At 68.2% G+C, this 56,107-nt stretch carries 54 protein-coding genes (2 of these 54 cut by a window edge); 29 read left to right on the forward strand and 25 right to left on the reverse strand.

Features of this window, described 5'->3' with window-relative positions:
- Together FHR04_RS13990 and FHR04_RS13995 are read left to right on the forward strand one after the other, a co-directional pair.
- A protein-coding gene (locus tag FHR04_RS13990) for a hypothetical protein (protein ID WP_139403970.1) crosses the window boundary here: on the forward strand, nt 1-524 show its 3' portion. 364 nt of this gene lie to the left of the window's left edge; 524 of the gene's 888 nt are visible here — the last part of the coding sequence; the start codon falls outside the window, past its left edge; the stop codon is at nt 522-524.
- A 22-nt stretch (nt 525-546) separates the two neighbouring features.
- Nucleotides 547-1,014: an AAA family ATPase gene (locus tag FHR04_RS13995; RefSeq protein ID WP_211344204.1), complete on the forward strand. Its 468-nt coding sequence runs from the start codon at nt 547-549 to the stop codon at nt 1,012-1,014.
- 16 nt (nt 1,015-1,030) lie between these two features.
- On the opposite strand, the gene FHR04_RS14000 is transcribed toward FHR04_RS13995, so the two are convergent.
- The 4 genes from FHR04_RS14000 to FHR04_RS14015 form a co-directional block, all read right to left on the reverse strand.
- Nucleotides 1,031-2,500, reverse strand: a complete 1,470-nt coding sequence (locus tag FHR04_RS14000; protein ID WP_249039135.1) for a hypothetical protein — start codon at nt 2,498-2,500, stop codon at nt 1,031-1,033.
- Nucleotides 2,501-2,504: 4 nt separating this feature from the next.
- Nucleotides 2,505-3,200, reverse strand: a complete 696-nt coding sequence (locus FHR04_RS14005) for a VWA domain-containing protein (protein ID WP_139403971.1) — start codon at nt 3,198-3,200, stop codon at nt 2,505-2,507.
- An 87-nt stretch (nt 3,201-3,287) separates the two neighbouring features.
- The gene (locus FHR04_RS14010) at nt 3,288-5,411 is read right to left on the reverse strand and encodes a transglycosylase domain-containing protein (RefSeq protein ID WP_249039136.1); all 2,124 of its coding nucleotides are present in this window, start codon (nt 5,409-5,411) and stop codon (nt 3,288-3,290) included.
- Nucleotides 5,412-5,422: 11 nt separating this feature from the next.
- Nucleotides 5,423-5,707: a hypothetical protein gene (locus FHR04_RS14015; RefSeq protein ID WP_139403972.1), complete on the reverse strand. Its 285-nt coding sequence runs from the start codon at nt 5,705-5,707 to the stop codon at nt 5,423-5,425.
- Nucleotides 5,708-5,958: 251 nt separating this feature from the next.
- Between FHR04_RS14015 and FHR04_RS14020 the strand changes: the two genes are divergently transcribed.
- On the forward strand, nt 5,959-7,161 hold the full coding sequence (locus tag FHR04_RS14020) for a cysteine desulfurase-like protein (protein ID WP_139403973.1): 1,203 nt from the start codon (nt 5,959-5,961) through the stop codon (nt 7,159-7,161).
- A gap of 71 nt (nt 7,162-7,232) precedes the next feature.
- Here FHR04_RS14020 and pyrF read toward each other — a convergent pair whose 3' ends face one another.
- Together pyrF and FHR04_RS14030 are read right to left on the reverse strand one after the other, a co-directional pair.
- On the reverse strand, nt 7,233-8,036 hold the full coding sequence (gene pyrF, locus FHR04_RS14025) for an orotidine-5'-phosphate decarboxylase (RefSeq protein WP_139403974.1): 804 nt from the start codon (nt 8,034-8,036) through the stop codon (nt 7,233-7,235).
- 229 nt (nt 8,037-8,265) lie between these two features.
- Entirely contained in the window at nt 8,266-8,982 is a 717-nt protein-coding gene (locus tag FHR04_RS14030) for a 3-keto-5-aminohexanoate cleavage protein (protein WP_139403975.1), read from the reverse strand.
- A gap of 32 nt (nt 8,983-9,014) precedes the next feature.
- On the opposite strand from FHR04_RS14030, the gene FHR04_RS14035 reads away from it, so the two are divergent.
- Together FHR04_RS14035 and FHR04_RS14040 are read left to right on the forward strand one after the other, a co-directional pair.
- A complete protein-coding gene (locus tag FHR04_RS14035) occupies nt 9,015-9,878 on the forward strand; it encodes a DUF1028 domain-containing protein (protein WP_139403976.1) in 864 nt (287 codons plus the stop codon).
- A gap of 36 nt (nt 9,879-9,914) precedes the next feature.
- Nucleotides 9,915-10,382, forward strand: coding sequence for an Rrf2 family transcriptional regulator (locus FHR04_RS14040; protein WP_039681721.1), 468 nt, complete (start codon nt 9,915-9,917; stop codon nt 10,380-10,382).
- A 30-nt stretch (nt 10,383-10,412) separates the two neighbouring features.
- On the opposite strand, the gene FHR04_RS14045 is transcribed toward FHR04_RS14040, so the two are convergent.
- On the reverse strand, nt 10,413-11,066 hold the full coding sequence (locus FHR04_RS14045) for a hypothetical protein (RefSeq protein ID WP_245616389.1): 654 nt from the start codon (nt 11,064-11,066) through the stop codon (nt 10,413-10,415).
- A 138-nt stretch (nt 11,067-11,204) separates the two neighbouring features.
- On the opposite strand from FHR04_RS14045, the gene FHR04_RS14050 reads away from it, so the two are divergent.
- Entirely contained in the window at nt 11,205-12,365 is a 1,161-nt protein-coding gene (locus tag FHR04_RS14050; RefSeq protein WP_311734710.1) for an N-acetylmuramoyl-L-alanine amidase family protein, read from the forward strand.
- Nucleotides 12,366-12,379: 14 nt separating this feature from the next.
- Here FHR04_RS14050 and FHR04_RS14055 read toward each other — a convergent pair whose 3' ends face one another.
- The gene (locus tag FHR04_RS14055; protein WP_183944809.1) at nt 12,380-13,594 is read right to left on the reverse strand and encodes a hypothetical protein; all 1,215 of its coding nucleotides are present in this window, start codon (nt 13,592-13,594) and stop codon (nt 12,380-12,382) included.
- 152 nt (nt 13,595-13,746) lie between these two features.
- On the opposite strand from FHR04_RS14055, the gene FHR04_RS14060 reads away from it, so the two are divergent.
- The 5 genes from FHR04_RS14060 (at nt 13,747) to FHR04_RS14080 (ending at nt 20,944) form a co-directional block, all read left to right on the forward strand.
- Nucleotides 13,747-14,712, forward strand: a complete 966-nt coding sequence (locus tag FHR04_RS14060) for a LysR family transcriptional regulator (RefSeq protein WP_139403978.1) — start codon at nt 13,747-13,749, stop codon at nt 14,710-14,712.
- Nucleotides 14,713-14,757: 45 nt separating this feature from the next.
- Complete coding sequence (gene proB, locus FHR04_RS14065; protein WP_139403979.1) at nt 14,758-15,849, forward strand: glutamate 5-kinase; 1,092 nt, start codon at nt 14,758-14,760, stop codon at nt 15,847-15,849.
- A 70-nt stretch (nt 15,850-15,919) separates the two neighbouring features.
- Nucleotides 15,920-16,657 (forward strand): glucodextranase DOMON-like domain-containing protein, encoded by a 738-nt coding sequence (locus FHR04_RS14070; protein WP_139403980.1) that lies wholly within the window; start codon nt 15,920-15,922, stop codon nt 16,655-16,657.
- A complete protein-coding gene (locus FHR04_RS14075) occupies nt 16,654-17,571 on the forward strand; it encodes a DMT family transporter (RefSeq protein ID WP_375782577.1) in 918 nt (305 codons plus the stop codon). The genes FHR04_RS14070 and FHR04_RS14075 overlap by 4 nt, the downstream gene beginning before the upstream one ends.
- A gap of 181 nt (nt 17,572-17,752) precedes the next feature.
- Nucleotides 17,753-20,944, forward strand: a complete 3,192-nt coding sequence (locus tag FHR04_RS14080) for an EAL domain-containing protein (protein WP_139403981.1) — start codon at nt 17,753-17,755, stop codon at nt 20,942-20,944.
- A 225-nt stretch (nt 20,945-21,169) separates the two neighbouring features.
- Here the strand turns inward: FHR04_RS14080 and FHR04_RS14085 are convergent, their stop codons facing one another.
- From FHR04_RS14085 to FHR04_RS14095, 3 genes are all read right to left on the reverse strand, one after another.
- Complete coding sequence (locus tag FHR04_RS14085) at nt 21,170-22,744, reverse strand: O-antigen ligase family protein (RefSeq protein ID WP_139403982.1); 1,575 nt, start codon at nt 22,742-22,744, stop codon at nt 21,170-21,172.
- Between the two features lie 83 nt (nt 22,745-22,827).
- Nucleotides 22,828-24,495 (reverse strand): P-loop NTPase, encoded by a 1,668-nt coding sequence (locus FHR04_RS14090; protein WP_139403983.1) that lies wholly within the window; start codon nt 24,493-24,495, stop codon nt 22,828-22,830.
- A 117-nt stretch (nt 24,496-24,612) separates the two neighbouring features.
- Complete coding sequence (locus tag FHR04_RS14095; RefSeq protein ID WP_039681726.1) at nt 24,613-24,834, reverse strand: hypothetical protein; 222 nt, start codon at nt 24,832-24,834, stop codon at nt 24,613-24,615.
- Nucleotides 24,835-24,908: 74 nt separating this feature from the next.
- Between FHR04_RS14095 and nth the strand changes: the two genes are divergently transcribed.
- From nth to FHR04_RS14110, 3 genes are all read left to right on the forward strand, one after another.
- Nucleotides 24,909-25,598, forward strand: coding sequence for an endonuclease III (nth, locus tag FHR04_RS14100; RefSeq protein ID WP_139403984.1), 690 nt, complete (start codon nt 24,909-24,911; stop codon nt 25,596-25,598).
- A 94-nt stretch (nt 25,599-25,692) separates the two neighbouring features.
- Entirely contained in the window at nt 25,693-26,910 is a 1,218-nt protein-coding gene (locus tag FHR04_RS14105; RefSeq protein WP_039681727.1) for an MFS transporter, read from the forward strand.
- A gap of 214 nt (nt 26,911-27,124) precedes the next feature.
- Nucleotides 27,125-28,654, forward strand: coding sequence for a DUF512 domain-containing protein (locus FHR04_RS14110; protein ID WP_221265502.1), 1,530 nt, complete (start codon nt 27,125-27,127; stop codon nt 28,652-28,654).
- Between the two features lie 85 nt (nt 28,655-28,739).
- Here the strand turns inward: FHR04_RS14110 and galK are convergent, their stop codons facing one another.
- The 10 genes from galK to FHR04_RS14160 all read right to left on the reverse strand — a co-directional run bounded on the left by galK (nt 28,740) and on the right by FHR04_RS14160 (nt 39,456).
- Nucleotides 28,740-29,771 (reverse strand): galactokinase, encoded by a 1,032-nt coding sequence (galK, locus tag FHR04_RS14115; protein WP_139403985.1) that lies wholly within the window; start codon nt 29,769-29,771, stop codon nt 28,740-28,742.
- On the reverse strand, nt 29,758-30,861 hold the full coding sequence (galT, locus tag FHR04_RS14120; protein ID WP_139403986.1) for a galactose-1-phosphate uridylyltransferase: 1,104 nt from the start codon (nt 30,859-30,861) through the stop codon (nt 29,758-29,760). Before galT ends, galK begins: the two co-directional genes overlap by 14 nt.
- The gene (locus FHR04_RS14125; RefSeq protein WP_249039137.1) at nt 30,858-32,339 is read right to left on the reverse strand and encodes a glycoside hydrolase family 36 protein; all 1,482 of its coding nucleotides are present in this window, start codon (nt 32,337-32,339) and stop codon (nt 30,858-30,860) included. The genes galT and FHR04_RS14125 overlap by 4 nt, the downstream gene beginning before the upstream one ends.
- Nucleotides 32,332-34,341: a beta-galactosidase gene (locus tag FHR04_RS14130; protein WP_139403988.1), complete on the reverse strand. Its 2,010-nt coding sequence runs from the start codon at nt 34,339-34,341 to the stop codon at nt 32,332-32,334. The genes FHR04_RS14125 and FHR04_RS14130 overlap by 8 nt, the downstream gene beginning before the upstream one ends.
- 183 nt (nt 34,342-34,524) lie before the next feature.
- Nucleotides 34,525-35,397 carry a carbohydrate ABC transporter permease gene (locus FHR04_RS14135; RefSeq protein ID WP_081994795.1) on the reverse strand — a complete coding sequence of 291 codons (873 nt, stop codon included), beginning with the start codon at nt 35,395-35,397 and terminating at the stop codon, nt 34,525-34,527.
- On the reverse strand, nt 35,394-36,299 hold the full coding sequence (locus FHR04_RS14140; RefSeq protein ID WP_081994797.1) for a carbohydrate ABC transporter permease: 906 nt from the start codon (nt 36,297-36,299) through the stop codon (nt 35,394-35,396). Before FHR04_RS14140 ends, FHR04_RS14135 begins: the two co-directional genes overlap by 4 nt.
- Nucleotides 36,300-36,515: 216 nt before the next feature.
- Nucleotides 36,516-37,787 carry an ABC transporter substrate-binding protein gene (locus FHR04_RS14145; protein ID WP_139403989.1) on the reverse strand — a complete coding sequence of 424 codons (1,272 nt, stop codon included), beginning with the start codon at nt 37,785-37,787 and terminating at the stop codon, nt 36,516-36,518.
- Between the two features lie 51 nt (nt 37,788-37,838).
- Nucleotides 37,839-38,597: a DeoR/GlpR family DNA-binding transcription regulator gene (locus FHR04_RS14150; protein WP_139403990.1), complete on the reverse strand. Its 759-nt coding sequence runs from the start codon at nt 38,595-38,597 to the stop codon at nt 37,839-37,841.
- A gap of 212 nt (nt 38,598-38,809) precedes the next feature.
- Nucleotides 38,810-39,034: a helix-turn-helix transcriptional regulator gene (locus tag FHR04_RS14155; protein WP_139403991.1), complete on the reverse strand. Its 225-nt coding sequence runs from the start codon at nt 39,032-39,034 to the stop codon at nt 38,810-38,812.
- Complete coding sequence (locus FHR04_RS14160; RefSeq protein WP_139403992.1) at nt 39,031-39,456, reverse strand: hypothetical protein; 426 nt, start codon at nt 39,454-39,456, stop codon at nt 39,031-39,033. The genes FHR04_RS14155 and FHR04_RS14160 overlap by 4 nt, the downstream gene beginning before the upstream one ends.
- 170 nt (nt 39,457-39,626) lie before the next feature.
- Between FHR04_RS14160 and deoC the strand changes: the two genes are divergently transcribed.
- From deoC to FHR04_RS14185, 5 genes are all read left to right on the forward strand, one after another.
- A complete protein-coding gene (deoC, locus tag FHR04_RS14165) occupies nt 39,627-40,286 on the forward strand; it encodes a deoxyribose-phosphate aldolase (RefSeq protein WP_139403993.1) in 660 nt (219 codons plus the stop codon).
- Nucleotides 40,286-40,909 (forward strand): Maf family nucleotide pyrophosphatase, encoded by a 624-nt coding sequence (locus FHR04_RS14170; protein WP_139403994.1) that lies wholly within the window; start codon nt 40,286-40,288, stop codon nt 40,907-40,909. Before deoC ends, FHR04_RS14170 begins: the two co-directional genes overlap by 1 nt.
- Complete coding sequence (gene mreC / locus FHR04_RS14175; protein WP_139403995.1) at nt 40,906-41,688, forward strand: rod shape-determining protein MreC; 783 nt, start codon at nt 40,906-40,908, stop codon at nt 41,686-41,688. Before FHR04_RS14170 ends, mreC begins: the two co-directional genes overlap by 4 nt.
- A gap of 13 nt (nt 41,689-41,701) precedes the next feature.
- Nucleotides 41,702-42,322 (forward strand): Rod shape-determining protein MreD, encoded by a 621-nt coding sequence (locus FHR04_RS14180; RefSeq protein ID WP_249039138.1) that lies wholly within the window; start codon nt 41,702-41,704, stop codon nt 42,320-42,322.
- A 67-nt stretch (nt 42,323-42,389) separates the two neighbouring features.
- Entirely contained in the window at nt 42,390-44,480 is a 2,091-nt protein-coding gene (locus tag FHR04_RS14185) for a peptidoglycan D,D-transpeptidase FtsI family protein (protein ID WP_139403996.1), read from the forward strand.
- 37 nt (nt 44,481-44,517) lie between these two features.
- Here FHR04_RS14185 and FHR04_RS14190 read toward each other — a convergent pair whose 3' ends face one another.
- Together FHR04_RS14190 and FHR04_RS14195 are read right to left on the reverse strand one after the other, a co-directional pair.
- Complete coding sequence (locus tag FHR04_RS14190; protein ID WP_170213965.1) at nt 44,518-45,444, reverse strand: PEGA domain-containing protein; 927 nt, start codon at nt 45,442-45,444, stop codon at nt 44,518-44,520.
- A gap of 123 nt (nt 45,445-45,567) precedes the next feature.
- Complete coding sequence (locus FHR04_RS14195; RefSeq protein ID WP_039686363.1) at nt 45,568-46,065, reverse strand: hypothetical protein; 498 nt, start codon at nt 46,063-46,065, stop codon at nt 45,568-45,570.
- A gap of 97 nt (nt 46,066-46,162) precedes the next feature.
- On the opposite strand from FHR04_RS14195, the gene FHR04_RS14200 reads away from it, so the two are divergent.
- Complete coding sequence (locus FHR04_RS14200; RefSeq protein ID WP_139403998.1) at nt 46,163-47,938, forward strand: outer membrane protein assembly factor BamB family protein; 1,776 nt, start codon at nt 46,163-46,165, stop codon at nt 47,936-47,938.
- 112 nt (nt 47,939-48,050) lie between these two features.
- Here the strand turns inward: FHR04_RS14200 and FHR04_RS14205 are convergent, their stop codons facing one another.
- Nucleotides 48,051-48,530, reverse strand: a complete 480-nt coding sequence (locus FHR04_RS14205; protein WP_052195170.1) for a hypothetical protein — start codon at nt 48,528-48,530, stop codon at nt 48,051-48,053.
- A 138-nt stretch (nt 48,531-48,668) separates the two neighbouring features.
- Between FHR04_RS14205 and FHR04_RS14210 the strand changes: the two genes are divergently transcribed.
- From FHR04_RS14210 to FHR04_RS14240, 7 genes are all read left to right on the forward strand, one after another.
- Complete coding sequence (locus FHR04_RS14210; protein ID WP_039681755.1) at nt 48,669-49,313, forward strand: response regulator transcription factor; 645 nt, start codon at nt 48,669-48,671, stop codon at nt 49,311-49,313.
- An 82-nt stretch (nt 49,314-49,395) separates the two neighbouring features.
- Nucleotides 49,396-49,563 carry a hypothetical protein gene (locus FHR04_RS14215; RefSeq protein WP_249039139.1) on the forward strand — a complete coding sequence of 56 codons (168 nt, stop codon included), beginning with the start codon at nt 49,396-49,398 and terminating at the stop codon, nt 49,561-49,563.
- A gap of 9 nt (nt 49,564-49,572) precedes the next feature.
- Nucleotides 49,573-50,448 (forward strand): serine hydrolase, encoded by an 876-nt coding sequence (locus tag FHR04_RS14220; protein WP_139404000.1) that lies wholly within the window; start codon nt 49,573-49,575, stop codon nt 50,446-50,448.
- A gap of 238 nt (nt 50,449-50,686) precedes the next feature.
- The gene (locus FHR04_RS14225) at nt 50,687-51,529 is read left to right on the forward strand and encodes a c-type cytochrome (protein WP_081994801.1); all 843 of its coding nucleotides are present in this window, start codon (nt 50,687-50,689) and stop codon (nt 51,527-51,529) included.
- Nucleotides 51,530-51,590: 61 nt separating this feature from the next.
- On the forward strand, nt 51,591-52,253 hold the full coding sequence (locus FHR04_RS14230; protein WP_039681762.1) for a Rieske (2Fe-2S) protein: 663 nt from the start codon (nt 51,591-51,593) through the stop codon (nt 52,251-52,253).
- 40 nt (nt 52,254-52,293) lie between these two features.
- Complete coding sequence (locus tag FHR04_RS14235) at nt 52,294-53,610, forward strand: cytochrome b (RefSeq protein ID WP_039681764.1); 1,317 nt, start codon at nt 52,294-52,296, stop codon at nt 53,608-53,610.
- A 61-nt stretch (nt 53,611-53,671) separates the two neighbouring features.
- Complete coding sequence (locus FHR04_RS14240; protein ID WP_139404001.1) at nt 53,672-53,866, forward strand: hypothetical protein; 195 nt, start codon at nt 53,672-53,674, stop codon at nt 53,864-53,866.
- Between the two features lie 64 nt (nt 53,867-53,930).
- Here the strand turns inward: FHR04_RS14240 and FHR04_RS14245 are convergent, their stop codons facing one another.
- Complete coding sequence (locus tag FHR04_RS14245; protein ID WP_039681766.1) at nt 53,931-54,182, reverse strand: hypothetical protein; 252 nt, start codon at nt 54,180-54,182, stop codon at nt 53,931-53,933.
- 183 nt (nt 54,183-54,365) lie between these two features.
- On the opposite strand from FHR04_RS14245, the gene FHR04_RS14250 reads away from it, so the two are divergent.
- Together FHR04_RS14250 and FHR04_RS14255 are read left to right on the forward strand one after the other, a co-directional pair.
- Nucleotides 54,366-54,788 carry a HesB/IscA family protein gene (locus FHR04_RS14250; RefSeq protein ID WP_139404002.1) on the forward strand — a complete coding sequence of 141 codons (423 nt, stop codon included), beginning with the start codon at nt 54,366-54,368 and terminating at the stop codon, nt 54,786-54,788.
- Nucleotides 54,789-55,063: 275 nt separating this feature from the next.
- A protein-coding gene (locus FHR04_RS14255) for a peptide ABC transporter substrate-binding protein (RefSeq protein ID WP_139404003.1) crosses the window boundary here: on the forward strand, nt 55,064-56,107 show its 5' portion. The gene runs 753 nt beyond the window's last position; 1,044 of the gene's 1,797 nt are visible here — the first part of the coding sequence; the start codon lies at nt 55,064-55,066; the stop codon falls past the right edge of the window.

Below are 56,107 nucleotides of genomic sequence, written 5' to 3' on the forward strand. Positions count from 1 at the left end.
TTCCCAGAGAGGGCAATGATCTGTCCGGCGAGGGCGGCTTTCAGCCCACGGCCGTAGCGGGCGGGGGCTTTTACTATCGCCAGGCTCCAGATCAGACGCTCGGTGTGACGGCGCAGCGGGTGGGCCAGACCACCCAGGTCAGGCTGAGCGTGGAGCGCGCCTCCAACCTCAAGCAGATGCTCAGCTATGCCAGACCGGGCGGGCCTGTGTCTCCCAGTCTGCCCCGGCTCCAGGCCCCGGCAGATGCGACGGTTTCCCCGCGTGGGGGCGGCGGAAACGGCAACAACATCACGCAGTACGCGGGAATAGAAAGTCGGCTGGGCCGGGCCGCCCTGTACGACTTCTACGCCGCCCAGCTCAGGAACGCCGGGTGGAAACTGAGCAACCGCGCCGAGACGGGCCAGTTGATCTCGACGCTTTGGACATTCACGGATGACGGCGAGACGCGGGTGGGCCTCTTTCTGCTGAACGAGGTGGGGACGGGGCAGTACCGCGCGACGCTGGCGACGCAGGGGTTGGAGTAGTGCCGCTCGCTAGAGTTTGGCCATGAAGATTCTCGTCACCGGCATGTCCGGCACCGGCAAATCCAGCGTCTTGCAAGAGCTGGCCCGCCGGGGCCACCGCACCGTGGACACCGACTCGGACGAATGGTGCGAGTGGGTGACGGACGCGCGGGGAGAGCCGGACTGGGTGTGGCGCGAGGATCGCATCGATGAATTGCTGGCAGGCCACATGGACGGCACGCTGTTCGTGGCGGGCTGCAAATCCAGTCAGGGGCGGTTCTCCTCACAGTTCGACGCCGTGGCGTTGCTCAGCGCCCCCGCCGCCGTCCTGCTGGAGCGGATGGCCGCCCGCACGAACAATCCGTATGGGAAATCGCCACAGGAGAGAGCGCTGGTGCTGGAGCATCTGGCAACCGTGGAGCCGCTGCTGCGGGCGACGGCCACGCTAGAAATCGACACCACGCAGCCGCTGTCGGTGGTGGCGGATCGGCTGGAAGCGCTGGCCGGTTGAGCTGCTGGCCCACCCCCTACAGGAACCCGAACCTTCTCCGCTCCTGCGGGTGGCTGGCCTCCGTCAATTCCCGTGCGAAGGCTTCCAGGGCGTCCTGCACGGCCCTGGCCTCGCGCACCAGCTCGGCGGCCACGCTCTGGATCTGCCCCTCGCGCTCCTGCTCCCAGTGGTTCAGGACGCGCTCGTTCAGGCGGGCGTGTTCGGGGCTGGTCACGTCGCGCGGGGGGGCCAGCCGATCCCGCGCCAGTTCCAGGTAATGGACGTGATCGGTGGCGCGGGCCACGGCGGCAAACCGGCCATCTGCCTTCAAGTCGGCCACCTTCGCGGCCAGCCGCTCGCGCTCCAGCAGGGCGCGGGCGCGTTCGCGGCCCTGAATCAGTGCCGCGCCCGCCGCCATGCTGACCAGTGCCAGCGTGAACACCAGCAATGACCAGTGCTGCGGCGTCTGCGGTGCGTCGTCGGGCAGGGCGCTCAGGTCGGTGAGCTGGCCCTGCTGCGCGGCGTTGGCGGCGATCTGCTGGGTCACGCGCAGGATGCCGTCCCAGTTCAGGAAGCCCTCCACGCCCAGGTACAGCGCGCTCACGGCCAGGATGCCGCCGATGTACGCGCCGGGCCGCGCCATGCCGGGGGTGCGCGTCGCCAGCTTGGCGCGGTACGCCAGTTCGTCCACCAGCCACAGCAGCAGCACGCTGAACATGATCCCGGCGGTCAGGGCGATGATGGTCATATACAGCCGACTTTCCGGGTTGAACAGCAGGTTGATGCTGACCCCGCTGATGATGCCCACGAAGAATTTGCTGAACACCGCGAAGGCGTTAAAGACTTTCTTGCTGCCCGATTTGCCTTCGGGTGGCCGCAGGGCGTGGCCCTCGCGCGCCAGTTCGGCCAGCGCCTGCTCCTGGTAGAAGCCCTCGGCGCTGCGGATGTCCACCGGCACCCCGGCGGCGGTCAGCGCCTCGAAACGCCCCTGCCGGGCGGCCTCGATTTCCTCGGTGGCGCGCAGGTACTCGCGCTCCACGTCCCCGCTGGCCGCATTCATGAAGTTCAGGTGATCCTGCTGCCGCGCCCACGAGCCGCGCACGCCCACCCCCGTCTCGGCCAGCACGCGGTTGACGGTGGTGCGGGCGGTCTCGAAGTTGATGCGGTACTGCTCCACGTTCAGCCGCAGGATGCGCGCCCGCGAGGTCAGGGCGCCCCTCATGGCCTCGTCGGGCACCAGTTGCAGCTCGCCGCGCAGGTCATCCAGCAACTCCGCAAAGTGCGCGGGCGTCAGCACCGGTAGGAATTGCTCGGCGCTCAGCGGCTCCGGGCGCGGCAGGGCGGGCGCGTAGCTGGACAGATCGAAAGCGCCGGGGTCTGCGGGGGCAGCTAGTGAAACAGTGGCCGCGTCTGAAGGTCGAAGGGTCTGAGGGTCTGAAGGCTCAGGAATGGGCGCTTCTGGTTCCCGCTTGGCGAGGTGGATTTCAACCGTTCTGTCGGTGGTCACGGGCCTACCTCCTGGCTTTTTTCACAGCGTCGGCGAAGGTGGGGTAGACGTTGTTCAGGTCATACGCGCCCGCCATCAGCACCCGCGCGTCGTCGCCCGCCTTGCCCAGCGCCTTCACGAAGCCGTCGCGGATCGAGTTGCCGTTCTTGTCCTTCTCCGGGCTGAGGCCCGCGAAGAACAGTTGCCGGGTGTCCTTGCTGCCCAGCAGCTTGCCGAACACGGTGGGCAGGTTGCTGCGCCCCGGATCGTCCAGCAACGCGCCGTCGCTGAACAGCACCACCACGCTGCCCACGCCCCTGGTGCGCTCCAGCAGGGCATTGGCCTTGCTCAGCCCGGCAGTAATGGCGCTGCCCCGCCCGGTACACGGCTGCGTCAATGCGCCCGTGTAGCGCAGGATGTCGGCCTTGCCCATCCGCGCGCCGTTCTTGGACATGAATTTGAAGTCGGCCACCGTCTGCACGCCCTCGCAGATACGCAGCAGGGTCAGCGTGTCGCCGGAACGCAATTGGTTAAGCATGATGCTCTGCGACAGCAATTTCGCCTGATCGGCGTACTTGTAGGCGGGATTTTTGCTGCTGCCGGTCATGTCGGCAGCGATCACGAAATGCAGCGGCGGCGTGCTGAGGCCCAGCACCGTTCCCGCACTCATGGGCGCGGGCGTCAGCAGGGGCAACAGGGACAGAAAGGGGAGGGGGGACATGGGAGGCTCCTTCGGAGGGGTCTGAGGGTTGGAATGGTTTTGCTTCTCTAGCGGGAAAGGGGGAGTGCAGCAGCGACTCTCAGGCCTTCAACTGGGCGGCACCGGATTTCTGGGATTCAGCCCCGGAATCGGCACCGCCACGCCGCCCACGCGCGTCATCCCAGGCGGAACTTCCAGGTTTCTGATGTCGTGCGGCAGGTCACGCAGCAGGGCGATCTCGCGGCAGGCCGCCTGATCGCGGTACAGGTTGACCGGCACGCTCTGGCGGCCATCGGGGTCACCGATCCACACGGCCATTGCGTACTGCGGGGTCACGCCCGCGCACCACGTGTCGTTGACGTCGTCGGTGGTGCCGGACTTAGCGCCCAGCGGCATGGCCTTGCCGCTCAGTCGCTGGAACAGGGTGGGGCGCAGGAACTGGACGTGCCCGGCAGAGTCGTTCACCGCGCCGGTCAGCATGTCGAAGGTCTCGTAGGCCACCACCGGATCCCACAGCGGCTGGCACTCGCGGCGGCGCAGGGGCAGCGGTTTGTCGCCCACGCCGTAGACCTCGGCCAGCAGGTGCGGCGGGCACAGCGTTCCCCCGTTGGCGAAGCTGCCGTAGGCCGCCGCCACCGTCAGCGGCGAGGCCCGGTACGTGCCCAGCGCGGGGCTGGAGCGGTTGGCGCTGTCCTCGTTGTAGTTCACGCCTTCCAGCACTTTTCTGAGCGCCGCCTCGCGCCCGGTGCCCACCTGCACGGCCACGGTGTTCAGGCTGCGGGCGTTGGCCTCGCGCACGGTGACGGCGCGGCCCAGGAAGGTGCCGGAATTGTTGCGGATGGCCTGCGAGCCGTAGCGGGTGGCGGTGTCCGTGAAGGTGCTGAACTGGGTGAGATCCCCGTCCCCAGTGCCGAACGCGGTGGCGTAGAGCAGGGGCTTGACGGTGCTGGCGACGGGGCGCTGGGCGTAGGCCGCCCACTGCCGCCCGGCGTCGCTGCTGGGGTTGCCGCCGGTGCTGCTCGCCAGCGCGATGATGCCGCCGCCGCGCACGTCCACCACCGCCGCACCCTCGGCAATGCCAGGGGGGCGGGGGCCAGTCGCCCCCTCGCCGTTGACGCGCCGCGACAGTTCGGCCTGCGCCCGCGCGTCAATGGTCAGCACCACGCGCCCCACTTTGCTGGGATTCAGGCCTGCCGCCCGCAATTCGCGCCTCACCAGTTCCTGCATGGCCCACACCGGTTCTGGATCGTTGCGGTAATCGGGATTGCGCGCGGCACTCACGATCCGCAAGTCGCCGCCACTTCCGGCATATTCGGTGCGCCACAGCCGGGGCTGCAAAGGAACGGAGGCCGCCGCCAGATAGTCGTTCTCGGAAATCAGGCCGTGCGAGCGCAGGATTCGCAGGGTCAGCAGTTGCTGGCTTCTCATCCAGCGAAAGCGCGCGGTGGCCGTCTCGGGCGGGGTGTCCGCTGCCACCAGATAGCGTCCCGGCGCGGGCAGCAGGCCCACCAGAAAGGCACTCTGGGCCAGACTCAGGTCTGCCGGATCGACGCCGAACACCGCCCGCGCCGCGTCGTACACGCCCTTGCGCTGGCCGATGCCGATCCACGGCAGGCTGTTGACGCTCATCGCCAGCACCTCGGGCCGCCCGTAACGCAGCGTGACCAGGGGGGCCAGCACGAACTCGGTGGCCTTGCGGGCCATCACCAGCCCCAGCCCGCGCCGATCCGTGTCGTAGTCGAAATGCCCGGCCAGCACGTTGTTCTTCAGCAGTTGCATGGTCAGCGTGCTGCCGCCCGCACCGCTGAGGAGGGCGCGCGGCAGGCGGCCCAGATCTATCCCGGAGTGCGAGAAGAAGCGCACGTCCTCCTTGGCGACGTAGGCCAGCAAGAACGCCTGCGACACGCCGGTCAGCGGCACGCTCAGCGACTCGCGGCACGGCACGGCGTTGGTGGTCTGGCCCTCGCGGCAGTGGTCAATCACGCCCAGCGGCTGCCCCCGGCGATCCTGCACCTCGATGGGCCGCAGCTCCGAGCGCAGGTTCCACACGCGCGCAAAGGCCCCGGTGCTCCACGCGCCCGCCACGCCCAGCCCCATGGTGCCCAGCGTCAGGACACCCACGCCGGCCAGCCCCGCCCGCACGATGCGCCGCAGCGTCCAGCGCGACTTTGGACGGCGCACAAACGGCGTGCGCGGCCAGGGGTTGCGCCAGAAATTCAGCCTCTGCTTCACCTGCCCGCGCCTCAACGGGCCACGTCGGTCACGCCCGCCGCCGCCGAGCGGAACTGCCAGTCGCGCGCCACGCTGTTCCACAGTCCCGACGCGCCCACCAGAATCACCAGCGCTGTGCCCAGCACCGCCAAGCCGGTGACCGCCCCGGCCCAGCTCATGGCCGGACGGGGGCCACGCACGCGGCGGGGTCTGGGGCCTTTCTTTTGCTCTGGCCGCGCCGTCTCGCGCGCCGCCTGCGGCAGGCCCACCGACGGCAGGCCGGAGGAGTAGGGCCGGGGTTTGCGGACAAAACTCACCAGGAAAGGATAGGGGGGGTGCATGAGCGCTGCATCACACCAAAGGGTGACTAAATCGGGGTTAAAGCGGCTTATACGGATTCCGTCTGTTTCGTTTACAAATCGGGACAGCACCGATTTGCAAACTCCACGCCCGGAACCCGCTTTTCTCCTGCTCGCTTCGCTCGGATTTTCATCGTTCTTGCAAACGATTCAATCGGAGTCCGTATTATACGGGCACGCCGGTTGCGCCTGGGCCTACACTCTGGGGCATGACCACTGCGACACCGGCCCTGGCCCCCCGTCTCCGTGAACAGTTTCCCCCGCTCTCGTCGGGCCGCGCCTACTTGGACAACGCGGCGGGCGGGCTGCTGCCCCTGCGCGCCATCGAGGCGATCACCGCGCACCTGATGCGCTACGGCGCGACGAACGCCATGCCGGGGCACCAGCCGGGGGCCGACATCCTGGCCCTCAAGCAGCGTGCCCGCGCGGCCACCGCCCTGTTTCTGAACGCCCAGCCGGAAGACGTGGCGCTGGCGCAGAGTGCCACCGCGCTGGCCTTCCGCCTGTCCGCCGCCTTTTCCCGGTTGTGGGGGCCGGGCGACGAGGTGATCGTGTCGGGCCTGGAACACGAGGCCAACGCCAGCCCCTGGCGCGAGCTGGAGCGCGTGGGCGTGACCGTGAAGGTCTGGCACGCCCGAGCGCCGGAAATGCGCCTGCACGCCGACGATCTGGCCGCGCTGCTCTCGGACAGGACGCGGCTGGTGTCGGTCACGGCGGCCAGCAACGCGCTGGGCGTGACCGTGGACATTCCCGCCGTGACCGCCCAGGTGCGGGCGGCGGGGGCGTGGAGTGTGGTGGACGCCGTTCACGCCGCGCCGCACACCCTGCCGGACGTGGAGGCGTGGGGCGCGGACTTCGTGATGTTCAGCCCCTACAAGGTTTTCGGGCCACACCTGGGGGCCATGTGGATCAGCCCCGAACACCGCCCGAATCTGCCGTGGCCCAAACTGAGTTTCGTGCCGGACGGCGACATCACGGGCATCGAGCACGGTACGCCGCAATTTGAGCTGCTGGCCGGCTGGCTGGGCACGCTGGACTACCTGCGCGAACTGGGTGGGGCGCCGGAACTGACGCGGGCCGCGCTGGTGGCCGCCTACGCCCGCATTGCCGAACTGGAAGGCCCGGTGGCTGAACGCCTGATCTCCGGGCTGGCTGCGATGGAGAACGTCACCCTGTACGGCCCACAGGACATGACGGGCCGGGTGGGCACGGCGGCGTTCCGCGTGCAGGGCGAGACGCCGGCCCAGACCGCCGCCCGCCTGACCGCCGCCGGGGTGGACGCGGGAGCCGGCCACTTCTACGCCGTGCAGCCCCTGACTGATCTGGGCCTGTACCCCGAAGGCATCGTGCGCGTCAGCATCGCGCACTACACGAGCATGGAGGATGTGGAGCGGTTGCTGGCCGGGATTTAGGTCAGGACGCGGGGCGCAGTGCGCGGGAACAGCCTTTCCTGCGTACCGCGCACTGCTTCCTGCGTCCTCCCCTACAGCACCCCGTTCAACCCGTCCCTGAATCCCCGCGCCGCCTCCACACTCGCTGCCACGCTCAGCCCGTCGGCGTACTGCACACCCCGGCTGGCGCTGGCAATTGCGCCCGTACCGTCCGCGTGGAACGCGCCCTTGAGGTCTGAGGCGGCTCCGCCCTGAGCGCCCAGGCCGGGCAGCAGCAGCAGCGCACGTGGCATCAGCGCCCGGAAGGTGGCGAGGTCTGCGGGGTGCGTCGCCCCCACCACCGCGCCCACCGCGCCGTACTCGCCCTCGGGGGTTCCGGCGTTCAGGCGGTTGATCTCCACCGCCACCCGCTCGCTGACGCCGCTGCCCTGCAAGTCGGCCTGGCCGGGGTTGCTGGTCTTGACCAGCACAAACACCGCGCCGCCGTTCTCGCGCGCGGTGTCCACGAAGGGGGTCAGCGTTTCGAAGCCCAGAAACGGGTTGACCGTCAGCGCCGCGCCCGCGTGCCGCCCGCTCAGCCATGCCCGCGCGTAGGCCTCCGCCGTGCTGCCGATGTCGCCGCGCTTGGCGTCCAGCAGCACCGGCAGGCCCAGCGTGCGGGCGGCGGCGCAGACCTCTTCCAGAATGCCGAAGCCTTCCAGGCCCAGCGCCTCGTAAAAGGCCAGTTGCGGCTTGACGCACGCGGCGTAGGGCGCGCACGCCTCCAGCACCTCCAGCGTGTGGCTTTTCAGGTGTGCCGTGTCGCGGTAGGCGTCCCGGCGCGGATCGAGGCCCACGCACAGGCGGGTGTTCAGGCGAAGGGTGCGCTCGGTGACGGCCTGGGCAAAGGTGAGCATCGTGGCGAGGGTAACACTTGCAGGGATGGCCGAGGGTTCATTTCCCGCCCAGGCATGTTTCCATCCGCCATCTCCCATCAACATTTCCCCTTTTATACGGATTCCGTTTGTTTCGTGTAGAAATCGGAGCTGTCCCGATTTCTACACTCCACGTCCGGAACCCGTTTTTCTCCTGCTCGCTTCGCTCGGATTTCCACGTGTCTTCAACACCTTTCAATCGGAGTCCGTATTACCCCATCATCTCCCGCGCCACCCGCACCAGTTCGGCGTTGTCGGCGGCCCCGTCGAAGTCGCCGGGCAGCAGCAGGGTGTCTTCTAGGCCAATGCGGGCGTCCAGCCCACGCCGCGCCGCCTCGCGCAGCAGGGGCCAGGCGCTCTCTCCCAGGCCGTGCAGCACGACTGGTTTGTCCAGGCCAGACGCCTCCAGCAGGCCGAACATCTCCTTCAACTCGGCCTTGTAGGTGCGGATCGGCTGATCGGGCATCTCGATCAGCACGCGCAGCACCTCGTCGCGGCGCGGCCACGCCAGGAAGGCCCGCAGCGCGTCCGCCGTCCACAGGCCCGCCTCCACGCCGATGCCACGTTCCAGCAACGTTGAAGCCAGTTCGGGAGCCCCGTCCTCGTGCCAGTTCACCGAGACGAAATCGGGCAGCGCCGTCCAGGCACGCACGGCGGCCAGCCTCGCCCCAGCATCTGGCACGATCCACCAGCCGCTGGACAGGCCCACCGGGACGCTGGGACATGCCGCGCGCACCGCCTCCAGCGCCCGCGCCACGTCGTCAGCGTCCAGACTCTCGGCCCCCGCCGCATTTCTGGGGTGGAAGTGCAGCGCGTCCGCGCCCGCCTCCACCGCCGCCCGCGCGGCCTGGGCGAGCTGCCCGGGCGTGACGGGAATGTTCGGATGTTCGTCGGGGCTTCGGTTGCCGTTCAGGGCCGCTTTCAACACGCCTGCACTCTAGAGCCTGCTAGCCTCCAGGCATGACCTTTTCCATCGTGGGGCGCGACGCGGCAACCGGGGACATCGGGGTGGCGGTCGCCAGCAAGTTTCTGGCGGTGGGGGCGCTGGTGCCCTTCGTGCGCGCGGGTGTGGGCGCAGTCGCCACCCAGAGCTACGTGAATCCCAACTTCGGCCCCGACGGGCTGCGGCTGCTGGCCGAGGGCCTGTCGCCGCAGGAGGTGAGCGCCCGCTTTCAGGCCGAGGACGCCGACATCGCCCAGCGCCAGTTCGGCCTCGTGGCGGCAGATGGGCGAAGCGTGACCTTCAGCGGCCCCGGCTGCCACGCCTGGGCGGGCGGTATCGCGGAGGCGGACGTGGCGATCCAGGGCAACATCCTGACCGGGCCGGGGGTGGTGGAGGCCATGCACGCGGCCTGGAACGCGGCGGCCGGTCAGCCGCTGCCGCGCCGCCTGCTGGCCGCGTTGCGTGCCGGGGACAGCGCGGGCGGCGACAAACGGGGCCGCCAGTCCGCCGCGCTGCTGTGCGCTGGGCCGGGCCGGGGTTACGGCGGCCTGACCGACGACTGGGTCAACCTGCGCGCCGACGATCACGCTGATCCCTGCGCCGAGCTGGAACGGCTGCTGGACACCTTCGATCTGCTGTTCGGCCGGCCCACGGAGACGCGCGAGCTGGACGAGAACGAGCTGAAGTGGCTGCGCGCCCTGCTGATCCGTCAGGGCCACGCCGCCTCGCTGCCCGCCGGCCCCTGGGACGCCGACACCGAGGCCGCCGCCTGGGCGCTGTACGGCACCGAGAATCTGGAGGAGCGTTGGGTGGACGGCGGGCACTTCGATCCGGTGGCTTTGGCGTACCTGCAGGAACACTTCGGCCATTCAGTGGCGTGAAAGCTGTTTTGCCGCATCTGCACTAGACTCCTGCCCATGCGGCTTTCGGCCACCGACGTGTACGCCTTTCAGGCGCTGGGCTTCCTGGGCACCCAGGACGCGGCCCGCTGGGTCTCCAGCGAGGAGATCAGCGAGGCCACCGGGGTCCACCGCCCGTATCTGGTGCGAATCCTGGCCGCGCTGGGCAACAAGGGCGTGGTCAAGAGCAAGAAGGGCATCGGCGGCGGCTACGCGCTGTCGCGCAAGCCGGGGCTGATCAGCCTGTGCGAGGTCGTGCGCGCCATCGACGGCCCGGTGGCGCCCCTGTCGTGCATCAGCCTGAACTGGCACGAGTCCTGCCCGGAGGAGGACCGCTGCCACGCCCGCGCCACCGTCTACACCCGCATGCGCGACGCCATGCTGGGCGTGCTGCAGGAATTCAGCGTGGCCGATCTGGTGGCCGACGCACGTCAGGGCGTGAGCTACGGGCACTGCCTGGGCCATCTGCTCAAGCCAAACGCCTGACAGTTTGCGGCAGCGGATTTCGGCAACAATTTACTTCAGGTACGGCGTGAAACGGCCCAGCGTCGCGGCGTCCGGGCTGGTGGACGAACGCACCACCTGGTTGCCGCCGAAGACCAGCAACAGGCGGCCCGCCGCGTCCGCCGAGGCGTTCAGGGTGCCCTGACGGGCGGTGTACGGTCCGGTCAGGACCGCCTGCATGGTGTTCAGATCGAAGACCAGCGCCGCGCCGCTCAGGGCGGGGGCCTCGGCCTTCACGCCGCCCAGGGCCGTTACGAAAGCGCTGCGCACGTTCAGGACCACGCGCGGGGCGCTGAGGTTCTTGAACCGGGCGTCGTTGTAGGTCACGTTGCCCGTCGCGGTCACGGTGGATGACTTCAGATCGTAGACGACCTGTGCGGCGCGCAGCGTGCCGCCCTGCTTGGTGGTCAGGACGGCGTTCTGGGCGGTCAGGGTCTGGCCGGGGTTCAGGATCATGGCTCCGGCCACCAGTTTCAGGCCGCCCTTGGTGTCGGTGGCGGTGCCGCCCTGCGGCAGTTCGGTGACGCCCGTTTCCAGATTCAGGTTCTGCGGCCCGCGCGGCGTGACGTTCAGGCCGCCGAAAGTGACGGCCTGCCCGCCCGAGAACGGACTGAGGGTCAGCAGGCCCAGCGTTGCGGCGGCCAGAAAGGAGGAGGGGAATTTCATCCTCTCACCGTACCTGCCTGCGCCTGAGCGGCGTGAGGGAGCCGGTCAGACCTGATTCAGAAGGGCGCTTTCCCCACCTGCCGCCGTCTCATGGCCCCTCCACCGTCGATCAGGAAGGGCGCGTTAGACTCCGGGGCAGTGACCGCTTCATCTCTCCTGTCTGTTCCGTCCCGCGTGCGCCGGGGCGTTGCGCCTTCCTTGCGTCCTCTGCTTCACCTCGTGGCCCTGCTGTGGACGCTGGTGACCCTGTCCTTCGCTGCCGCCGCCCCGCGCGTGGGCGCACACGACGGCTTCACGCGGCTGGTGTTCGATCTGCCGGGCAACGCCACCTCCAAAGTCAGCGCGGCGGGCCGCAGCGTGACTGTCAAGCTGAATGTCAGCCTCAAGGCCGAGCAGGGCCCCCTGAAGGCCGAGGGGGTCACCGCCTACGCCGTGTCGGGCGGCACCATCACGGTCACCCTGGCCGAGACCGGCAGTGCCGGGAAGACCAAGGTCAGCGTGCTGCCCAGGAGCGGCGCGGCGGCGGCCCGGCTGGTCATCGACGTCCCCACGTCCACCGCAGAGCTGGCGTCCCGGCCCGTGACGCCGCCGCCGGTGGCCGCCTCGGCCAGCGTGACCCGTCCGCGCGTGGTGCTGGACGCCGGGCACGGCGGCGTCGATCCAGGCATGACCAGCCAGTGGCTGCGCGAGAAGGACGTGACGCTGGACGTGGCCCTGCGGACCCGCGCCGAACTGGTCAAGCACGGCGTGGACGTGGTGATGGTCCGCACTGTGGACAAAGACCTCAGCGCCGACAAGCGCACCGATCTGGACGCCCGCTCGCGGCTGGCCACCACCGGCCGGGTCAGCGCGTACATCAGCATTCACGTCAATGCGGGCGGGCCGTCGGCGCAGGGCATTGAGACGTATTACTTCGGGCAGCCGCTGGCCGGCAGTGACCGCAGCCGCGCCGTGCAGGAAAACGGCGGCGGCAGCGTGGGCCAGGAGCTGACCCGCAAGGCCGCCAACAGCGCCCAGGGCCTGCTGGGCGACATCGTGGCGCAGGCCAAGCTGTCGTTTTCGCGCCAGCTGGCCCAGAAGGTGCAGTCGCGGCTGGTGCAGTACACCGGGGCCGTTAACCGGGGCGTGCAGACCGACGCCTTCTACGTGATTCGCAACCCCACCACCCCCGCCATCCTGACCGAGATCGGCTTCGGCAGCAGCCCCAGCGAGGGACCGCGGCTGGCCTCTGCGGCCTACCGCGAGAAGATCGCGCAGGGGCTGGCACGGGCCATTCTGGATTTCCTGAACACCAAATAGAAACCAGGGCAGCGTCAGGGCAAGGTCGGCGCTCCAAACCGGCGCAGCTGCGCCGCGTACACGCCGTTCACGTCCTCGCGCCAGGCCAGCGCGATCTCGCCGTTCGGCAGCGCGGCCAGGCTGGGCGAGCGGGCGTCGCGGCGGGGATCCAGATTCAGCACGCCGGAGGTCAGCCAACCGCCGCCCGTCCAGCGGGCCAGATGCACCTGCCCGGTCCCGCCGCGTTCCTCCACCCACGCCAGCACCGGCTGCCCCCCCGCGTCCAAGACCAATGAGGGCGCGGCGGCGTTGGCACTGATCGCCCCGCCCAGTGCCTGCCACCTCTGCCCGTCCCAGCGTGAGGCGTACAGCGCGTCGCTGCCGTTCAGGTCTTCCAGCCATGCCACGGTGGGCTGCCCCTGCGCGTCCAACCTCAGGCGGGTGGAGGCCAGATAGCGGTTCGGCGTGCGGTTCAGGGAGCCGCCCAGCGCCTGCCAGGCCGTGCCAGTCCAGCGTTTCACGAACACGTTGCTCTCCAGCACCTCGCCCTGAAGCCACGCCACGGTGGGCTGCCCCGCCGCGTCCAGCCCCAGCGCGGGCGTGCGCGAGAAGACGCTGATCTCGTTGAAGGCCGGGCTGCGCGTCCAGGTTTTGGCCGCCGGATCCCAGCGGCGCACGGTCAGGCGGCTGCCGTAGGGATTGCGCAGCGACTCGCCCCACGCCAGCACCGGTTCGCCGTCCCGCGCCAGCACCGAGCGGGTGCGGGCGGCGTAGGGCAGATCGTCGCCCAGGTAACGCGGGTGCCAGTCCGTCCACGCGCCGTTCTGGTACGCGCGGAACACCACCACGTCGTTGTCGCCGTAGTTCTCGTTCCAGACCAGGACCGGCGTGCCAGAGGCGTCCAGCGTCAGATCGATGTTGGAGGCGGGGCGCGGCACGTCGTAGTTCAGCACGCCGCCCGGAAGGCCGCCGCGCAGCAACTCCCAGCCGTTTCCGGCACTGCGCCACACCCGCACCTTGCGCGACTCGTACATGCCCTTGCCGCTGTCGGCCTGACCGGCGTCGTTCAGCAGGGCCAGCACCAGTGAGCCGTCCGGTGCGGCGGCCAGTTGCAGCTCGCGCAGAGGACGCGCGGCCTCGGCGGGGGGTGGGGTCAGGGTCCGGAAGGATTGATCGCCGCCCGCCTGGCCGCTGGACCACAGGGCGGCGCACAGAAGCGGCAGACGGGGATGGGCCAGGGCTCTGAACATGCAGTCGTCTCCTGAGGGCGTGTCGATGGCCGGGGAAATTCGGCGGGGTGTGGCCTGTATTCTGAACCCTGCGCCAGCCGGAAACAAAGCAGAAGGCCGATGGGTTGCAGGCCTTGTATCGAGAATCTCGATGGAATCTTCTACACTGCGTCATGACTGCCGAAGCGCCCGTCTGCCCCCCGTTGCCTGCGCTGGGAGGCGCCCACCTGCGCGTGCTGCTGGGCGTGGCCGGGGCGGGCAGCTTCAGCGAGGCGGCGCTGCGGCTGGGGCTGGCGCAGTCCACCGTCAGCCACACCGTGCGCGCCGCCGAGACCGTGCTGGGGGTACAGATTTTCGAGCGGGGCCGCCACGGCGCGTGGCCCACGGCGGCGGGCGCGCGGGTGCTGGCGCAGGCCCAGCGGGCCGCCGACGCCCTGCGCGAGATGACCGCTCTGACCGCTCCGGCTCCCCCTCTCTGCGGTACCCTGCGCGTGGTGTCGTGCCGCAGCGTGATCCGGCAGTTCATTGTCCCGGCGCTGAACGGATTCCAGCGCCGTTACCCGGATGTGGAGGTGGTGGTGCAGGACACCTCCGGCGAGCATGACGAGATCGAGGCGCGGGTGCTGTCGGGCGAGGCGGACCTGGGCCTGGGCCGCCTGCCCATGCGCCCCGAACTGCACACGCGGGAACTGCTGGCCGACGAGTACCTGATCATTGCGTCCGCCGACGCCCCGCCCATCCGCACCTGGGCCGACTTCCACCGCGCCGCGTACATCGTGTGCGAGGAGGACTGCGCCCCGTTCATCGCCGCGCATGTGGCCCGGCACTCGCGTCCGCCCACGCCCGCCGTGCGCCTGAAAGACCCGCAGGTGGCGCTGGGCCGGGTGGCTGAGGGCCACGGCTTCACGGTGCTGACCGGCCTGGTGTTCGTGCCGCTGCCGCCCAACTTGCGCGCGTCCACGCTGCCCACCCCGCTGTGGCGGCCGATCGGCAGTGTGACCCGCCGGGATGAAGCCTCGCCGCTGATCGACGCCTTCCGGGACGCCGTGCTGTCGCCGGGAGCGTTGCGGGCAGCGGCGGGACGGCAGGCGCATCTGGTGCGCTTCGTGGACGTGGGAACTCAGTCCCCAGCCTTTTAGACCTCCAGATGTTCAGCCTGCCCCGCGCCCCGTACACTGCCCCCCATGCGCGTCGTCCTGAAACTCGGCACCAGCGTCCTGACGGCGGGGGGAGACCGCCTGAGCCGCCCGCGTCTGGTGGACCTGATGCGCGGCATGGTGGCGGTGCAGGCCGCCGGACACGGGTTGGTCCTGGTCAGCAGCGGCGCGGTGCTGGCCGGCTGGGAGGCGCTGGCCTTTCCGCCGCGTGACCGCACCCTGGCCGAGAAACAGCTGCTGGCGGCGGTGGGCCAGAGCCGCCTGATGCACCTGTACGCCACGCTGGCCGAACTGTACGGCGTAAACGTGGCGCAGGTGCTGCTGACCGCCGACGACTTCCGGGACCGCACCCGCTACCTGAACGCCCGCACCACCCTGGAGGCCTGCCTGTCACGCGGCGTGCTGCCGATCATCAACGAGAACGACGCGGTGGCGCTGGAACAGATCCGGGTGGGCGACAACGACACCCTCTCGGCCTTCGTGGCGAATCTGGTGGACGCCGATCTGCTGGTGATCCTGACCGATGCGCCGGGCCTGTACACGGCGGACCCGCGCACCGATCCGGACGCCACCCTGATTCCGGTGGTCGAGCGCGTCACGCCGGAGGTCTGGGCGCGGGCTGGGGGCGCAGGTTCTCACCGGGGCACCGGCGGCATGCACACCAAGATTCAGGCCGCCGAGATCGCCACCCGCGCCGGCACCCCGGTGGTGATCGCTCCCGGCGACGCGCCCGACGCGCTGGCCCGCATTGTGGGCGGTGAGGCGCTGGGCACGCGCTTTCTGGCCGCCGGATCGCGCCTGGAGGCCCGCAAACGCTGGATTCTGGCGGAAGTGTCTCCGGCCCGCGTGCATCTGGACGACGGCGCGGCGCGGGCGGTCACCGAGCGCGGCTCCAGCCTGTTGCCCGCCGGCATCCGGCGTGTAGAGGGCGAGTTTGCGCGCGGCCAGACCATCCGCCTGATCGCCCCGGACGGTGCGGAACTGGCGCGTGGCCTGACCCGCTACGCCTCCGCTGATCTGGGCCGCATTGCCGGGCATCACTCCCGCGAGATCGAGGCTCTGCTGGGCTTCACCTACGGGCCAGAGGCCGTGCATAGGGACGATCTGGTGCGGCTGTGAGGCGGATGGCCGGGAAAACACGCCAGAGGGTCCGACTCACTTCCGCTCTGCCTTCTCTATACTCCCCCCTGTGCTCTGGCTGCTGCTCACCACCACCCTGCTGACTGTTCCCGATCCGGCGGGGGACGCGCGTGGGGACGGCGGCTACATCCTGCCGCGTCAGCCTGCCGTGACTGCGGACGCTCTGGACCTGCGCTCGTTCAGCGCCGCGCCGCAGGGCGAGGGCATGCGCTTCCGGGTCAGCTTCGGGCAGATCGGCAACCCGTGGAACGCGCCGTCGGGCTTCTCGGCGGGCGTGACCGACATTTTCATCAAGACCGGTCCCGGCGGACGGCAGGTGCTGGCCGACACCGGCCTGCGTGCCCGCAACGGGGGCTGGCAGTACCACCTGCGGGTGACCGGCTTCGGCAGCACATTGCAGGAGGCGACGGATCAGGAGGGCGAGGTGCAGCCGCTGGCCGCGCCCAGCGTGCGGATCGAGGGCACCGAACTGGTGATCGACGCCGCCGTGCCCGCCGGCAGCTACGCGTACTGGGTCACGAACAGCGTGTACACCCCATTGTCGGCGAACGGGGTGCTGCGGCCCACCGGCGGCACCGGCCTCGCCAGCCTGCAAACCGGGCGGGCCGACGCGCCTACCCCCGTGGACGTGCTGGCCCCGGACGGGGACCCCCGCGCCTTCACCGACGGCACCCTGGCCGCGGTGGGCGAGACCCGTGATCGCGCCAGCCTGATCCTGACCGGACTGGGCGGGCTGGGCCTGCTGCTGACCGTGGGCGCGACGGCGGCCCTCTGGCGGCGCAGGTGAGCCTGGACCCGGCGCTGGAGACCGTGGCCCCGGCCCGGCCCCTGGTGCCCGCTCCGCTGCTGATTCTGGCCGCCGCGTGCCTGTGGGGGCTGCTGGGCATCTTCGGCAAGGGCGTGCAGGCCGCCGGGGTGGCCCCGCTGGAGGTGGCCTTCTGGCGGGCGCTGCTGGGCGGCGCGCTGTACGCCCTGCACGCCCTTCTCACCCGCAGTCGCCTGCCGCGCGGGCGGGACCTGTGGATCACGGCAGGCTTCGGAATCGCCGGGGTCAGCGTCTTTTACGGCTCGTATCAGCTGGCGGTCAAGGCGGGCGGGGCCAGTCTGGCGTCGGTGCTGCTGTACACCGCCCCGGCCTTCGTGGCGCTGCTGGGCTGGGCCTTCCTGCGTGACCGTCCCGGCGCGCGCGAATGGGTGGCGATTGCCGGCACGCTGCTGGGCATCACCTTCATCAGCCTGGGCGGCGGGCAGGGCGTGAGCGTCACGCTGCCTGCGCTGGCTTTCGGGCTGATCGCCGGCTTCACCTACAGTCTGTATTACCTGTACGGCAAGGCCTTTTTTCACCGCTACAGCACCCCGGCGCTGCTGGGGGTGGCGCTGCCGGTGGGGGCGCTGGGGCTGCTGCCCTTCGTGGCCCCGGCGGGATTCGCGGCCAAATCGGCGGCGGCCTGGGGAGGGTTGGGCGGCATCGCGGTGCTGTCCACGTACCTGGCCTATCTGCTGTACAGCGCGGGTCTGCGCCGCCTGAACGCCACCCGCGCCAGCGTGATCGCCAGCGTGGAGCCGGTGGTGGCTGCGGGGCTGGCGGCGCTGCTGTTCGGCGAGCGACTGGCGGCCCTGGCCCTGCTGGGCGCGGCGCTGGTGATCGGCGCGGCCCTGCTGCTAAGCGTGGAAAAGAAAGGGCCGACGCGCGGCCGCTAAGCGCCGTCCTCGCGCAGGCCGCGCCCTGCCTTACGAAGCGCCGGGTCCAGGGCAGTGACGGTTCAGAAAGAGCGGCGCGCTAGGATGGACTGAGATTTTCATGCGCCCTCCTCTGCCAGCTGTCTCTGCCCACCCACACGAGGACGATGCGCTCCGGGCCGGGCCGGACGGAGGGGCCGACGTGTGCCCGGAGCCCCTGTTGACCGCGCTGGTGCAGACGGTGGAGGCGCTGGACGGCGTGGTGGCGGCGCGCCTGTTCGTGACCGGCGAGGGCGGCACGTTCGCGCTGGCCGCGGCCCAGTCCGGCCCGTCCGGGAGGGGGGCCGTGGCCGCGCCGCTGGGCCTGTGCCGCCGCGCCGCCGCGCAGCTGGCCGGCCAATCGCCGCCGCCACACTTGTTCAGTGCCCACACGCTCGACGTGCGGGAACTGGCTCCCGGCGCCGTGCAGGCGTCGCTGGGGACCGTCCACCGGCAGGCCCAGGCGTATCTGGCCGTCCCGGTGGTGGGGCCGGCGGTGCGCGGCACCCTGCATCTGGACCTTGCCGCGGCGGCGCCCGGACTTGTGGTGGGCACGCAGGATGGAGTGGACGCACCCGCCCCCCTGCTGGCGCAGGCCCGCGCCGGGGCCGCGCTGCTGGCGGCGACGCTGCGCCAGCTGGATCTGGACCGCGCCCTGAACGCCGCGCAGTGCGAGGTGGCGCTGCTGGAGCGGGCGTGGCGGGCCGTGACGCAGTCGGGCAGCCGCGCCGAACTGTTCGGGGCCATCACGCAGGCCGTCCACGAGCTGTTGCGGACCGAACATGTGGCGGTGGGGCTGCTGGAAGGGGACGTGGTGGTGCTGCGCGAGAGCGCCGGGACCGGGTCCTGGGACACCCGGCACCCGATCGGTGCGGGGGTGGCGGGGCGGGTGGCCCGCAGCGGCCTGCCCGCGCTGGTGCCGGACGTGCGGCTGGACCCCGACTACGTCGCCATCCACCCCGGGGTGGTCAGCGAGATCTGCGTGCCCCTGCTGGACGGCGAGCGGGTGGTGGGGGTGCTGGACGTGGAATGCGAGTCGCGCGCGCTGGGCGACCAGGACCTGCGCCCCCTGGCGGCGCTGGGCACCTGGCTGGGGCAGGCCCTGGAGCGTGAGCGGCTGCACGCCGACACCGAGCGGCAGCGCCGGGCGCTGGACCTGCTGCACCGCCTGCGGACCTCGTTCGGCAGCAGTCTGGACCCGGCCCAGAGCATCCAGGCCGTGACCCGTGGGCTGCGGGAGACCTTCGGGTACTCGCACGTCAGCGTGTACCTGCTGAGGGACCGCGTGATGGTCTTGCAAGATCAGGTGGGCTACGCCGCCGTGATTGAGCAGTTGCCGTTGGACCGGGGCGTGATGGGCCGGGCCGGCCGCACCGCACAGGTGCAGTGGGTCCAGGACCTGAGCCAGGAGCCCGACGCCATGCGGGCGATCGACGGCATCACCTCGGAAGTCTGCGTGCCGCTGCTGCGGGATCAGCAGGTGGTGGGGGCGCTGAATGTGGAGACGGTGGGAGACGCCGAGCCGCTGCAGCAGTGGGACGTTCACATCATCGCCTCGGTGGGCGCCTACCTGCAGCAGGTGCTGGAACGCGCGTGGCTGCACGCGCAGGTCCGCGAGCGCGAGGCCCGGTACCGCATGCTGGCCGAATACACCAACGATCTGGTGTGTCTGCACCGTCCGGGCGGCGACTTCAGCTACGTCAGCCCCAGTGTCCAGGCCCTGCTGGGCTACGCACCCTCCGAACTGCTGGGCACCTCACCCACGGCCCTGATGCACCCCGAGGACCGCCCCAGCCTGCACGAAATTGGCCAGTCGCCGGGCCGACCTGTCCTGGTCCGGCTGCGCCACCAGGCCGGCCATTACCTGTGTCTGGAAGTCAGCATCAGCCGCATCGAATCAGAGGAGCTGGCGCAGGACACGGCCCCGGAGGCGCTGGACGGCCAGGACAGACCGTACCAGTACCTGTCCTCGTCGCGGGACGTCACGGCGCGGCAGGAGGCTGAGGCGCGGCTGCAGTGGGCCGCCACGCACGACTCCCTGACCCGGCTGTTCAACCGGGACCGCCTGTACAGCGCCCTGGAAGAGCAGATGACGTTGGCCTGCCAGACCGGGCAGCCGGGGTACGCGGTGCTGTACCTGGACATGGACCGCTTCAAGGTCATCAACGACAGCCTGGGCCACACCGCCGGCGACGAACTGCTGCAGGCTTTCGCCGGACGTCTGAACGCCTGCATGGAGGGCGCGCTGGTGGCCCGGCTGGGCGGTGACGAATTCGCCGTGCTGATGTGCGGGTTGCCGCCGGGTGACCTGTCGCAGGTCGAGGCCGCCGCCGCTCGCCTGCAGGCCTGCCTGACCGCGCCGTTCACGGTGCAGGGCCGCGCGGTCCAGGTCAGCGTCAGCATGGGCATCGCGCCGGGTGAACTGCACCACCGGGCGCCGGCCGACATCCTGCGCGACGCGGACCTGAGCATGTACCGCGCCAAACGTGATCCGGCCCGGCCGGTCATGGTCTTCCGGCCCGAGATGCATGTGGCCGCCCTGCGTCAGCTGCAGATCGAGGGCGATCTGCCGCAGGCGGCCCGGCGCGGCCAGCTGCGCCTGGTGTATCAGCCAATTGTGGACCTTCAGACCGGCGAGATCGGCGGGTACGAGGCGTTGCTGCGCTGGCAGCACCCGCAACTGGGGGCGGTGCCGCCGTGTGAATTCGTGCCGCTGGCCGAGGAACTCGAAATCATCACCGAACTGGGCGCCTTCGTGCTGGAAGAGGCCTGCCGCACCTTCCAGATGGCGTCCAGCTGCGGGCCAGAAGGTGCGGAGGGCGCCGCGCCCCCGGCGCTGCAGGTGAACGTGTCCACCCGGCAATTCCTGCGCCCCGGCTTTGCGCGGACGGTGCAGCGGATTCTGGTCCGTACCGGCTTCCCCGCCGGACGCCTGCACCTGGAAATCACCGAGAGTGCCCTGATCGTGGATCTTGACGAGGCCGCCCGCACCCTGACCGAGTTGCGGGCGCTGGGGGTCCGGATTCATATCGATGATTTCGGCACCGGGCATTCCAGCCTGGCGTTTCTGCACCGCTTTCCGGTGGACGGCCTGAAGGTGGACCGGGCGTTTATTGCCCGGCTGGGCGAGGACGCCGTCAGCGCCAAGCTGGTGGAAACGGTGCTGTTGCTGGCCCGCACCCTGGACGTGGACGTGATCGCCGAGGGCATCGAGACGCGGGTGCAGCGCGATCACCTGATTCGGCTGGGCTGCCGGTGGGGCCAGGGCTACCTGTTTTCGCGGCCTCTGGAGGTGGCCGACACCCTGGCCCTGCTGCATGCCAGTTCTGGCGCGCTGGCCGGACCATACGACTGAAGCGGCGGACGGCACGCGCGCGGTCCGCTCTTTGTGCAGGTCTGACGGCCAGCAGGCTGATCGGGCGTATCGGGAAAATCGGGGCGTACTTGGAGTGTCGTGGTTGGACCGTGACCTCAGGCCGATCGGGGCTTTTGACACCCCGGGCGCCCGGTTCGAGAGGTGTGGGAACTGCAGTTGTGCTAGAGCCGCACCACCGGCAGGGCCTCGGGCCGTCAGCCAGCTTTACGGGGTCGCCTCTTTGCGTACCCGCGTCACGGTCCAGGACGTCTGGGCCAGCGGTTGGGGCCGCACCGAGCCCTTGCCCGGATAGAGCAGCAATTCCACGCGTTGCTCGGCCGTGTCATACAGGTTGCCGCCAAGCTTGAGCAGCGGTGTGGGACCGCTGGCCGGCGCGGTGACCGGCAGCGTTAGAATGGTGGAACAGCTCTCCTGACAGGCCCGCAGGGACACCCGGTAGGCGCCGGGCGGCAGGTTCAGCCGGACGAAGGCCTGATAGTTCTGGGTGTCCTGAACCTGCCGCGGGGCGATCAGCGCGTCCAGCGAGGCCTGGATCGGTGGGGCAGGGCGCAGCGCCCCCACCAGCAGTGGAAATGAGAGGGCCGCCAGCAATCCTGCCGCCGCCACGCCCCCGGCCCAGCCCACGGCGGGGGAGCGCTGTGGCATACGCGCCAAGACACAGCCTGCCGTGACCCAGAACAGCTCACCTACAAACGGGCCAGGCACGATCAGGGTGTTGTCGTTGGCGGTGGCCACCAGCAGCCCCGAGAGGACGGCGAGGCCCAGCGGATCGCGCTGCCGCCACGCCGCCGCGGCCGCCACCCCCAGCAGCACGAACAGCCCCAGCAGGCCCAGCGGCCCGGCCTCGGCCAGTTCCTGCAGCGTGACGTTGTGGGCGATCAGCCACGGCTGTCCCAGGCGGTCGATCCAGGTGGGACATGGCGTGACGCTGCCGTCGGGGGCCGGCCACAGCGTGCAGCCCTCGCCGGGCGGGGACAGCCGGACCCCCAGACGGTAGCTGCCCACCCCACTGACCGGTTCGCTGCGGATCACCGACAGCACGTTGTTCCAGACCAGATCGCGCCCGGAGGTGTCGGCGTTGCTCAGGCGGCTGACGGCAGGCAGGTCCAGCCGCTGTCCCAGATAAAAGCCTCCGGCCAGCAGCGCCGCCCCGGCCAGGATGCCCAGCGCCATCCGGCGGCTCTGGCGCACCGCAAAACCCAGCGCCGTGCCGATCAAAGCGGCGGCCAGCGGCCCCCGGCTGCCCGACAGCAGCAGCATGCCCAGCGCCGCCGTGCCCAGCGGCACACGCCACCACAGGCGTCCTCCGGCGAACAGGCTTACCCAGATGCCCGCCGCACCGGCCAGCCCCAGCGTGATGGGCGTCATGTAGGGATGGCCCAGGCGCTGGCTCAGGGGGTTGAGGCCGTCAAGGCCCGTCAGGCCCAGCGCCGTGACGTACACCGCTGCCAGGCCGATGCCCAGCGGCGCCAGTTGCCGGGTGCTGTGCAGGGACGCGCCCAGCCCCATGAAGCCGAACATCAGCAGCGTGCGGGCCAACGCCAGCCCGGAGTTGATCAGTGGCTCCGGGGTCAGCAGGGCGGGCAGTTGCTGGCTCAGGGCATAGAAGCCCAGCACCCACCATGCGGCGCGGGGCAGTCGGCGCAGCCCGGGCAGCGCGAATACCGCCGCTGGTGCCAAGAAATACAGCGGGGCCAGCAGCGCCAGCCACACGCGAATCCACAGCGGGGCCGGGGCGACAGGGACTGTGGAGCGGGCCGTGCGATCAGTCGCGCTCATGAAGGGACCGACACAGAAGGACGCAGCTCACAGCTGACAGTGGCGAGGCAGGAGGAACGTGTTGCCCTTTGCTGCGTGGCCGCTCAGCCCCGGCCTGTCGGCAGCACCGGGGCCGTGCCCTCTTTGGCGTCCGCCGTGCCATAGGCGTAGGCGTAATACGAGTCTCCCGTCCGTGCGAGCTTGTTCAGCACGATGCCCAGCACGCTCACGTTGGCCACCCGCGCGTTTTGCAGGCTGCGTTCCACGTCGTTCAGGCGGGTCTTGCCGCCTTCCACCACCAGAATTACGCCGTCGGTGTAGGGCGCCACGGCCAGCGTATCGGGCAGGCCCAGCATAGGGGGCGTGTCGATCAGCACGTAGTCGTAGCCCTGTGCCCAGCGGTCCAGGTAGGTGCGGAAGGCCGGCTGGTTCAAGATGCTGCCCGCGCCGTCTCCGCGGTGGGGGGTGCCGGCGGGCAGCAGGTCCACGTTGGTGCCCACGCGGGTGGCGTGGGCCGCGTCGGGCCGCAGGAACATCTCGGTCACGGTGTTGGCCGGTGGCAGCGAGGCGTCGGTGCCGGGCAGCGCGTGGGTGCCGATACGGTCCGGCCCCCAGACCTTGAGCTGGGTGGGGCGGCGCAGGTCGGCGTCGATGACCAGCACCCTCTGTCCGGCGGCCCCCAGGCTCTCGGCCAGGGCCGCCGTCATCGAACTTTTGCCCTCGCCGGGATACGAGCTGGAGATCACCAGCCGGCGGTGCTCGCGGTCCCCCAGCATGGACTGCACGTTGATCCGCAGGAAGCCGATGCTCTCATACAGCGGGCCGCTGTGGCTGGCGGGCAGAAAGCCCTGCGCCAGGTTGCGGCGGCGCACCAGCGGCAGTTGGGCCAGTACCGGCAGCCCCAGCGGCAGCAGGTCCTCGGTGCCGTTGACCCGGCGACGCAGGCTGTCACTCAGCAACACCAGTCCGGTGGCCAGGAACAGCGCGAGTAGCCCGGCCAGCGCCGCATTCCGCAGCGGGCGCGGCGACACGGGGCGGGTGGGGGCCACCGCCTCGGCCACCGGGAGCAGCGTTCCAGTGGCTGCCGTTTCCAGCACGGCCATCTGCGACAGGTTCTGCAGCACCTGGCCGCGCGCAGCCACCAGGCTCTGGCGTTCCAGCGGGTCATTAATTGCCTCAATGCGCGCCGTCAGGTTCTGAAGCTGTCCCTGCAAGCTCTGGCGCGAGCGCGTCACGCTCTGCTTGGCACGGGCGTTGTCCCAGTCCAGCAGCGCGGCGACGCCGTCCTCAGCCAGCTGGCGGGCCGCCTCGGGGGTCTCGCCCTGTGCCTGGATTTCGTACACGCCGCGCTGCTGGGTGTCCAGGCGGGCGCGGACCTTCAGCCGGTTGAAGGAGTTTGCCGACAGTTCCCGGCTCAGGTCGTCGCTCATCTTGCGGATGATCTCGGGGGGCAGGTCGCTCTTTTCCAGTTTGTCGACGATGGTGGCCACCAGACTGCGACTGTGCAGCACCTGCTCCACTGCGCCCTGCGGCAGCGGCGGGGCCGTGACCAGGGTGTTGTTGATCAGCGAGTTCTGGGCGTTGCTGTCCACCGCGATGATGCTGGCGCTGGACTCGTACACCGGAGCCTGTCGACTGGACAGCAGGTACGTCGCGCCCGCCACCACCAGCGGAGTCAGGATCAGCAGCGGCGCGTACCGTCTGAGGGTTCCGAACACCTGTCGGAGATCAATTTGATCCGCATTTGCGGGACGGGGAGGCACACTCTGCATTCAGCGTCAGTTTAGGCGCGAAAAGTGAGGAAACCCCACCTTTGAGTATGCAAGGCCGCCAGAATCCGTGCGGGGCGGCGGAACTGCCGGCGGTGTCCAGCATGACTGGACTTTTCCTTAGATCACCCCGCCCCCCAGCATCAGCCGCAGCGCGCCCAGCACGGCCACCACCGCGCTTAGGGTGACCGCCCCCCGGTCTCGCCCCAGCGCCCCGAAGATCAGGCCCAGCACGGCGGGCGGCAGTACGAAGATCCAGTTCAGCCAGCCGAAGAAGGGCAGAAAGCCCAGCAGCAGGCCCAGCGCAGCGAGGATGCCGAAGATCAGCGAGAGGACTCTCATGCCCCTCAGTACGTGCCTGTTTTGCGAGAAGTTGCAGGCGGACAGCCGGGGCCGGGACGCGCTAGCCTGCTGCGGTGACTTCCTCTGCCCCAAAAAAACCCGCTGGGCGCGGCGCGGCGCGGCTGCCCAGGGGGGCCAGGGCACGTGCCCCGCAGGTGCTGACCTCGCTGGAGCAGCTGTACCCCGACGCCCGCACCGAGCTTGTCTTCAACACGCCCTTCGAGCTGCTGGTCGCCACTGTCCTGAGCGCCCAGGCCACCGACGTCAGCGTGAACGCCGCCACGCCCGCCCTGTTCGAGCGGTACCCGGACGCCCACGCCATGAGTCAGGCTGAAGCGCAGGACATCGAGCCGTTGATTCGGCGTATCGGGCTGTACCGGGGCAAGGCGCGCAACCTGGCGGCGCTGGCCCGGCTGCTGGTGGAGCGGCACGGGGGCGAGGTGCCTAACGACTTCGATGCCGTCGTGGCCCTGCCCGGCGCGGGCCGCAAGACCGCCAACGTCGTTCTGAGCAATGCATATGGCTTTCCGGCCATCGCAGTGGACACCCACGTGGGCCGGCTGGCGCGTCGCCTGGGCCTGAGCGTGCAGACCAACCCGGACAAGGTGGAGCAAGACCTGCAGGGGTTGTTTCCGCGTGAGCGCTGGGTTTTCCTGCACCACGCGCTGATCCTGCACGGGCGCCGCGTGTGCATGGCACGCAACCCGCAGTGCGCGGCGTGCGAGATGGCGGCGTTCTGCCCGAAGATTGGGGTGGAGGCTTGAGGGGCAGCGGGACGCAGGACGCGGGACGCGGGAACTGCTCTTTACCCCGCACTGCCCACCGCCTCCCGCGCACACCCACCCCACAGGCCCCCCAGTGACCTGGCGCTTCTCCCCGCAGGTGTGGCTGTACCTGAGCACCTCGTTCTCCTTCGGGCTGGCGCAGGCGTTCCTGGCGCTGTTCCTGAACTTCTACCTGCGTGCGCTGGGGCTGGGGCCGGAGTGGCAGGGCATCATGAACGCGCTGCCCGCGCTGACGCTGGTCTTTCTGAGCCTGCCGGCCGTGGCGCTGGCCCGGCGCATCAGCAACGCGCACACCATCAAGATCGGCGTGGCCCTCAGCCTGCTGGGCACACTGATTCTGGCGCTGGCGGGGGGGCCGCTGGGCGTGGTCACGGGCGCGCTGGTGCAGGGCGCGGGCGCCGCGTTGCTGACCGTGGCCGGCTCGCCCTTCATGGCGAACAACAGCGACGAGAAAAGTCGCGTGACCCTGTTCAGCGTGCAGAGCGCCCTGATGACCGGCGCGGGCTTCGTGGGCAACATGATCGGCGGGCGCGTGCCCGAGGCCTACGCGCTGGTCACCGCCACCGAGCCGGGGGGGCTGGGAGCGCTCAGAACCGCGCTGCTCGTCGCCACCGCGCTGCAACTGCTGGGCCTGCTGCCCGCCTTGAAGCTCAAGCCCAGCGGCAAGACCTCGCAGACCGGGCGCAGCTTCGCCGTGCGCGACAAGCGGGCCATGTTCCGGCTGATCTTTCCTAACCTGCTCGTCGGCCTGGGGGCCGGGGCCACCATCCCGTTTCTGAACGTGTTTATCGAGGGCAAGTTCCAGATCAACTACGCCAGCCTGGGGCAGCTGTTCGCATGGGCCAGCCTGGCGACGGCGGCCACCGCGCTGCTGCAGCCGCTGCTGGTACGCCGCCTGGGGCAGTTGCAGGTGGTGTTGCTGGTGCAGGCCAGCAGCCTGCCTTTCCTAGCGTTGCTGGGCTTCGCGCCGCAGCTGTGGATGGTTACGCTGGCGCTGTTCACGCGCGGGGCGCTGATGAACGCCGCTGGGCCGGTGTACGGGGCCTACGCCATGTCCTCATTGGAGGAAAATGACCGTCCGATGTACTCGGCCCTGAACGTGATCGCCTGGGACTCCGGCTGGGCGCTCAGCAGCGTGCTGGCGGGGGTGGTGCGCGGCCAGTTGCCGTTCACGCTGGCCTTTCAGGTGCTGTTCGCGTGGACGCTGGTGATGTATGGCGGCAGCGTGCTGGCCATCTACCTGGGGCTGTACCGCCCGGCGCAGCGGCAGGCGCTGACGTTGCCGGTTTGAAGAGAGGAGGCAATGCGCGGTACGTAGTCCCCTCCTCTTTTCCCACGCCCCGCGTCCTGCTTACCGCGTACCTATCAACGCAACCCGCCTCACATCCCCCGCGTCCCGGCTCTGTTAGCCTGTTTCGTTCGAGTGGGGCCGCCCTTTGTCGTGTCGAAACCGGTGTCCCTCAGCAGCAGGCCAGCGTTTTTCCTGGCCAGAGGGGTGATTTTCTTTGACCACAGCAGTGACCGCCGCCAAGCAACCCACGTCCGATGTCTTTCCCGCACCGATCAAATCCGTCGAGGCCGGCAGCGCCGCCGCAAAGGCGGGCGTGCGCCCCGGCGACGTGCTGCTGCGCGTCAACGGGCAGGCCGTGACCGACGTGCTGGCCTACCGTCACCTGCTGTCGCAGGGGCAGGCCACGCTGGAAATCGCCCGCCCGAAAGAGGCCCCGCGCGCCATGACCGGCGTGCCCGGCACCGCCCAGGATCACCACCGCCTGCAGATGACCGCGCCGCCCAGCCTGGACGATACCTTCACCTTCGACGTGGAGTGGGAGGATCCGGGCCTGGAATTTGAGGAAGTGCTGTTCGACGGCATTCACCTGTGCGCCAACAAGTGCGATTTCTGCTACGTCCATCAGATGCCGCGCGGCTTTCGCAAGAGCCTGTACATCATGGACGACGACTACCGCCTGTCGTTCCTGTACGGCTCCTTCGTCACGCTGACCAACCTGTCTGAAGGCGACATCAACCGGATTCTGGACGAGAACCTCTCGCCGCTGTACATCTCGGTGCACACCGCCAATCAGGATCTGCGCCAGAACATGATGAAATGGTGGAAGCTCAAGGTCAAAGACGAGAAGGCCGTGCAGATCCGCAACATGATCGAGCGGCTGGAAAGCATTGACCTGTACACCCAGATCGTGCTGGTGCCCGAGCGCAATGACGGTGAGAATCTCGACGACACCGTGGAGTACCTGAGCAGCCGTCCCAACGTGATCAGCGCGGCGGTGGTGCCCATCGGCCTGACCTCGCACCGCACCAACCTGCCGGACGTGCGGACGTTCAACAGGGAGGAGGCCCGCGACAGCCTGCGCCGCCTGAACGTGTGGCGCAAGAAATTTCTGACCGAGCGCGGCACCCGGTTCGTGTTTCCCAGCGATGAGCTGTACCTGCTGGCCGGGGAGCCGCTGCCCAGCGAGGAGGAATACGAGGGCTTCCCCATGCTGGAAAACGGCGTGGGCATGATCCGCGACTTCCTGACCGAAGCGCTGCCGGAACTGCCCGCCGCTCTGCCGGAACCGCGCCGGGTGATTCTGGGCACGGGGACGCTGTTCGCGGAGTCGTTAGACCGGGCCGTGGAGCCGCTGCGGGCCATCGAGGGCCTGACGCTGGAAGTCCGGGCCGTGACCAACAAGACCTTTGGCCCGGTGACCACGGTGGCGGGCCTGCTGACCGGGCGCTGCTTCCGGCACGCCATCAAGACCGGCGAGGCGGATCTGTTGATCGTGCCGCCCACCACGCTGCGCTACGGCACTGAGCTGATGCTGGACGACGTGAGCCTGGATGAGCTGCGACAGGAATTCCGCATGGACGTGCGGGCCGGCGGCGCGACGCTGGGTGAACTGGCCCGCGTGATCCTGGACGGCGCCCAGAGCAGCGGCCACCAGTGGGGCATGAGCGCCCACGCCGTCAAGGACAGCGGGCACACGCCGCTGGAAATTGAGGTGGCGGAGCGGGGGATGCGCGGGCAGGCGTAGAGACTGTTGAAGCCAGAGGCCAGCCACCCGGAGACAGTCTCCGGGTGGCTGGCTCTTTTCGATCGAGTGCCATGCTGCAAACGCGCTACGGCACCACCACTTTCCCCAGCGTGCCGTAATCGGCCAGCACCGCCTCGCCCACCGCCGCCGCCGTGCCTTCCCGCACCAGGGCCACCACCGCGCCGCCAAAACCCGCTCCGGTGATCCGCGCCCCGAACACGTCCGAGTGGGCCTGCAGCAGCGCCACCAGCTCGTCCACCAGCGGATGCGATACGGCGTAGTCGTCGCGCAGGCTGGCATGCGTGGCATTCATCAACTGACCGAACTGGGCAGCGTCCGCTTCCAGACCCTCAAGTACCCTGGCATTCTCGGAGACCACATGGCGGGCACGTTCCCTCAGCGGTGAGGGCAGCGCTTCCACAGTGGCGATGTCGGTCACGTCGCGCAGCTGCTTGACGCCCAGCAACCGCGCGGCCTCCTCCACCTGGGCGCGGCGTTCGTTGTAGCCGCTCTCGGCCAATCGGCGCGGCACGCCCGAGTCCATGACCAGGATTTCGGCCCCGGTTGGAAAAGGCACCACACGGCGTTCCAGGCCGCGGGTGTCGATCAGCAGCATGGTGCGGGTGTCGGCCAGGCTGGAGGCCAGCTGATCCATCACGCCGCACTGGACGCCCACGAACTCATGTTCCACCTGCACGCCCCTCAACGCCAGCGCCACGTCGTCCAGTTCCAGCCCGTACACCTCCCGCAAGGCACGTAATGTCGCCACTTCCAGCGCCGCGCTGCTGCTCAGGCCGCCGCTGGGCACCGTGCTGGAGACGTGGACATTCAGCCCTTCGGTCACGCCGCTCAGGTTCAGGCAACCGGTCAGGTACGGCGCGAAGTCCTCGCCCACCTCCCCCACCGCGACGCGCAACGTTTTTTCGAGGTTGGCGCTGTACAGCACATGCTGACCCGTTCCATTCCGGCCAAGGCCCACCGTCGCCTGCTGTGGAATGGCGGTGGGCAGCACGAAGCCGCCCTGGTAGTCGGTATGTTCGCCCAGCAGGTTCACCCGGCCCGGTGCGGAGGCCGTGACCTCCGGCGCGCCTCCAAAGACATCTTCAAACGTCTTCAAGAGTCACCTTCCGCAGTTCCGCCGCCGCCACTTCGGGGAACTTGTCGTTGGCGAACTCCCCCGCGCCCTGCTCGGTGCCCGCCAGGTATTTCATGCGGCCCGCCGCCCGCAGGTACGGGTACAGCTCGATGTGCAGCGGGAACTCCGGGTGCGGCGCGTCCAGCGGCGCCTGATGCACGGTCATGAGGTACGGCATCCGCACGCCGAACAGCGCGTCCAGGCGCAGCAGCGCATCTTTCAATGTGCGGGCGAAGGCGTCGCGCTCGTCGTCAGTCAGCTCGGACAGCAGCGACACAGGCCGGGCCGGGAGAATCCACGTCTCGTAGGTGTAGCGGGCAAAGGGCGGCACCACGCTCAGCGCCGCCCCCTCGTCGTGCACGATCCGCTCGCCCGCCTCCCGCTCGGCGGCCACGAAGTCGGCGAGCCAGGGATTGCCCGTTTCCGAGTGATGCTTGCGCGCCATGTCCAGCATCCGCATCGCTACGGGCGGGAGGTGGTCATAGGCGTAGATCTGGCCGTGCGGGTGGTGCAGGGTCACGCCCACCTCCACGCCCCGGTTCTCGAAGGCCAGCACACTTTGAATGATCCCGCCTGCCGCGAACCGGGACGTTCGATCCGCCCACACGGAGAGCAAAAGGCTCATCTGGGCGTCGCTCAGGTCAGCCAGCCGTCCCGCCGCGTTCTGGCTGAAGACGACGACTTCACACGCGCCCACGCCTGCACGGGTGTGGGCCGGGCCGGGCGGAGGTTCAGGGGCGTCCAGCGTCAGGCTGGGAAACCGGTTGGCGAACACCGCCAGATCGTAGGTGCCGCGTGGCAGCTCGGTGGGATGTTCCGGATCAGCGGTGGGCGCGAGCGGGTTGTATTCGGGCGGGGGCAGAAAGGTGCGGCCCAGGCGGTGGGCGGCGTACATGACCCATTCGCCGCGCAGGGGGTGCCAGCGCATCACCGGGCGAGCGTCCACCGCCTCCGGGCTGGGGCTGGGAATCTCGGATGTGACCACGATGGGTTGCAAGCCGTACAGCGTCAGTGGGCGGCCATCCGGCTTGACGAACTCCTGCTGGTGGATGGGGTGCGCGACGGAGGTCATAACGGCCATTGTGCCCCGTGCGGCGGCACATCTCCCACGCGCGAATCGGTGAGATTGAACCTCGCGCGGCTGAAGTGGGTCACGGCTCCTCCGAAACTCTCGGTGAGGGTGGTGGGGCGGTCTGGCGCGCTGATCTCCAGGCACCGCCGCAGCAGGGCCAGCCCTTCCTCATCCAACATGGCAATCGGATCGCTGCTGGCGCGCAGGCCGCCCACCACGTCCAGCATGGCCGCCACCGTGTGGCGCTCGGTGGCCGTCAGCAGGCTCAGCTCTCGGCGGCAGATCGCCACGTCCGGGTCTGGCTGATACCAGGAATGCTGATACCAGCGCGACAGCGCGGTGTGCAGCGCGTTGCGGGCGCTGGGGCCGGTGGCGTCGCCCAGCCAGATACGGCGCGAGTCCTCGTCCCACAGCGGGGCCACGTCCGGCCCGGTGCGCATGGCGTCCACGATCCCGACGCTGCTGGCAAGCGGTGCGCCGCAGCCCAGCAGGAAGGCGTCCTCGCCCGCACCGTCGCGCAACGCCTGCAGCCCGTTGCGGTACGCCTGGGCACGGCCCACCGACGGGTCATGCCGCACCCCCGGCAGCGCCGCGCCGTACAGGAAATCCAGCTTCAGGTACGGGTAGCCCCAGCCGCGCGCGGTGGCCGCCAGCTCGCGCAGCCAGGCCAGGACTTCCGGGTGGGTGGTGTCCAGCGCGTGATACGCCCCGCCCCAGTTGTGGCCCACCGCCAGCGGCAAATCGTCCTTGCCGCGCAGCATCCAGTCCGGGTGATCGCGGAACAACTGCGAGGTGGGCGAGGCCAGAAAGGGAGCCAGCCACAGCCCCGCCGTGAAGCCCAGTTCGTTCAGCTCTGCCGGAAGATCACGCGCGTGGCCGCCAAAATGGTCCGAGGCCGTGAACCAGTCGCCCAGATCCGCCTGGAAACCGTCATCCAGCTGAAAGACGTCGAAGGGCAGGCCGTGTTCGCGGGCCAGCCGGGCGTTCTCCAGCATGGCGTCCAGTGTTACGTCGCGGTAATAGCTGTACCAGCTACACCAGACCCGCTGCGGCGCAGGGGTGCGGGCGTGCATATTCTGCCCCAGTTCGGCGGCGCGGCGTTCCAGCGTGCCGATCACGTCGCCTGTCTCGTCCCAGGTCAGCTCCACGGCTGGCCCCTCCACCGTGCCGGACACGCGCACCGTCTGGCCCTCGGCCCGCGCTTCCCAGTGGATGAAACTGTGGGTGGCGTCCCTCGCCGCGCCCACCCATCCCCCGCCGTCCGGGCGCACCAGCGCCAGCACGCTATGGCTGCGCCACACGCCCGCCTCGCCGCTGGGCAGGAAGGCCGGATCGTGGCCCTGCTCGTGCCGCCATTGCATCAGCGGGACGGCCTGCCTGTCGGTCAGCGGGCGCAGCTCGGCCTCGCTCCAGGACTGGTAGCCGCTGATCAGCACGCGCACCGTGGCGGGGTCAATGTTGAGCTTCCATTCAGCCATTCCCATTCTCCAACACAGTAAAGCTGACCGGCTCCAGCCTCCGCCCGTTCCACGTCACCGCGTCCGGATTCCAGTTCTGGAGCAGTGTCCGGCCTGCCCGGCGGCTGAGGCGCACGCCGTCTGGCAGGGGGGTCATGGAGACGTCCGCGTCCGCCAGCACCCCGGTCAGCACCGAGCCGACGAGCTTCTCGCTGTGCGCGCCGATCACGGTCACGCCGCCGTTGCGAATCACCGCGCTCTGGCCGTCCAGCGGGCCACCGGCGTAGGTGTACAGCGTTTCGGCATCCTGCGTGCGGTAGCTCTCGGCCCAGGCGTGGGCCTCGAATTGTCCGCCATCACCGTCGATTTTCTGGGAGAGGGTGGGCCGCAGGGAGTCGTATTGCAGCAGCTTCGCGCCCACCAGGGCCGACAGCGGGCCAAATTGACCGTCTGCCCAGGTTTCCCCGCCCGGCGTGCGGAAGGCGGTGCGCGGGCCGCAGACCAGTTTCGCCCCAGCCTGCACCGCTGCCGTCCAGTGCGCCGCCCGCTCCTTCGACACCAGCGTGATGGCGGGTGCGACGACGACGGCGTACCCACTCAAATCCGCATCGGCGTGGATCACATCGACATCCACGCCCAGCCCACGCAGCGCCATGTAATAGGTCAAGGTCTGCGTCCAGTAGCTCAGGTTGGCGCTGTGCTTCTGCTCGTCGTAGAGCCACAGGCTGTCGTAGTCGTGCAGCACGGCAACTTTTGCGGAAACCTCGCCCACCGGGAACTGTGTGGTGTCCAGTTCGGCCACTTCTGTGAAACCTCGATCCGGCGTCTCGTCGTGCCTCAGCAGGCCGCTGTGCATGACCTCCTGCGCCATCGTGGCGGCCCGCCAGCGGAAGTAGCTGACGACATCCGCGCCGTGCGCCCAGGCCTGCGCCGTCCACAGTTGCACCGCCCCATCGGCGGGCAGCGGGTTGAAGGGCGCCCAGTTGACCTGCCCACACTGCTGCTCCATCACCCACGGGCCGTTCGGTGTGCCCGCGCCGTTGCGGCCCAGCGCATTCTTTCCGCCCAGCAGACCCCGGTACAGATCGTGGTTGAAGGCGATCAGATCCGGCTGTCCGGTGCGCGCAAAGTGGGTTTTGACGTCCTCGCCGCTGCCGGGTGGGGCGAAGAACTCCAGCATGCCCAGCGGGTAGTTGTCCCAGGTCACGAAGTCCAGACCCTTCGCCACCTCGTAGTGGTCAAAACCGGTTTCGAAGATCATGAAGTTGTGCGTGACAAAACGCCCCGGCGAAAGCTCCCGCAGGATCGCCACCTGCTCGGCCTGAAATTCGGCGATCATGGCCGAGGCGAAGCGGTAAAAGTCCAGCACGTGCGACGGGTTCGGCTCGGCCACCGTCAGATTGGGCGGTTTGATCTGTGCCCAGTCGGTGTACTCCATGCTCCAGAAGACATTGCCCCAGGCGGTATTCAGGGCGTCCAACGTGCCGTACTTGCGCTCCAGCCAGCCCGGAAACGCCTCGGCACTGGCCCCGCCGTAACTGCGCGCCGTGTTGTGGCAGCCGAATTCGTTGTCGGTCTGCCAGCCGGCCACCGCCGGGTGCGTGCCGTAACGCTCGGCCATCGCCCGCGTGATGCGTCGCGAATGCTCACGGTAGACCGGCGAGGCGAAATCGTACTGCCGCCGCGCCCCGAACTCGCGCACCCGGCCCTGGGCGTCCATGGGCAGGATTTCGGGATGGGCGCGAATCAGCCATGCGGGCGGCGTGGGCGTGGGCGTGCACAGCACCACGCGCATTCCGGCGGCGTGATAGGTGTCGAGGGCCGTGTCCAGCCACGCCCAGTCGTACTCGCCGGGGCGCGGCTCCATGCGGCTCCAGGCAAACTCGGCAATGCGGACATAACTCAGGCCCAGTTCTTTTTGCTGCTGCGCGTAGGGCACCCAGCGGTCTTGTGGAACATGCTCCGGGTAATCGCAGGAACCGAGCTGGAGGTGTGGAACGGGGGTGGATTTGGATTGGGTCATGGCGCGTCCTGGGGAGTGGAGGTCGAAAGGGCTGAAGGAACAAAGGGCTGACTCAGAAAGGCTAAACCGCTCTGTCCAGCTATCGGTTGTCGTTCTGTCAGATAGGACTGGGCTGGCGTTGAGTTTTCCGCTCCCGCCATTCCTGAGGAGGAGGGGAAAAACGCCGGAGCCCGGCCTGTGTCATCAATCCTTGACCGCCCCGCCCGCAATGCCTGCCACGAAGTGCCGTTGCAGCGACAGGAACAGCGCCAGAAAGGGAATGGTGGCAATCGCCGTTCCCACCATGATTCCGCCCCACGACACGCGGGTCAGGCCGACCAGGGTGCCCAGCGCCACCGGCATGGTGTAGCTGTCCTTTTGCGTCAGCACGATCAGCGGCCACAGGTAGTCGTTCCAGGAGGCCAGGAACAGCAGAATGGCCAGGGCCGCCAGCGCGGGGCGCACGATGGGCAGCGCGATCTGCCAGAAGATGCGGCCCTCGGAGGCGCCGTCAATGCGCGCGGCATGCAGCAGATCGCTGGGCACGGTCTGGAACGCCTGACGCATGTAGAAGATGCCGATGGTATTCGCCAGCGTGGGCAGGATCACCGCCCAGTACGTGTTCGAGATCTTCAGGTCCCGCGCCACCAGAATGAACTGCGGGATGATGGTCACGAAGGTAGGGATGGTCAGCGTGGCCAGAATCAGCCCGAACAACCAGTTCTTGCCGGGAAACTCGAACTTGGCGAAGGCGTAGCCGCCCATGCTGGTCAGAACCATGCTGAACACCGTGTACAGCGAGGCGATCATGGTGCTGTTGAACAGGGTGCGCAGGTAGTTGGTGTCGGCCTGCAGGCCCCGGAAATTCTCCATGAAGTTCCCGCCGAACCACAGCGGCGGACTGGGGCTGAAGATGGCGGAATCCGGGTGCGTGCTGAACACCGCCATGATCCACAGCGGGGCCAGAAAGATCAGCGCCAGCGGCAGCAGGGCCAGATGTAGCCAGAAGGCCCCGGTGCGTTTGCGGGCCGTGACGCCCGGCGAGACCGGGGCGGCCACCTGCGGCCGGGCCGTCATCTTTCCCGTCCGAACAGCCGCAGCTGAATCACGCTGAAGACGGCGGCGATGGCGGCCACCGTGTAGGCGATGGCGCTGGCGTAGCCGAAGTTGAACGAGCGGAAGCCCTGCTGGTACAGGTACGTCCCCAGCGTCATGGTGGCGTTGCCGGGGCCGCTGTTGGTGATCAGGGCCGGTTCGGTGAACAGTTGCAGCGTGCCGATCACGCTCAGGACCATGCAGAACAGCAGCGTGGGCCGCAGCAGCGGCAGCGTGATTTTCCAGAACTGCTGCGCGGGCGTGGCCCCGTCGATGCTGGCGGCCTCGTACACGTCCTCGCTGATGCCTTGCAAGCCGGCCAGCAGGATGATGGCGTTGTAGCCGGTCCAGCGCCACAGCATCGCCATGATGATCACCGACATGGCCGGCCCGGCCTGGTTGAGCCAGTCCACGGCGGGCAGGCCGATTCCGGTCAGGGCGCGGTTGACCACGCCGAAATCGGTGTTGAACAGCAGCCGGAACACCGCCGAGTACGCCACGGTTCCCACCACCAGCGGCGCGAAGAAGGCGAAGCGGAACCATCCGGCGGCCTTCAGGAGTTTGCTGTTCAGGGCCACAGCCAGCACCGTCGCCAGCGACAGCATCAGCGGCACCTGGACCACCAGAATCACCAGGGTATTGCGCAGCGCCGTGCGGAAGAATTCGTCCTGAATCAGCCGGGACCAGTTGGACAGGGCGTAGGGTGCGTCTGCCCCCAGCCGGGAATCCTTGAAGCTCATCAGAAACGAGCTGATGATGGGCCACGCCCAGAAGGTGGCAAAGATCAGCAGGTACGGCAGGATGAACAGGTACGGCGCCTTGGGGATGCGCGCCCAGCGTCCTGCACGCCGGGCTGGAGGGGACAGCGGTTGTGAAGTGGTCATGGCTACCTCGGCAGAACACGGAGCGGAAGCGGAGAAGGCCAGAGCGGCCAAGTGGGCGCGGTGGCAACAGGCGAAAACAGAGGTGGGCGAGGGAAACGGGCGTCCGTGTGGTCGCCATTCCCTCGCCCTTGGCCCTCACGCCCCGTTCAGGCCCGGCGCGTCAGACAGACGCCGTGACGGAAGACGGGGGGGCAGGCGCTGGCCGCAAGCCTGGCCTTATTTGGCGACGGGCAGGCCCGTGGCGCTGCTGATCTTCTTGGCGGCGTCGTCCAGGGCTTCCTTGGCCGTCTTGTAGCGGCCCTTGATGTAGTCGGCCTGCACCACGATCATGACCTGACGGGCGTCCTGGAAGTACTGGGTGCCGCGCGCCTGGGGAACGTCGCCCAGGGTGCCCAGAATGGTCTGCCATATCGCCTGGTTGCCCCAGTACGGCTGCGCGGTTTTCACGTAGGGGTCCTTGGTGGCACTGAGCAGGCTGGGCACCAGGCCCTGGGACTTGAGCATGGTGACCTGTCCGCCAGCGGTTGCCAGGGCATTTTCGAGGAAGGCGTAGGCCGCCGCCTGGTTCTTGCTGGAGCTGGGAATCGCCAGGGCGCTGCCGCCCAGGTTGCTGGCGCGCACCCCTCCAGCCTTGGAGGCGGGCATCAGGTACACGCCCCACTTGCCCTTCTGGTCCGGGGCGTTGGTGCGGATGGTGCCCTCGTACCACGCGCCGAACATGGCGCTGGCGGTCTTGCCCGCCTTGACGTTGGTGATCTGGCCGCCCCAGTCGCCGGTGGCGACGACCTGCGCGTCGTACAGCTTCTTGATGGTATTCAGGGCGCTCACGCAGCCCGGCTGGTTGACCGTGACTGCCTTGGCAGCGTTGTCAAAGTAGAAGCAGCCGTTCTGATTGGCAAGCATGCGGAACCACTCGTCGTCCTGGCCGTTGGCGACGGTGGCCATCTTCACGTTGTTATTGAACTTGGCATTGACCTTCTTGCCTGCCGCGATGAAGTCTTCCCAGGTCTTGATGCTGGCCGGGTTGACGCCGGCCTGCTGGTACAGATCCCGGCGGTAGAACATCACCACGGGACCCGAATCCCAGGGCATGGCGTAGCGTTTGTTGCCCGCCATCAGCTCGGTCCATTTGAAGGCCGGGAAGTTCTTGACCAGCTTGTCCGCGCCCTTGGTGTTCAGGTCCACGAAGCAGTCGGGGAAGCGTGCCCAGAACACCTCGGCTTCGTTGTTCTCGATGGAATAGATGTCGGGCATGTCCTGGCCGCCGGCGGCGCATCCGGCCAGCCCCCGGTCATACACGTTCTGGTTGCCCAGATCTTCAACCTTGACTTTCACGTTGGGGTATTTCTTGTTGAAACTGGGAATGGTGCTTTCCAGCGCCTTGGCGGCGGCGTCCCAGGACCAGATCGTGACCGTGCCGGACAGATCCTGGGCAGCAGCGGAACCGACGAGCAGCAGGGCGGACAGGGACAGCATGACTTTCTTCATGAAAAACCTCCAGTTGAGGATAGGTGTCGAGGGGCATTGGACGGCATTGGTCTAGACCAGTTGGAAGTCGGCAATGCATTTCAGGAGATCGGCGGGAGGTTCGCTGCCGTGTCTGTCGGTGATCAGGGTGTCCACTGCCGACACGGGGGCCACCTGCGCCTGACTGATCTGGCCCAGCTTGCTGTGATCGGCCACCACCACGATTTCGCGTGCCTGATGCACCATGATCCGCTTGATCTCGGCTTCCTCGTGGTTGGCGTTGGTCACGCCCGCTGTGGCAGACACGCCGTTGCAGCCCAGAAACAGCCGGTCGGCGTGAATGCGGCCCAGCACTTCCAGCGCGTAGGGGCTGACCAGCGAGTGCTGCAGCGGGCGCAGCGTGCCGCCGGTCACGATGACGCGCACGTTCGGCAGCCGTTCGAGTTCCAGGGCGATGTTCAGTCCGTTGGTGATGATGGTCACGCCGCGCAGCGTGGGCGGCAGCGCGCGGGCCACCTCGGTGGTGGTGCTGCCCACGTCCAGAAACACGGTTTCGCCGTCCCGGACCAGTGCCGCCGCCGCCCGCCCGATGCGCCGCTTGGCCGCCGCGTGCCGGCGACTGGTCTCTTCCAGCGGGAATTCGCGCTGAATCTCCAGCGGCAGCCGCGCTCCGCCCCGCGTGCGCCGGATTTGCCCGGCCTCGGCCAGGGCCTTCAGATCACTGCGAACCGTGACTTCCGAAACCCCCAGAAGTTTTGAAAGCTCTGAGGCGGAAACTTCTCCATTCTGCTGTGCCAGCGAGAGAATCTCGCTCCTGCGGGCCTGAATCATACTCACCCCCTCAATCATTCTGTTTTCGGTGCTTTCGGAGTTTACGTTGGAACTGCTTCCGCGTCAAGAGTCGAGACGCGGGGTCTTTTGCTGTGCCCGCAGCGGCAAACGTTGGGGGTTTGTCCGCCCGCCCAGATGGCAAAAAGACACCAGATTACTCCCGTTGTCACGGCGGCGGTTCGGTGGACTGGGGTCAGGGTTGGGTGGGCAGGTCAGGCGTCTGTGTGCGGGTCCCATTGAAAGACCTCTTCCAGCGGCACGCCGAACACCTGCGCCATGCGGAAGGCGGCCTCCAGCGACGGCGAGTACCGGCCCGCCTCAATGGCGGCCACCGTCTGCCGGGTCAGGCCGATGCGCCCGCCCAGCTCGGCCTGCGACATCTCGCCGTTGTGGAAGCGCAGCGCCCGCACGCGGTTGCGGATGGTCCCCTGAATCACGTCTGGGCGCGGTAGCCGTGAACCACCAGGGCGGAGCGCACCATCTCGGCCACCACGATCATGAAGAGGGCCGCGTTGACGATGCCCCAGCCGCTGGCGCTGAAGGGCAGCAGACAGCCCACCACGATCATGCCGCCGATCATCACCGAGTACGCCGCGCCCACCGAGCGCTGCCCGATGGCCCGGTCACGCTCGTCGGGCGGCAGGCGGGCTTCCTGCGAGGCCTGACGGCGCAGCCACAGGTGGCCCAGCCCCAGAATCAGCAGCTGAGCGGCCACCACCCCGGCATAGAGCAGCAGTTGCCGGGTGTAGGGCGGTGGACCTGCCGGCACAAGGCCCAGCTGAACTAGCGCGAAATACGGGCCGAAGGTGACGGTCATCGCCACCAGCGACAGCCAGGCGATCTTCTCTCGGTAGGGCATCCGCTTCTCCTCCAGTCAGGTCAAGTAATGTTAAAAATACCTTACATGGTGTTAAAGATTTTTGTCAAGAAAAGGAGAGAATTTGCCTGGCGCGGCGGCGGCCCGCACCCATCCTGCGCTTTCCGGCGTTTCCCGCACTTCTCAGCCCCCACACCCGTATGCTGGGAGGCGTGAAGCTCGCTCCTTACATTGACCACACCCTGCTGAAAGCCACCGCGACGCCCGCCGATATTTCCAGACTGTGCCAGGAAGCCCGCGAGAACGCCTTCTACGCCGTGTGCGTCAATCCTGTGTACGTGGCCCAGGCCCGCGCCGAGCTGGACGGCAGCGGCGTGAAGGTCGCCACCGTCTGCGGCTTTCCGCTGGGGGCCGTCACCTCCGGGCAGAAGGCGGTGGAGGCCCGCCTGAGCGTGGAGGAAGGTGCGGACGAGGTGGACATGGTCATCCACATCGGCGCGGCACTGGCTGGGGACTGGGACGCGGTGCAGGCCGACGTGCGCGCGGTGCGGCAGGCCATCCCCGAGCACGTCCTGAAGGTCATTCTCGAAACCTGCTACCTGAACGACGAGCAGAAGCGCGGCGCGACGGAGGCGGCGGTGCTGGGCGGCGCGGATTACGTGAAGACCAGCACCGGCTTCGGCACGGGAGGCGCCACGCTGGACGACGTGAAGCTGATGCGCGATGTGATCGCGGGCCGCGCGAAGATCAAGGCAGCGGGCGGCGTCCGCAGCGCCGAGGACGCCCACGCCATGATCGAGGCCGGGGCGGACCGCTTGGGCACGTCCGGCGGCGTGGCGCTGGTGGCAGGCGAGCGGAGCGAGGGGTATTAGTGGCCGCTCAGGTTCCTGAAGTCGTCCTCGCTTCTGGCAGCCCCCGGCGGCGCGAACTGCTGACGCTGCTGGGCGTAGAATTCCGCGTGCAGGTCAGCGGCGAGGACGAGGACAGCGCCGAGACCGATCCGCGTGCGCTGGCCGCCGAACTGGCCGCCCTGAAGGGCCGCAGCGTGGCCGCCCTGAGTCCGGACGCGCTGGTGATTGCCGCCGATACGGTGGTGGCCGTGGACGGTGTGTTGCTCGCCAAGCCCGCCGACGCCGCCGAGAATGCCGACTTCCTGCGCCAGCTCTCGGGCCGCACGCATCAGGTGTTTACGGGCGTTTCGGTCTTTGCGGGCGGCCAGGAGCAGACCGAAGTGGCCCGCACCGACGTGACCTTCCGCGCCCTGAGCGAGACCGAGATCGAGTATTACGCGCAGTCCGGCGAGGGGCTGGACAAGGCCGGGGGCTACGGCGTGCAGGGGCTGGGGCAGGCGCTGGTGTCGCGCATTGACGGCGAGTTCTCGAACGTGGTGGGCTTTCCGATGTCGCTGGTGATCGGGCTGTTGCGCGGTCATGGCGTCCACGTCTGGGGCGCGGCCCATTCTCCAGAGGTCAACACGGAGGCTGCTCCGGCGTGACGGGGACGCGGCAACTGGGACTGGTCTTCGTGGGATTGCTGCTCATCAGCATGGTGCTGACGCGCTTTCAGGTGGTGCCCCCCACCGCGCTGCGCTCGGTCACCGCGCCGATCTCGCAGGTGGGGGTGGTGGTGGCCGACAACCTGCGCCGCGCCGTAACCACCGTGACCCAGCAGCGCGACCTGCGCGCCGAGCTTGCCCGCCTGCAGACAGAAAACGACGTGCTGCGCCAGCGCAACGAGCTGTTGACCCGTGAAGCCGGGCGACTGAAACAGCTGGAGATCATCACCCGCACGCAGGCCCCCAACGCGCTGGGCATCGCGCAGGTGGTCGCCGTCGATCCCAGTCCGCTGCTGTCGCGCCTGACGCTGAACCGGGGCACGCGTGACGGCGTGCGGGTGCGGATGCCCGTCACGGTGCCCGGCGGACTGGTGGGGCAGGTCACCGGGGTCAGTGCCCGGACGGCCACGGTGGTCTCGCTGGTGGACCCGGAAAGCACGGTGGGCGTCACCCTGCAGGGCGGCGGGGGCGGGCGCGGGCTGGCGCACGGCGTGCCGCCGGATCGCCTGCGCGCCGAGTTCTCGCGCAGCGTGCCGATCAAGGTGGGCGACGTGCTGGTCACGTCCAGCCTGGGCGGCGTGTACCCGGTGGGGGTGCGGGTCGGCAAGGTCGAACAGGTGCTGCCGCTGGGGCCGAACGACGTGAACCGCTCGGTGATCGTCCGGCCCGCCGTGGACCTGGGCGTGGTGGAAGACGTGACGATTCTGGAGGGGTTGTAATGGACGGGCGGCGATGCTGAGCCGGCGGGGGCTGGGCCAACGTGGAATGGGCGGCGGACGGTTCAATCGCGGCGGCCTGGGCCGGGGCGCCCTGGGGCCGCGCGCCAGCCTGCCGCAGCGTGGCCCGGCGCGGGTCTTCCGGGCCGTCGTGTACGCCGCGCTGCTGATTGCCGCCCAGGGGTTGCTGTCCCGCCTGGCGGACTCGGCTGGCCTGGCTGCCCCGGATCTGTTCCTGCTGACCGCCGTGGCCCTGGCGTGGCGCATGGCTCCGGCGTGGGCGCTGGTGGCCGCCTACGGCGTGGGCCTGAGCCAGGATCTGCTGGGCGGCGGCGTGCTGGGCCTGCACGCGGCGGGCCTGGCCGGGGCGGTGCTGCTGGTGCTGCTGATCCGGCGCTACGTCGCCGATTCCGGTCCGTTGCAGGTTGTGCTGAGCGTGGTCGGCGCGGTGGCGGGCGAGTGGCTGACCTTCGGGCTGCTGGCGTACTGGCTGCGCTCGAACCTGATCACGGTCAACCTGCTGCTCACCACGATTCCCAGCCTGCTGATCGGTACACTGCTGGCGTATCCGCTGTGGGAGTGGGCCGTGCGCTGGGGCATCGGGCCCCGTCCCGGCCCCCAGGAGAAACTGGCGTGAAAGAGAACAGATCGGCAGGCTCCTGGATGTGGAGGGTGGGGCACAGTCCCCTGGATGTGGTCCCCTTATGAGCCGCGCCGAGCATCCCCTGCACCGTCCCGACCGGCCGCACGAGCGGCTGAAGCGTGAGCGACGGCGGGCCGCACCCAAAGCCGACAAAAAGGGTGGCAGCAAAGCTGGGGCCATCGGCAACGGGGCCGGGCGGGTGGGCTGGGTGGCCCTCGCCTTCAGCCTGGGCCTGCTGGGGCTGGGCGCGCGGCTGTATACCCTGCAGGTCACGCAGCACAGCCAGTACGCGGTGCAGTCGGCCAGCAACTTCCAGCGCGACGAGGTGATCCGCGCCCTGCGCGGCGAGATCCGCACCCGCGACGGCGTCCTGCTCGCCACCAACCGGCTGGCCGTCGATCTGGTGTACACCGGGCGCCGGGTTTCCGAACGCGCCGAGGCCATTCCCGCCTGGGACAAGATCATCTACCTGGCGGGTATTAAACCGGAGGCCCTACAGGACGGCCAGCCCCGCGAACCGGATTTCAAGAAGGAAACCGAGACCGTGCTGGCGCGCAACGTGCCGCAGGAAAAACTGGCCGCCCTCTACGAGTACACCGTCCTGATTCCCAGCCTGGAACTGCGCGAGCGCGTCGAGCGCATCTACCCCGAGGGCAAGATGGCCGCGCACCTGCTGGGCTACGTGCAGGAGGCCAATGACCGTCAGGTCAAGGAGGACGGCTACACGGTCGGCGATCTGGTGGGCCGCTCCGGGCTGGAATACAGCCTGCAAAAGACGCTGGAAGGCAAGAACGGCGTACTGCGGCGCGAGGTCACGGCGACGGGCCGCCCCCTCACCGAGCGCGTGATCGATCCGGGCACGCGCGGCCAGGACGTGGTGCTGACCATCGACAGCCGCCTGCAACGTGCCGCCGAGGACGCCCTGCGCGCGGGACTGGCCGACGTGAACGAGGGCCGCAAGAAGTACGGCAAGCCGCCCGAGCCCTTCACGCGCGGCGCGGTGATCGCCATTGATCCACGCTCAGGGCAGGTGCTGGCGATGGCGTCGAGCCCGGCCTACGATCCCAACTGGTTCTCGCGGGTGCCCAGCCCGGACCCGGCGGCCAAGAACTGGGCGATTGACCCGAACCGCAAGGACGCCGCGCTGGACGCCGTGACCAGCAACCGGGTGGTACAGGCCTACAACCCCGGCAGCGTCTTCAAGATCGCCACCACGCTGATGTACGTCGAGCGCTGGGGCAATTTCTCGCTGTCGTGCGCGCCCACGTACTATTTCGGGCGGGCGCGCTTCAACAACTGGTCCCACACCAACCTGGGTGTGGTGGACGGGCGCAAGGCCATCGCCTTCTCGTGCAACCCGTGGTACTACGATTCGGCGGTGCGGGCCACGCCTGGGGTGTACTCGCGCCAGCTCAAGTCCCGCCTGACCGAGCTGGGGTTTGGCCGCCCCACCGGTCTGGAAATTGTGGGTGAGAAGACCGGCACCCTGACCGACATCGACGACTACACCACGCCGGAGCATCCGTGGTATCCCGGCTCGGGCCTGAACATGAGCATCGGCCAGGGCGACGTGCTGGTCACGCCCGCACAGCTGGTCAAGGTGCTGTCCACTGTGATCAACGAGGGCCAGGAGCGCCCGCTGACGGTGATTCAGGCCGAGGGCGGCCAGGCCCCGGTGCGCCCGGCCCCCACCAGCGTGGTCCGGGGCGGCAACACCGACGTGTTCAAGTTCGTCAAGGAGGGCATGGACTGGACCGTCAGCATTCCCGGCGGCACGGCCAGCACCAAGCTGGGCAAGCATCTGTTCCCGGTGTCCACGGCAGGCAAGACCGGTACCGCCGAGAACGGCATGAGCGCCCGCCCCGACAAGGGCTATGCCTATACCCACGCGTGGTACGAGGGCTACGGCCCGCTGGACAGCCCCACCTTCGCCGTGGTGGCCTTCTTCCAGAACGGCGGCGAGGGCTACGGCCCTGGTATCAACGCAGTCAAGCGCATGTTCGCGGCGCGCTGGTGCGTCAAGCTGGACGACACCAGCAGGCTCAGCGCCCTGCCGCTGGACCAGCAGCAGCCCTGCCTGGGCGAACTGGACCACATGCGCGAGGTCTACAAGATTCGTGCCGAGCGGGAGGCGGCATCGGCACAGCCGTAGCGGCGGTCACACACCCACAAGTCGGCATCCGTAGGGGCTAGCGCACGCTGCAGGTGAATTCGGGGGCGCTGCGGCAGACGATGGTGGTGTCCTCGCGAGCCTTAACCCGCACCAGCAGGGTTTCGGCACGCAGGGCCGGGTCCAGCGGCACCACGTTGACGTTGCTCACGCCGGGGCGGACCCGCACGCGCAGAGGGGTTGTGCCCGCCCCCTGCCCGTCAATCAACACGCGGGCAGGCGTGTCGCTGTCCACCCGCAGGCTCCCGGTCTCGGGCCGCAGCTCGGCCCTGACCCTGACGGTGGCGTCCGGCTGCACGTTTACGGTCTGCGACACCGCGTCAAAGCCGGGACGGGACACCACCACGGTCACCGTTCCCTCGGGCACGTCGTGCAGGGTCAGCGGGGCGGTGCCCACGCGGCGGCCGCCAATCCGCACCTCCGCGCCGGGCCGTGAGGCGGTGACCTCCAGCGTGCCAAAGTTCACCACGCGGTAGACCGTGGTGGCCACCGTGTAGCTGCCGGCGGGCTGGCCAGCCGTGCCCTGCTGCACCACACGCGCCACCTCGTCCAGGGTTTGCGCCCCCGCCGCCGCGCCCAGATCCAGCGGGGCCAGGCTGGTCACCGTAAAGATCTGCGTGAAGCCTGCCGTTCCTGGAAGCGGCACCGACACGGGTACGTCCGCCGGGACGGCCCCCACGGCAAGAACCTGCGCGCCGCCGGACTGCGGCACCACCACAGCGGTCACGAACGCGGGGCGGTCGCTGCGCAGTTGCAGGGCCGCCGGACCGGGTGCGCGGTACAGGCCTTCCTCGCCCGTGGCCGCCGCCACCGGGGCGGGCCGCAGGCTGGCCTGCACCTGCACCTGCGCCCCGGGTTGCGCCCGCAGCGGCGCGGGCACACACGCGCCCAGCAGGCCGGTGAGCAGGGCACCCAGGGACAGCAGACGGACGGCGCGGCTCTTCATGCTCCCAGAATAGAAGATCGCCGCCAGACAAAACGGCATCCACACACCAAAAATCCCAACAAAAAACTGACCCCGGAGACAACCGGAGTCAGCGCAGTGTGCTCAGCGCGTCGCGCCTGACGTTCAGGGCAGGCGCTTCATGATGGACTGCAGGCTCTCGCTGTCCGCCCAGCCCATGCCTTTTTCCACGTACATGCGGGTCATCTCGGTGTCGCCGCGCTGCAGCGCCAAGTAGGCCAGCTTGGCGGCGCTTAGGGAGGCCCACTGCTTCTCGGTGTCGTTCAGCTCGCCCAGGCGGTCCCAGGCGTTATAGGCGTTGATCCACCACTGGGTCTTGGTGTACAGCTGCGCCAGGTACGCGTTGTAGTCGCGGTTGTCGGCGGCCATGCTGGCGGCGTAGTAGGAGTGGTCCACGGCCGCCTTCCACAGCGTGCGGTCATAGAAGGACACCGGGTAAGCCACGTCGGCCTGCACGGCGAATTCCTGGGCTTTGGCGAAGTTCTCCTCGGCGTTCATGGTGGCCGGGCCCATCATGGGCATGGTGGCGGGGGCGGGGGTGGTGTCCTGCGCGGCGGCCAGGCCAGTCAGCGCAAACGCGGTCAGCATGAGAATCTTCTTCATAACGTCGGTCATCTTAGGCCGTACCCTGGCAGGCGTCCACGCCCCTCCCCACCTAATCAACGTTGCGTAAAGGCAATGTAAAGGAGCTTACCTTCAGATGAGGATCCCCCTGTTTTCTACCCCTGGCAAATCAACGGCCCTGACCCTGGCCCTTCTGTGTGCTGGCGCGGCCTTTCCGGTGGCCCTGGCCCAGACCGGCGCCGTTCCGGCCGCTTCCGCCGCCACCCTCGCCCCACAGTTCAAGGCCCCCAAAATCGACTGGAGCCGGGAGCTGCGCGTGATCTCGGGCGTCTCGGTGGCGCCGGGCGGGGATCTGGTGTTTATCGGCAGCGACGCCCGCATCCACCGCACCGACGCCGAGGGCAACGAGCGCTGGAACTACGCGGCGGGCGACCTGGGCCGCGCGTACCCGGTCCTGACCCCGCAGGGCGGCGTGATCGCGGCCAGCTACGACGATTCGGTGTACGCGCTGGACCCGGCGGGCAAACTGCTGTGGAAAGTCCGGCTGGACGGCGACATCTTCGCCACGCCCGCCCTGCGTCCCGATGGCAGCGTGATTGTCGCCACGGCGGGCGGCACCGTTCACGCCCTGAGCACCGAGGGCAAGACGCTGTGGACCGTCAAGGCCGGAGCGCCGGTGTTCAGCAGCCCGGCCATCGCGCGGGACGGCACCATCTACCTGGGTACCCAGGGCAGTCAGCTGCTTGCGCTGACTCCGGAGGGCAAGCTCAAGTGGAGTTTCCGCGCCGGATCGCTGGTGTTCAGCAGCCCGGCCATCGACGCGGCGGGCAACGTTTACTTCGGGTCCAGTGACCGCAAGCTGTACTCGCTGGACCCGGCAGGCGCCCTGCGCTGGACCCGGCAGACCGGACTGTTCGTGAACGCCAGTCCCATCGTGACCAGCACGGGGCTGGTGGTGGTGGGCAGCTACGACGGCCGGGTCTACGCGGTGGGTTCAGACGGCAAGGACGCCTGGACCTACGCGGCAGGAGCGCCCATCACTGCCCCCGCCGCCGAACTCAGCGACGGCACGGTGGTGGTGCCCGATCTGAGCGGCACGCTGCACGCCATCGGCACCGCCGGTCAGCCGCTGTGGCAACTGGGGACGGGCAAGAAGATGGACCTGGGCGTCAGCGTCAGCGACGCGGGCACGCTGTACTTCGTCACCGAGGGCGGCCGGCTGAATGCCCTGAAGGGCCAGCGCCCGCTGGCGGTGGGACCGTGGACCACCTTCCACGCCCTGCCCAGCGCGGTGGGCCGCGCGCCCAGTCCACAGGAGCTGACGGCGGCCACGCAGGCCCGTCAGCGGGCAGCGGGGGCGGTGCTGACTGCCCTGACGCCGCTGGCCCCGGTGGCCACGGCGCCGGCTGCTGCGCCCACGCCGACAGTCCCCACGCCAGCAGTGCCGGCGCCCACCGCCCCCACTGCCCAGGTGCCCGCCGGCAAGCCAGCACCCGCGCAATCCACCCCGCCGCAGCCCACGCTCCCGCAACCCGTGCCGGTGCTGACGCCGCAGCAGCAGGCGATCGTGGCCGCCGGGGTGGCCCGCGCCTCGAACGGCCAGATCTACCTGCCGCTGAGCGCGAGTGCCGGGGCGCTGGGGCTGGCCGTCAGCAGCGTGACCCCGCGCACGGCCAACCTGCTGGTGGACGGCACCCTGCTGCCCGTGACCGTGAAGGTCTTCAACAACGTGCCTTTCGTGCCGCTCGCGGCGCTGGCCGCCCTGCCGGGCACGGCGGCACGGCTCGATCTGACCCCCGCTCCCGCCGTGACCCTGACCCGTGCGGAACAGGACATCACCTTTCCCATCCGTGTGGTGCAACTCGTCCCGCTGCGCGGGCAGCCGGAATTTCCGGGCGTGCTGAGGAAGTAGAGGGTTCTTCCGTCCCGAACCGTCAAGACACCCGCCAGTCGTGGCGGGTGTTTTCTGGGTCTGAAGTGCGGCGAACTCGGATCCCGACGGCTCCTGACCGCATTACGGCTGTTTACTGCCGGCGGGCCTGATCCGGAACCAGCAAGGTCCGCAGGGTCAGGTTGCCTCCCCACACGCCCCGCAGGCTGTTCTGAATGGCCGAGTCGCGCACGGCCGCGTACAGCGTGGGCGGCATGTTGACCGAGGGGTACACGCCGGTGGTGCCGGCCGGCGTGACCCGCAGGTCCAGTGGAAAGCCCAGCGCCACGGTGGCGATCAGCACGCCGCCCAGGACAAAACCGCCCAGCCCTCCGGCCAGCAGGTGCCACGGCTGCTCTGCCGGGTGGGGCAGCAGGCGCACGATGATCACGGCGCTGCCCAGCCCCAGCACCAGGGCCGCCGCCGCCGTGACCAGCGGGCTGCCCAGCGAGCCTGCCAGCCAGCAGATGGTGAGGCCCAGCAGGCCCCAGGCCAGTCCGGCCAGGCCGCGCCGCGCCCCCAGCGCGGTCATCACGGCCCACAGGGTCACGAGCAGGGCATCAAACCAGGTCATCACGCCCCCGAGTGTAGCGGCCCGGTCCTTACAGATTGTTTGCAGGGCGCGGCCCGGTCTGACCCGGCGCGGCCCCGTGGCTGGCAAAGGTAGGCTCCCTTTCTCATCTGTTGTCCGGATGGCCCTACACTGCCCGCTATGATTCGTGTTCTGCTCGTCGATGATCATGCGCTGTTTCGTCAGGGGCTGCGCAGCCTGCTGGAGTCCGAGGGCATGCGCGTGATTGGCGAGGCCGCCAATGGGCGCGAGGCCATCCGCTACGCGGCAGACACCCACCCCGACGTGATTCTCATGGACATCCAGATGCCGGAACTCGACGGCGTCAAGGCCACCCAGAGCATTCTGGAAATCGATCCCGACGCCCGCGTCATCATGATCACCATGTACCGCCAGGACCGGTATGTCTTCGAGGCGGTCAAGGCCGGGGCGCGCGGCTACATTCTCAAGGACGCCGACGCGGCCACGCTGCTCGACGCCATCAACCGGGTGGCCGGGGGCGAGGCCCTGCTGGACGCCGACATGGCCCAGAACGTTCTGGACGATTTCCGCGACAAGCGCGAGGAACTGCCCAGCGAGAAGCACGCGGACCTCAACGAGCGCGAGACCATGATCCTGAAATTGCTGGCGCAGGGCTTTTCCAACCAGGACATCGCCCTGCGCCTGGACATCAGCGAGAAGACGGTCCGCAACCGCCTCTCCGAGATCTTTACCAAGCTGCAACTCAACAACCGCACCCAGGCCGCGTTGTACGCCATCCGCGAGGGCATCGCCAATCTTGACTAGGGGGCGCAGGCGGGGCGGGGGAGAGGCTGCCTCTTCATCACCCCCTGTCACCTTCCGTGCGGGCTGCGGGCGCGAGTGGAGCTTGAACAGTGCGGAGACCGATCTGGCCTACACCGAGCAGGCTTTCGTGGAATGCCCGGTCTGTCCCCACCGCGTCGAACCCGAGGGTGGGCCGCCGTTCTGTACCCTGCGTCCCGTGAATACGCCGCATCCTTTCGCCGCGCTGGCCGGGCTGAATGTTCCAGAGTAGGACGAGGCCATGACCAAACGACACCTGCGGCCCGCCTTGCCCTTTCTCGTCAGCCTGCGTGCCCAGGGCTACGGGGGAGAGGTGGGGCTGCGCATCTGCGATCTGGTCGGTCAGGAGCTGTTCGCGCTGAATGCGGCGCGGGTGTTCCCGGCGGCCAGCACAATTAAGGTGCCGCTGCTGGTCCTGGCGCTGGAATGGGCGCAGACCGGGCGGCTGCGACTGGAAGACCGGGTCACGCTGCAGGCCGCCGACCGGGTGCCGGGGGCGGGTGTCCTGCACGAACTGGGGCCGGGGCTGGCCCTGAGCTGGCGCGACGTTCTGACCCTGATGATCGTCGTCAGCGACAACACCGCCACCAACTTGCTGATCGATCTGTTGGGCGTGGAAACCGTCAATACGTGGCTGGAGGCGCGCGGCTGGTCCCAGACCCGCCTGGTCGGCGGGCTGCAACTGCCGCCGGAGCGGCGCAACGCGGCCCAGCGCCGGGGAGAACGCAACTGCACCAGCGCCCTGGAGCAGACGGACCTGCTGGGCCGACTGGTGCGCGGTGAGCTGCTGGATGAGGTTCACACGGCCCTGGCGCTGGACATTCTGGAGCGGCAACAACTCCGCGACGTGATCGGCCCGGGTCTGCCGCGTGCAGAGAACGGTCAGCCGCTGTACCGTCTGGCCAGTAAGAGCGGCGAGCTGGACGGCGTGCACCACGACGTGGGCATCCTTTACACGCCACGTCCGCTGGTGGTCGCCCTGCTCAGCGAGGGCGGCGCGGACCACCGTGAATTGCCCGGCAACCGGGACGTGCAACTGCTGTCGCGAGCACTCTGGCCGCTGCTGGCCACGCTGGGTCAGGTCTACGGCGTTCATGCCGCCGACGGGGACATTTAACCGCCCGGTCAGGCGCATCATGACACTTGCCGAAGTGTCGCTGGACCAGCTGTTTCAGAAGACGCGCCGAGTGCGACGCAGACGGTATCAAGGGCCCCCGAGGGACGCTGTGGTGCGTGCTATGCTGCTCGCCGATACGGTCAGATTGTCAGCTCGTCGGCATAAGCCCTGAATGGTGCAGAACGTCAGGCCATTTCATGCGTGAGGGAGAAAGAACGTGGAGAGAAACGACGCTGTAATGCCCTGGGTTGCCATCGTGTGCGCGGCCATCATGTGGATCCTGCTGCTGTTCCTGTTCAACAAGGAGACCGCGCCGGAACCGGTCACCGTTGATCCGGCCGTCGTGGCGAACATCAGCAAGGAATACCCGACCATCGGCAAGGAACTGTACACCTCACAGGGCTGTGTGGGCTGCCACGGCGCAGAGGGCCAGGGCGGCGTGGGTCCGGCCCTGGCGGGCGACGGCAAGATCCTGAAAGACCCGGTGTACGTGCACAGCATCCTGGTCAACGGCAAGGGGGCCATGCCTGCCTTCGGCGAGAAGCTCAAGGAAAACGAGATCTACGCCGTCGCCAACTACGTCCTGAACTCCTGGGGCAACAAGGAAGACGAACTGCTGACCCCGGCCACCGTGGCCGAGAGCCAGACCAAGATCGACCCGGCGGTCCTCAAGAACCGCAGCCGCTTCGTGCCTGAGGACATCAAGCTGCCCGAGATCTTCCTGGCCACCTTCATCATGGTGCTGCTCACCTACGGCGTGATCGGACTGTACAGCGTCTGGGCCGAGGGCACCGAGCTGCACCCCGGCATCCACAAGGTCCGCTCCACCCCCATCGCCCTGCTGGGCATGGTGACCACGCTGGGTCTGACGCTGCTGTTCAGCGTGCTGTTCGCCCGCCAGATGGTCATCGATTACGCAGGCTGGGGTGCCAAGGAGCCGGTCATGCCCAACGTGACCGCTGAGGGCTTCTACGCCGCCATGATCATCCTGCTGCTGGCACTGGCTGTCGGCCTGTACAAGAAGTTCTTCATGGACGGCGAGGTGCTGGTCGAGGACGCCAGTGGCGAATTCCCCTGGTAGGCCGTACGGCCCGTTCACTCTGTCTCCACTCCCTGCTTCTTTTCCCCATGAGGTTTGAAATATGACCCGTTACCGCAAACAGGATCCTGAAATCACCCGCCGCCGCTTTATCAACGCGGCCATGGGCACCACCGCCACGGTCGGCATCGTCAGTCTGGTGGGCGTGCTGGGCACCGCCAACCCGGTGTTCCGCCTGACCCGCGACAAGATGCCTCCCGTTGAGGGAGACGTGCTGGTGCACGCCTCGGCCAGCAAGGAAGGCGAGGTCATCAAGGTCAGCGAACTCAGCGAGCAGCTGATCCGGGCTTGGCCGATGGGCAAGGACAAGGAAGGCAACAACCTGATCCGCAAGGGTGACCCCAACAATGTGCTGGCGCTGTACCGCTTTCCCAAGGGCCAGATCGTGGCCCCCACCAATCTGGACGCCACCGTGGACGGTGAGATCGTGGCCTACAGCGACATCTGCACCCACGCGGGCTGCTCGGTCAGTGACGACGACCAGCAGGAAGGTCAGATGAAATGCCCCTGCCACTCGGGTCAGTACGATCCCAAGCGCGGCTGCGTCGTGGTGGGCGGCCCGCCTCCGCGCCCACTGGCCCAACTGCCCATCAAGCAGGACGGCGACAAATTGGTGGTGGCCGGGTTCTTCCTCGAAAACCCGTACCCCTTCACCGAATCCGAATGGGAAGCCCGCAAGGAAGCCGTCAAGGCCCAGCTCGCATGAGCCACACCCCCTCTCAAGGACAGCTTAAGGAGAACAGCGCATGAACCAGTGGCTCGACGAACGTCTGCACATCTCGCGCCTGAACGACAAGTTCCTGCGCAAAGCCTTTCCCGTTCACCACAGTTTCTTCCTGGGTGAAATCACGCTGTTCAGCCTGATTATCCTGATCATCACAGGGATTGTGCTCGCGCTGTCCTACGAGCCCAGCAACAGTCTGGTGGTCAACTCCTTCGATCCGGGAACCGCCGACAAGCCCAACATGCTCCCGGCGGCCTACCACTCGGTGCTGAAGCTCAACGCCATGCCCTTCGGCGACATGCTGCGCCGCGTGCACCACTGGATGGCCAATATCATGGTGGCCGCCGCCGTCATCCACATGATGCGCATCTACTTCACGGGCGCGTTCAAGAAGCCCCGCGAGATCAACTGGTGGATCGGCATGCTGCTGCTGATCTTCGCGGCCCTGACTGCCGTCACCGGGTACATTTTGCCCTATGACAACTACTCCTACAACACGGTCAAGGTGGTCTACGGCATCGCCGCCTCAATTCCCTGGATCGGGACGTGGCTGGCGCAGGCGGCCTTTGCGGGCAACTTCCCCGGCGACGGCATCATCCCGCGCATCTACGGCTACCACATCATGCTGCTGCCGGGCATTCTGCTGGCGCTGACCGGCGCGCACATGCTGATCATGATCAAGCAGAAGCACACCCAGCCGCAGTACGCCAAGCGCATCGCCTACAAGAAGATCGTCGGCGTGCCGCTGCTGACCCAGCAGACCCCGATCATGCTGATGCTGACGCTGCTGTTTGCGGGCATCGTGCTACTGTTCGCGGCCTTTATCCCGGTGCACCCTTCTGAATTCTTCGGGCCGCCCAGCACCACCCCGATCAACAACATCAAACCCGACTGGTACCTGCTGTGGATCTTCGGTGCCTTGGCGATCATCCCCAGCTTCGAGTTCAACATCTTTGGCGGCATCATCGGCTCCGAATTCACCGGCGCGATCCTGTTGCCCACAGTGGTCCTCGGCGCGATGTTCGCGGTGCCCATGCTGGACCGCAGTAAGGACAACAACTATTACGCCGAGAACCCCACCAACCATCCGGTGCGGCTGGCCATCGGAACGGCCTTTATGGCCCTGCTGATCGTCATGTCGGTGGCCGGGTACAAGCCGGACCTGATCAGTGCCAACGTGTTGACCACCGCCAATGCCAACACCGTGCTGTGGATCCTGATCTTCGTGGTGCCGGCCGTGACGTATTTCGCCACCATCGGGATCGTGCGCGGCATCCGTGCGCTGCGTGAAGCCGATGAGCGCGATTCGCTGGCCCACTCCGCCGCTGCCGACGACTGAGCCCCACTTCTGACTAGCCGCTCTGGCCCTGTGCCGGGGCGGTTTTTTCTATGCTGTGGGCATGGAACAGCTGGCCCAGCATCTTGCCCATGAAGCCCGTCGCCTCGGCCTGGAATCGGCGGACCTACAAGCTGCGCCGCCCGAGACTGTTCAGGCCTTTGCTCAAGTGGTTCTGGCTCAACTCGTTGCGCTGGGTATGCTTCGGGGGGAGACCGAGGTGGGTTGCTGGGCTACGCCGCGTGCAGGCGGGCATTGAAGGATGTATAGGCACAAAAAACCGCCCCACAAGGAGGCGGCTGAAAGGGAGAGGGGACCTGGCGCTAGGCCTGAACGCGGGCGCTGGGCCGGACCACCGCCACCTGCTCGCCGCCCTCGCGGCTGCCAGCGGCGTAGCCCACCTGCGCACCAAACTGCCACGCCAGCTTGATCATGAACAGGATGGCTTCCTCGTCGTGGGTGTCAATCAGCTGCCGCAGATGTTCAGGCAGCCCGTCGGGCAATGGCATGGCCCCGAGCTGCTCGCTGTATTCAGTCCGGAGCTGCTCGAACCACTCGGCATAGGGGTTCGTCATGGGCCTATCTTAACATGACCACACTCAAGGAATGTAAGCGGTGCGGTGGACTCTGCGGGGTTCCGGAGGGCCTTTCCTGGCCCTGGCATGAGCGTCGACACCGAGTGTTCAGCCCTCTTCACTGCTGATCCACTTTGCTTTCCGCGCACCTTTTTATTGCGCCAATGGTGCTACGCTTCACGCATGACCGCGATCTCCCATTCCGAAACCCACGGTGACGTGGCTGAAAAGGCCATGACCATCAGCGAATTTGGCGCGCAGAAGGCTCTGGGTATCATTGGCCAGAGCGGCAAGGAAAATGCAGGCGTGCGCGTGTTCATCAAGAGCGGCGGCTGCAGCGGCTACCAGTACGGTATGGCCATCGACGACCGCGAGCTGGAAGGCGACACCATCGTGCATGACCGGGGTGTCAAGCTGCTTGTGGATCACATGAGTCTGTCCCTGCTGCGCGGCAGCGAGGTGGATTTCGTGGAGAACATGATGGGCGGCGGCTTTACCGTCAACAATCCCAATGCCACCAGCGCCTGCGGTTGCGGCCACTCCTTCCGCACCGACAATGCACAGTCGCCGGACAGTGAGGGCAGCAGCGGCTGCGGCAGCCACTAAACGATCTGGACACGGTCTAGACTGTCTGGGAGGGTCAGAACATTGTGTTCTGGCCCTCTCGCTTGTATCGGATTCTCCTCATTGTCGTGAGCGCGGCTGTGAAGTTAAGCCCTCTCTCCGCCCGGTCTGCCCTGATCTTGCGGGAGCAGCCGTCGTGCGAATTTGCTGTGTCAAATGAGCCTGCGGCTTGACACTTCTTCACCCCGCCCTATACTGACGCTCATCACTACAGTTTGGGGCCGTAACTGGCCTGCCCGTAAGTCTTGGAGGCGTTCATGAAAGAAGTGTCCCTGAAGAAGGTCCTGACCCTTTCCGCCCTTTTGCTGGCCCCTGCGGTGCTGGCTCCGGCACTGGCTGGTCCAGCCAACAACAGCCTGATCGTCGGCACCTCGCAGGAACCGCCGAACATCTACGATCCCTGGGTCACCAACAACTTGGCGATCACCAGCGAGATCAACAACTGGATGGGCGCGGCCCTGACCGGTCTGGACAATGAGGGCAAGCTCTACGCCGACATGGCCACCACCGTCCCTACGACAGCAAACGGCGGCTACAAGCTGGTCAAGGACGCCAAGGGCAAGGTCATCCGCAACAGCCTGACCTATACCATTCGCCCGGACGCCAAGTGGAGCGACGGCTCCCCGATCACCGTGGCCGACTTCGAGTTCTGGCTGATGGTTCAGAATGACGAGCGCGTGCCGGTGCCGGACCGTTACCCTTTCGAGAACGCCAAGATCACGCGCGGCGCGAACAACAAGACGTTCACCATCACCTTTGATCCGCCGTACCTGTTCGCCGAGCAGGCGGGCGCTCCCGGTGTCGCTCCCTCGGCAGCCATGAAGGCTGGCTGGGACGCCTTCAACGCGGCCACCAAGGGTCAGAAGCCCAGCGACGCGGTCAATGAGCAGTGGATCAAATTCCTCAACCAGTACACCACCTCCAACAACCTGCCCAAGGTGGTGGCCGGTCCCTTCAAGCCCACCGCGTGGCGGCCCGGCAACAGCCTGACCATGACCCGCAATCCCAACTATTGGCGCAAGCCCTCTGGCGGCGAGAGCAAGTACCTCCAGACGGTGACCTACCGCTTCATTCCCAACACCAACACCCTCAAGGTCAACGTTCTGTCGGGCCAGGTAGACGCGCTGGCGACGGTAGGACTGTCGTTTGATCAGGCCATCGACCTGCAACGTGGACAGCGCAAGTTCAGCACCTACTTCGTGCCCGGTGCAGTGTGGGAGCACATCGACATCAACACGCGCGGCCAGAAGGCCAAGGACTTGAATCTGGACGATCCCAACGTCCGTCAGGCGCTGCTGTAC

The sequence above is a fragment of the Deinococcus radiopugnans ATCC 19172 genome (assembly GCF_006335125.1).
Lineage (GTDB): Bacteria > Deinococcota > Deinococci > Deinococcales > Deinococcaceae > Deinococcus > Deinococcus radiopugnans.

What these genes read in the sequence shown, in the direction of transcription:
- FHR04_RS14035 (WP_139403976.1), top strand. Translation starts at nt 9,015, where the DNA reads ATGACCTTTTCCATCGTGGGGCGCGACGCGGCAACCGGGGACATCGGG.
- FHR04_RS14160 (WP_139403992.1), bottom strand. Translation starts at nt 39,456, where the DNA reads ATGCCCTACCGAGAGAAGATCGCCTGGCTGTCGCTGGTGGCGATGACC.
- FHR04_RS14210 (WP_039681755.1), top strand. Translation starts at nt 48,669, where the DNA reads ATGATTCGTGTTCTGCTCGTCGATGATCATGCGCTGTTTCGTCAGGGG.
- FHR04_RS14090 (WP_139403983.1), bottom strand. Translation starts at nt 24,495, where the DNA reads ATGCAGAGTGTGCCTCCCCGTCCCGCAAATGCGGATCAAATTGATCTC.
- FHR04_RS14045 (WP_245616389.1), bottom strand. Translation starts at nt 11,066, where the DNA reads ATGAAATTCCCCTCCTCCTTTCTGGCCGCCGCAACGCTGGGCCTGCTG.
- FHR04_RS14220 (WP_139404000.1), top strand. Translation starts at nt 49,573, where the DNA reads ATGACCAAACGACACCTGCGGCCCGCCTTGCCCTTTCTCGTCAGCCTG.
- FHR04_RS14085 (WP_139403982.1), bottom strand. Translation starts at nt 22,744, where the DNA reads ATGAGCGCGACTGATCGCACGGCCCGCTCCACAGTCCCTGTCGCCCCG.
- FHR04_RS14200 (WP_139403998.1), top strand. Translation starts at nt 46,163, where the DNA reads ATGAGGATCCCCCTGTTTTCTACCCCTGGCAAATCAACGGCCCTGACC.
- FHR04_RS14150 (WP_139403990.1), bottom strand. Translation starts at nt 38,597, where the DNA reads ATGATTCAGGCCCGCAGGAGCGAGATTCTCTCGCTGGCACAGCAGAAT.
- FHR04_RS14145 (WP_139403989.1), bottom strand. Translation starts at nt 37,787, where the DNA reads ATGAAGAAAGTCATGCTGTCCCTGTCCGCCCTGCTGCTCGTCGGTTCC.
- FHR04_RS14135 (WP_081994795.1), bottom strand. Translation starts at nt 35,397, where the DNA reads ATGACGGCCCGGCCGCAGGTGGCCGCCCCGGTCTCGCCGGGCGTCACG.
- FHR04_RS14205 (WP_052195170.1), bottom strand. Translation starts at nt 48,530, where the DNA reads ATGACCTGGTTTGATGCCCTGCTCGTGACCCTGTGGGCCGTGATGACC.
- FHR04_RS14180 (WP_249039138.1), top strand. Translation starts at nt 41,702, where the DNA reads ATGCTGAGCCGGCGGGGGCTGGGCCAACGTGGAATGGGCGGCGGACGG.
- FHR04_RS14005 (WP_139403971.1), bottom strand. Translation starts at nt 3,200, where the DNA reads ATGTCCCCCCTCCCCTTTCTGTCCCTGTTGCCCCTGCTGACGCCCGCG.
- FHR04_RS14240 (WP_139404001.1), top strand. Translation starts at nt 53,672, where the DNA reads ATGGAACAGCTGGCCCAGCATCTTGCCCATGAAGCCCGTCGCCTCGGC.
- FHR04_RS14020 (WP_139403973.1), top strand. Translation starts at nt 5,959, where the DNA reads ATGACCACTGCGACACCGGCCCTGGCCCCCCGTCTCCGTGAACAGTTT.
- FHR04_RS14130 (WP_139403988.1), bottom strand. Translation starts at nt 34,341, where the DNA reads ATGACCCAATCCAAATCCACCCCCGTTCCACACCTCCAGCTCGGTTCC.
- FHR04_RS14060 (WP_139403978.1), top strand. Translation starts at nt 13,747, where the DNA reads ATGACTGCCGAAGCGCCCGTCTGCCCCCCGTTGCCTGCGCTGGGAGGC.
- FHR04_RS14190 (WP_170213965.1), bottom strand. Translation starts at nt 45,444, where the DNA reads ATGAAGAGCCGCGCCGTCCGTCTGCTGTCCCTGGGTGCCCTGCTCACC.
- FHR04_RS14250 (WP_139404002.1), top strand. Translation starts at nt 54,366, where the DNA reads ATGACCGCGATCTCCCATTCCGAAACCCACGGTGACGTGGCTGAAAAG.
- FHR04_RS14185 (WP_139403996.1), top strand. Translation starts at nt 42,390, where the DNA reads ATGAGCCGCGCCGAGCATCCCCTGCACCGTCCCGACCGGCCGCACGAG.
- FHR04_RS14225 (WP_081994801.1), top strand. Translation starts at nt 50,687, where the DNA reads ATGCCCTGGGTTGCCATCGTGTGCGCGGCCATCATGTGGATCCTGCTG.
- FHR04_RS14125 (WP_249039137.1), bottom strand. Translation starts at nt 32,339, where the DNA reads ATGGCTGAATGGAAGCTCAACATTGACCCCGCCACGGTGCGCGTGCTG.
- FHR04_RS14095 (WP_039681726.1), bottom strand. Translation starts at nt 24,834, where the DNA reads ATGAGAGTCCTCTCGCTGATCTTCGGCATCCTCGCTGCGCTGGGCCTG.
- FHR04_RS14055 (WP_183944809.1), bottom strand. Translation starts at nt 13,594, where the DNA reads ATGTTCAGAGCCCTGGCCCATCCCCGTCTGCCGCTTCTGTGCGCCGCC.
- FHR04_RS14195 (WP_039686363.1), bottom strand. Translation starts at nt 46,065, where the DNA reads ATGAAGAAGATTCTCATGCTGACCGCGTTTGCGCTGACTGGCCTGGCC.
- galT (WP_139403986.1), bottom strand. Translation starts at nt 30,861, where the DNA reads ATGACCTCCGTCGCGCACCCCATCCACCAGCAGGAGTTCGTCAAGCCG.
- FHR04_RS14235 (WP_039681764.1), top strand. Translation starts at nt 52,294, where the DNA reads ATGAACCAGTGGCTCGACGAACGTCTGCACATCTCGCGCCTGAACGAC.
- FHR04_RS13995 (WP_211344204.1), top strand. Translation starts at nt 547, where the DNA reads ATGAAGATTCTCGTCACCGGCATGTCCGGCACCGGCAAATCCAGCGTC.
- FHR04_RS14230 (WP_039681762.1), top strand. Translation starts at nt 51,591, where the DNA reads ATGACCCGTTACCGCAAACAGGATCCTGAAATCACCCGCCGCCGCTTT.
- pyrF (WP_139403974.1), bottom strand. Translation starts at nt 8,036, where the DNA reads ATGCTCACCTTTGCCCAGGCCGTCACCGAGCGCACCCTTCGCCTGAAC.
- FHR04_RS14040 (WP_039681721.1), top strand. Translation starts at nt 9,915, where the DNA reads ATGCGGCTTTCGGCCACCGACGTGTACGCCTTTCAGGCGCTGGGCTTC.
- proB (WP_139403979.1), top strand. Translation starts at nt 14,758, where the DNA reads ATGCGCGTCGTCCTGAAACTCGGCACCAGCGTCCTGACGGCGGGGGGA.
- FHR04_RS14140 (WP_081994797.1), bottom strand. Translation starts at nt 36,299, where the DNA reads ATGACCACTTCACAACCGCTGTCCCCTCCAGCCCGGCGTGCAGGACGC.
- FHR04_RS14245 (WP_039681766.1), bottom strand. Translation starts at nt 54,182, where the DNA reads ATGACGAACCCCTATGCCGAGTGGTTCGAGCAGCTCCGGACTGAATAC.